We start from the raw sequence: 40606 nt of genomic DNA on the forward strand, positions 1-40606 counted from the left end.
TCGGTGCCGTGCCGGTGCGGCCAGAGCTGCACGAACGGGGCAGAATCCAGGGTGCCGGACGCCGCCAGGTCAGGGAACAGTGCGGTGGCGTCCTCGATGACCGCACCGGTCTGATCGGCGACTGCCCGGACCACGTCGCGGGTCTCCGCGGGATGCGGTGAGCAGGTCGAGTAGACGACGATGCCACCGGGTCGGGTGGCCTTGAGCGCCGAGCGCAGCAGGTCCTTCTGCAACGGCACCAGCTCGGCGACGTCCGCCGGGGTCTTGCGCCAGCGGGCCTCCGGACGACGACGCAGCGCGCCGAGCCCGGTGCAGGGGGCGTCCACCAGGACGCGGTCGAATCCGTCCCCCTCTGGACTGACCGGCATGTCCAGCCCACGGATCTCCGCCAGATGGCGCCCGTCGCCCTGGTGGACCCGGGCCGGCAGCCCGTCGGTGGCGGTGCGGACCAGCTTCGCGCGGTGGGCGGCCGGCTCCACGGCGTCCACTGTCGCCCGGTCCCCCATGGCCCAGGAGGCGAGGAAGGCGGTCTTGCCGCCGGGGCCGGAGCACAGGTCCAGCCAGCGGCCGTGGTCCTCGGCGACCTCGGCACGCAGCATGGCCAGGGCGATGAGCTGGGAGCCCTCGTCCTGTACACCGGCCAGCCCCTCCCGCACCGGGTCGAGGTCGCCGGGGTCACCCTCGGGCAGGTAGACGGCGTAGGGCGACCAGCGGCCCTCGTCGCCACCGGTGACCAGCGCAAGTTCCTCACCGGACATCTGGCCGGGTCGGGCCGCCAGGTGCACGACCGGACGGGCGTCGTCGGCCTCCAGGGCCTCAGCCAGTTCGGCGGCCGGAGCATCCGGGGTGCCGCCGAGAGCGGTGTTGAAGGCTTCCGCGATCCAGGTCGGGTGCGAGGTCTGCAGAGCAAGTCGGGTGACCGGGTCGGTGACCTTCGCGGTGACCCGGCTCTCCCACTTCTCGGCCGGGGTGCGGGTCAGGGTGCGCAGCACACCGTTGGTGAAACCGGACGCCTTCGCCTCCCCGTTGGCCTTGACCAGTTCGACGGTGGTGTTCACCGCGGCATGGTCGTCGACCCGGGTACGCAGGATCTGGTAGGCGCCCAGGCGCAGTGCATCGAGGACGACGGCGTCGATCTTGTCGACGGGACGCCCTGCGGCGTCGGCGATGATCGCGTCAAGCAGCCCCTGCATGCGCAGGGTGCCGTAGGTCAGCTCGGTGGCGAAGGCGGCGTCGCGGCCGTGGATCTTCTGCTCGCGCAGTGCGGCGGGCAGGGCGATGTTGGCGAAGGCGGCGTCCGTGGAGACCTTGCGCAGCACCTCGAAGACGATGTCGCGGACCCGGTCACCCGAGCCGATGCGACGTCGGGCGTTCTCGTGCTCCCGGCGGTGAGACTCGCTGCGGCGCTCGTAGCCCTTGTTGCCACCACCCCGGTTGCCGCCGCGCTGACCGCCCTGACGCTTCCGGTTGTCCTGTCCCTTGTCATGTCCTCTGTCACCGGACCCGGTGCGTCCGGACTCGGACCGTGACCTGAAGCCACCCATCAGTTCTCTCCCTCGTCGAATGCCGCATGCCCGTCGTCGAACAGGTCACCTCGGCCGCGGGCCCAGTCGGCCGCGGCCATCATCTTCTTGCCCGGCGGCTGGATCCGGGTGATCTCGAGGACGCCGTCCCCGGTGCCGACAAGTACCCGGGACTTCTCCGCGAGGATCTCCCCGGCGGGCAGAACTGGTGCCTCTTCGCCGTCGACCGGCAGCAGGAGCCCGAGCTTGTACCGCTCACCGGACAGCGTGGTCCAGGGGCCCGGTGCCGGCATGTGTGCCCGGGTGATGCGCTGGATCTCCACGGCAGGACGCGTCCAGTCGACCTCGGCGTCAGCGGTGGTGATCTTCGCTGCGTAGGTCATGCCCTCCCCGGGCTGCTCCACCGGTGTCACCTGCCCGGAACCCAGTCCGGTCAGGGACTCCCCCAGCAGCACCCGTCCGGCGTAGGTCAGGCGGGTGAGCAGGTCATCGGCGGTGTCCTCCAACCCGACCGGTTCCTCGACGGTGCCGGTGACCGGACCTGCGTCCAGTTCCGGGACGATACGGAAGGTCGTCGCACCCGTGACCGAGTCACCGGCGGCGATGGCGGCCTGGACCGGTGCAGCGCCACGCCAGCGCGGCAGCAGTGAGAAGTGCAGGTTGATCCAGCCGTGGCGGAAGATGTCCAGCACATCGGCCGGGAGGATCTGCCCGTAGGCGACCACGGCGACAGCGTCGACGCCGTCGGCGGCGTATCCGCGCAGGGTCTCCCGGACCTCGTCGGACTCCCCGACGGAGGCCTTCAGCGAGGCCCACTTGTGGACCGGCACACCGGCGGCCTCCGCCACTTCGGCGACCTTTGACGGGTGCAGGCTCCTCCCGCGACCGCGCTTCGCATCGGGTTGGGTGAGCACCGCGACGACCTCGTGGGCGGGGTCGTCGAGCAGGTACTGCAGGGTGACGGCGGCGGGCTCGGGGGTCCCGGCGAACAGGATCTTCATCGGTTAAACCACCCGCTCCCCCGGATCCCCGCCATGACCTCGCGGCGGGCCGCGGGCTCCATGCGCTGGAAGTACATCACTCCGTCGAGGTGGTCGGTCTCATGCTGGACGCAGCGGGCCAGCAGTCCGGTGACCTCCCGGTCGACCTCCTCGCCGTCGACGGTGACCCCGGTGACGTGCACGGTCGCCGCACGGGTGACGTCTCCCCCGGCATCCGGCACGGACAGGCATCCCTCGCGGCCGGTCTGGGTCTCCTCCCCGACGGCCTCCCACACCGGGTTGACGATGTGGCCACGGTCGCCGTCGCAGTCGTAGACGAAGACCCGTCGGGTCACACCGACCTGGTTGGCGGCCAGGCCGACGCCGCCGGCGGCGTCCATCGTCTCGTACATGTCCTCGACGAGGGTGCGCAGGATGGGGTCGGTCGGGTCGTCGATGTTCTCGGCGACGGTACGCAGTACCGGGTCACCGAACAGACGGATGTCAAGGGCAGTCATGGCTGCCCAGTCTATCCCACCCGCACCGGGTCGATGACGACGCGCAGGGGTCCGGTGAGACGCCGTGTGGCGCGGACGGACCTCGCTGCACGCAGTGCCGCACCGAGCAGCACGGCGGCGTCCTCACCTCCGGCGGTACGGCGCGGCGTCCGCAGGATCAGCCGACGTGCCAGATGCAGTTCCGACTCGCCCAGTCCCGCCGGCGGCCGCACCCCCGGCGGCAGGTCCACCGGTCCGAGGACCTCCAGCTGGTCGAGTGCCTCGGGGACGACCAGCGCCTCCCGGAGCTCCCGCACGGTATCGGTGGTGCCGTCGACTGCGACGAGCACCGTGGCCGGCGGGAACCCGGCCGAGCGTCGCTGCGCGAGTTCGGTGGCCGCCGCCCCTTCCGGGTCCCACCGGATCAGCGCCTGGGCCTCAGGGAGGTCGGTGCGGGCCACGAGCACGACCTGTCCACCCTGCTCCCGCGGCACGACGAGACAGGATGCCTCCATCCACTGACGCAGGGCGCCCTCGGAGGCCCGCAGATCAGCCCGGCCCAGGGTGAGCCAGGGGTCGAGCAGGACCGCCGCACCGTAGCCGGACTCCGCGACGGGTTCGGCACCCGGAGTGGCGACCACGATGCGTGGCCCTACGGGGACGCGGTCCTTGACCTGCGAACCGCCGGAGAGCATCACCGGCACCCCGGGGAAGGCACGGCCGAGTTCTTCGGCGGTGCGGTCGGAACCGATGACCGTCATCCGGACCGCATGGCCACCACAGCCCGGGCAGGTGAACCGGCCCTCAGGGGCACCGCACCACCGGCAGCGGGGCTCAGCGGCGGAGTCCCCGCCCCCGGGCGGCAGCTCCAGTGGTCCGTTGCACCGACGGCAGCGGGCGGTCGTCCGGCAGTCCCTGCAGGCCAGGGAGGGTGCGTAGCCCCGACGCGGGACCTGGACCAGGGCGGGCAGGCCGTTGTCAGCGGCCGTGCGGATCGCCTTGTAGCCGGCAGCCGGGATCCGGGTGAAGGACTGGCGTGCGTCGTGGGCGTCATCGAGGGCGTGGATCCACGGCATCCGGTCACGGAGGACCCCGGGATCGGCGCGCAGTGTGGGGCAGAATCCTTCCTCGACCCACTGCTGCACCTCGGCGCTGCGGTGGGCCCCTCCGACGATGAAACCACATCCTTCCTGCTCAGCGCGTATTTTCAGGACATCACGGGCATGGAGGTACGGGGCACGGGGGTCGACGAGGGAGTCGTCCGCCTCCCCGGTCAGCATCATCAGCCGGAGTCCGGGGACCGGTACGGTCGCTGCGGAACGGGTGCCGACGACGACACGCCCCTGACCGGCGAGTACGGCGAGGTAACGACGGTACCGTGCGGCCGGTCCGACGGAGGCGGTGAGTTCGGTGATCTGGGCGGCGGACAGGAAATTCCGCAGCGCCGCAGTGAGCCGGTCGACGTCACGCTGGTCGGGGACGACCAGCAGGACGCCACCCCCCGACCAAGCGACAGTGGCGGCCATCTCGGCGACGCGGGCCGCCCAGTCCTCACCCGGCGTCCACAGCCAGGAAGCCCGGGCCGCACGCCCGGCCAGTACGGCCTCCAGCAGACTGTCGGCGTGCCGGTAGCCCGCCCAGCCGGCGAGTGCGGCGTCCCGGGCTGCGGCGGTGAGGTCCTCGACGGGCTCGAGTGCACCGTAGAGTTCCGGCCAGTCCACCCCGTTGCCGAACAGGCCGGCCTTTTCCGCGCTGGCGTGCCGGGAGGGCAACGCGGCGCGGAGGATGTCGGACCGGACTCCGGCGTAACGGTCCGCGAGGAGGTTGACGAGGTCCCACAGTCCCGGTGGGACGACGACCTCGGGACTGATGACGCGCTGCAGCGCGCTCAACCGACCCTCGTGGTCGGTGCCGCGTCGCCGTTCGACGACGACGGCGTCGACCAGGCGTCCGGCGAATCGGATGCGGACGCGGACGCCGGGGCGGGCGGTGGTGTCCAGCTCCTCAGGGACCGAGTAGTCGAAGAGCCGGTCGAGGTGCGGCATACCCAGCAGGGGCAGCACCCGGGCGACGGGCAGGTCCACGGTGGTTAGCGGCCGGCGGCGGCCTTGAGATCGGCGACGCGGTCGGTGTGCTCCCACGGCAGGTCGATGTCGGTACGGCCGAAGTGACCGTAGGCGGCGGTCTGCGCGTAGATCGGACGCAGCAGGTCCAGCTCACGGATGATCGCGGCGGGACGCAGGTCGAAGACCTTCTGCACGGCAGCCTGGATCGACTCGTCGGTCAGTCCCTCGGCGGCGGTGCCGAAGGTCTCGACGTAGAGCCCGACCGGCTGGGCCTTGCCGATGGCGTAGGCGACCTGGACCTCAGCACGGTGCGCGAGGCCTGCGGCGACGATGTTCTTGGCGACCCAACGCATCGCGTAGGCGGCGGAGCGGTCGACCTTGCTCGGGTCCTTACCGGAGAAGGCGCCGCCACCGTGGCGGGCCATGCCGCCGTAAGTGTCGACGATGATCTTGCGGCCGGTCAGTCCGGCATCGCCCATCGGGCCGCCGAGGATGAAGGAACCGGACGGGTTGATGAGGACCTTGAGGTCGTCGGTGATGAACTGACCGAGGTCGGCGTCCTGCACCACCCAGTTGATGACGTGCTCCCGCAGCTGCTCCTCGAGCCACTCCTGGGAGGAGTCCGGCCCGTGCTGGGTGGAGATGACGACCGTGTCGAGGTGGTGCGGACGGTTCTCCGCGTCATAGGCGAAGGTGACCTGGGTCTTGCCGTCGGGACGCAGGTCGGGGACGATGCCCTCCTTGCGGACCTGGGTCAGGCGGCGCGAGAGCCGGTGTGCCGTCGCGATCGGCAGCGGCATGAGCTCGGGGGTCTCGTCGGTGGCGTAGCCGAACATGAGGCCCTGGTCACCGGCACCGGCCTGGTCGTCGGCATCGTGCTCGTCGCCGTCATTGGTGCGGTACTCGTGGGAGGTGTCGACGCCGTCGCCGATCTCCTGGGACTGCTCGCCGATGGCGACATTGACGCCACAGGTGGAGCCGTCGAAGCCGACCTCGGAGGAGGTGAAACCGATGGCCCGGATGGTGTCTCGCACCAGCTGGGGGATCTCGACGTAGGCGTCGGTCCGGACCTCGCCGGCGACATGGACCTGACCCGTGGTGACCAGGGTTTCGACGGCGACGTGGGACTTCGGGTCCTTGGCGAGCAGTGCGTCGAGGATCGTGTCGGAAATGGCGTCACAGATCTTGTCAGGGTGACCTTCGGTCACAGACTCACTGGTGAAAAGGCGGAAAGACACTCGGTGTTCGCTTCCTGTAGGGAGTCGGATAGGGCAATTCACACAATATTAGACCAAGCGGTCTAGCAGGGGTACGGCAGGGTTGCCCCGAAAACTGCCCCGGACCTATTCCGGGGCGAAGAGCTCCTCGAGTGCATCGAGGATGTGCGAGGCGACGACGAGTTTGGATGCCGCCGGGACCTCGGTGACCTCCTCGGCGCCGGGCTGGTCACCCGGGGTGAGGAGCCAGCCGGAGGTGGAGTCCTGACCGAAGACGAGTCCGTCCCCCACCGCATTGCACATCAGCAGGTCACAACCCTTCCTGGCCAGCTTCACCCGCGCCATATCCAGCGGAGTGTGCTCCGCGTCCCCGGTCTCGGCGGCGAAGCCGGCGATGAGCAGCTCCTCCGGCAGTTCACCGGTGCGTCGGGACTCGACGAGTCCCCGGAGGATGTCCGGATTCTCGGTGAGGGTCAGGGTGGCCAGGTCGGCGTCCCCGCCCTTCTTGAGCTTCGCGTCGGCCACCGTGGCGGGCCGGAAGTCGGCGACGGCGGCGGACATGATCACCGCATCCGAGGACGGTGCCAGTTCGGCGACCGCCTGCTGCATGTCCCCGGCGGTCTTCACCCGGGTGACGTGCACCCCCGAGGGCTCCGGGAGGTCGTCGGTGAACCCGGCGATGAGTTCGACCCGTGCCCCGCGCTCGACTGCCACATCGGCCAGCGCGAAGCCCTGGCGTCCCGAGGAGGCGTTGCCGAGGAAGCGTACCGGGTCCAGCGGCTCATGGGTGCCGCCGGCGGTGATGAGGATCCGCCGGCCTGCCAGCGACCGGCGGTAGATCCCGAACCGGTCCTGGGCCGCCAGTGCCAGCGACGCGATGTGCTCGGGCTCCGGCAGCCGGCCGGGGCCGGAGTCCGGACCGGTCAGCCGGCCGTGGGCGGGTTCGAGGACCACGGTCCCCCGTCGACGCAGCGTCTCCACGTTCTCCCGCGTCGCAGGGTGGGCCCACATCTCGGTGTGCATCGCCGGGGCGAGGACGACCGGACAGGTCGCCACGAGACAACTGGCGGTGAGCAGGTCGTCGGAGCGACCGTGGGCGAGCCGGGCCATGAGGTCAGCGGTGGCCGGGGCGATCACGACCAGGTCGGCCTCCTGTCCGAGCCGGACGTGCTGGACCTCGTCGACGTTGTCGAAGACCGTGGTGGACACCGGGTTGCCGGACAGGGCCTCGAAGGTCGCCGCCCCGACAAACCGGAGCGCGGACTCTGTCGGGACGACGTGGACGTCGTGCCCGGCCTTGGTGAAGGTACGGATGAGGGCGCAGGCCTTGTACGCGGCGATCCCACCGCCGACCCCCACGAGAATCCGGAGACCGCCGTCCCTCGACGCGGTCGGTACGGCGGTGTTGTTCACGGTGTCAGTCACGGTGGTCCAGCCTATCCCAGATCGCAGCGGCGTGATTCACCGGACATGCACGAGTGCCCGCCCTGCCGGTGTCGGCAGGACGGGCACTCGTGGAGCAGCCTGAGAGGATCAGCCCTCGGTGTGCTCGAGGAGGTCGGCGTCGATCTCGCGCAGCGCGATCGACAGCGGCTTCTCCTTGTTCTCCGGTGCGACGAGCGGTCCGACGAACTCGAAGACGCCCTCGCCGACGTTCTGGAAGTAGTTGTTGATCTGGCGGGCGCGCTTGGCCGCGAAGATCACCAGAGCGTACTTGGAGGAGACCTTGGTGAGAAGGTCGTCGATCGGCGGGTTCGTGATGCCGATCGGCTGGTCGAAGACCGTCGAGTTGTCGTTGACGTCCTGGGTTTCCACTACGCACCTCATTGCTAGGCGTTGATGCCGCGGCCGGGGCCGTGGCGGTTGTCTGTCTGTTATTCCCGGTTGAGCAGGATGTCGGCGATGGTTCCCACCGCCGTATCCAGATCATCGTTGACGACGACCCGGTCGAACTCGCCGGAGGAGTCGAGCTCCTCGCGTGCGGTCTCCAGACGTCGGGCGATGACCTTGTCGGACTCGGTGCCACGGCCGGTGAGGCGGGCGACCAGGTCATCCCAGCTCGGCGGAGCCAGGAACACCGTCACGGCGTCCGGAAGCAGGCGCTTGACGTTGCGGGCGCCGGCGAGGTCGACCTCGACCAGTACGGGGCGACCCGCCGCGAGTGCGTCCTCCACCGGCCCCCGCGGGGTACCGGACAACTGCAGTCCACCATGGATCTCCGCCCATTCGAGCATCCGGTCCGCCTCGATGGCGTCCCGGAACCTGTCGGTGGAGACGTAGTGGTAGTCCACGCCGTCGACCTCGCCGGGACGCGGGTCCCGGGTGGTCATCGACACGCTGAAGAACAGGTCCGGCACGGCCTCACGGAGACCCCTGACGACGGTCGACTTACCGACCGCCGAGGGACCCGCCAGAACCACCAGCCGGGGCTCCGTCGCGTCTGAGGTCACGGGGCCTATGCCTCGTAACCGAAGCGCTCCAGGAGGGCGCGACGCTGACGGTCGCCGAGGCCGCGCAGGCGGCGGGTCGGGGCGATCTCGAGCTCGGTCATGATCTCCTGGGCCTTGACCTTGCCGACCTTGGGGAGAGCCTCGAGGAGGGCGGAGACCTTCATCTTGCCGATGATCGGGTCGGTGTCGGCCTTGGCGAGGACCTCCTTGAGGTCGGTTCCGCCACGCTTCAGCTGTTCCTTCAGCTCGGCACGGGCCTTACGGGCCTCGGCAGCCTTCTTGAGGGCTTCTGCACGCTGCTCCGGGGTCAACTGGGGAAGGGCCACGGGTTCCTCCGTATGTCGTAGTTCGATTGATGGGGTCTGTCGGGTGTTTCCCCCGGGACGGGGGACACGGCCGGCCACCGGTGGTCCGGTGCCGACAGGTCGGGCGAACCGCTGCCGGATCCTTTTCAGGACCCTCACCAGCGGGAGTCGCCGTGAAACAACGGGCCAAGTGTAGCGTCCTCACCTGCGGTTGTCGAATACCACCCCAGGTGAAGGCGCTGCGGGGACCTGGAGAACGACCCTAGCCGACCAGCGGGAATTCTGCCGCGGAATCGTTCACAGCGGACCGCAGGGCACCGATATCCGGACCTGCGGACAGGATCGACCGCGACATGTTGGGGCTGGCGAGATTCACGGCGTCCCCCGCGATGCGGGCGATGTCGTCGGCGGTGCCGCCCTGGGCGCCCACGCCGGGCATGAGGATCATGCCCCCGACGGCGTCCAGGACCGGCGGATCGGTGACCGTCGCTCCGACGACGACACCGACATTACCGGCACCACCGGCGGCCACGTGGGGTGCGTTGATCTCAGCCACCCGGTCCACGACGGTCTGGGCGACCGTCGGTCCGGAACCGGCGTCGCCGGTGCCCAGTCGCTGGAACTGCGGGCCGGAGGGATTCGAGGTCGCCGCGAGGACGATCACTCCCCCGCCGGTCCGTTCCCCTGCCTCGAGCACCGGGTCCAGGGAACCCAGGCCGAGGTACGGGGACACGGTGACGGCGTCCGCCCGCAGCGGGGAGTCCCCGCCGAGCCAGGCGGTGGCGTAACCGGCCATGGTGGAGCCGATGTCGCCGCGCTTGGCGTCGGCGATGACCAGCGTGCCCCCGTTCCGGAAGGACGCCAGGGCGTCCTCCAGGACGGCGAAACCGGCCGAGCCGAAGGCCTCGTAGAACGCGACCTGCGGCTTCACGACGCACGCTGTGTCGGCGAAGGCCTCCACGCAGATCCGGGTGAACTCTCGCAGGCCCGTGGTGTCCACCGGAAGGCCCCAGGCCTCCAGGATCCCGGCGTGCGGGTCCAGGCCGACACAGAGCCGTCCCAGCGACTCCGCCCGCTCGAGATACCGGTTACCGAAGGTCATGGTTGACGTCCTGGATGGCGCAGACGCCGGTGTCGGAATTCTTGAGGGCCTCGATGCCCTGCACAGCGGCAATGGCACCCTGGACGGTGGTGATGCACAGCACGCCCTTGTTCACGGCCGCGGAGCGGATCTCGTAGCCGTCGTCGCGGGCGGTGGCGTTACCGGCCGTGGTGTTGAGGATCATGTCGACCCCGCCGTCGTTGATCACGTCGACGACCCGACGGTCGGTGGCTCCGGCCGGCAGCTCCTCGGTCTGCTTCGCCACGGTGGTGCACCCGATACCGTTGCGACGCAGCATCTGGGCGGTACCGGTGGTGGCGATCAGGTCGAAACCGAGGGACGCCAGGCGCTGGATCGGCAGGATCATGGTGCGCTTGTCGCGGTTGGCCACCGAGACGAAGCAGGTGCCGGCGGTCGGCAGGGAGCCGAAGGCCGCCTCCTGGGACTTCGCGAAGGCCGTGCCGAAGTCGTGGTCCAGGCCCATGACCTCACCGGTGGACTTCATCTCCGGGCTGAGCAGGCTGTCGAGGACGTGGCCCTCGGGGTCACGGAAGCGGTTGAACGGGAGGACCGCCTCCTTGACCGCGATGGGGTGGCCCTGCGGCAGGGAACCGCCGTCGCGGTCTGCCGGGATCATGCCCTCGGCGACGAGCTCGCGGATGGAGGTGCCGGTCATGATGCGGGACGCGGCCTTGGCCAGCGGGACTCCGGTCGCCTTGGAGACGAACGGGACGGTACGGGAGGCACGCGGGTTGGCCTCGATGACATAGAGGATGTCGTCCTTGAGCGCGAACTGGACGTTCATCAGACCGCGGACGCCGATACCGTGGGCCAGGGCCGCCGTGGACCGGCGGACGTTCTCGATATCGGACTCGCCGAGGGTCATCGGGGGCAGGGCACAGGCGGAGTCACCGGAGTGGATGCCGGCCTCCTCGATGTGCTCCATGACGCCGGCGAGGTAGACTTCGTCGCCGTCGCACAGGGCGTCGACGTCGATCTCGATGGCGTTGTCGAGGAACCGGTCGACGAGCACCGGGTGGTCCGAGGTGATCTCGGTGGCGCGGTCGATGTAGTCGTGCAGGGAGCCCTCGTCGTAGACGATCTCCATGCCACGGCCACCGAGGACGTAGGACGGGCGGACCAGCACCGGGTAGCCGATTTCGGCGGCGACGGCCTTGGCCTCGTCGAAGCTGGTGGCGGTGCCGAAGGCGGGCGCCGGCAGGGCGGCCTTCTCCAGGACCTTGCCGAACTCGCCGCGGTCCTCGGCCAGGTTGATGGCCTCCGGGGAGGTGCCGATGACCGGGACACCGGCGTCGGCGAGACGCTGTGCCAGACCCAGCGGGGTCTGACCACCGAGCTGGACGATGACGCCGGCGACCTCACCGGACTCAGCCTCGGCGCGGTACACCTCCATGACGTCCTCGAAGGTCAGCGGCTCGAAGTAGAGACGGTCGGCGGTGTCGTAGTCGGTGGAGACGGTCTCCGGGTTGCAGTTGACCATCACGGTCTCGTAACCGACGCGGGAGAGCTCCAGGGCGGCGTGGACGCAGGAGTAGTCGAACTCGATGCCCTGACCGATACGGTTCGGGCCGGAGCCGAGGATGAGTACCTTCGGCTTCTCGGTCTGCGGCGCGATCTCGGACTCGGCGGCCGGGTCCAGCTCGTAGGTCGAGTAGTGGTAGGGGGTCTTTGCCTCGAACTCGGCGGCACAGGTGTCGACGGTCTTGAAGACCGGGCGGATGCCCAGCGACCAGCGCAGCGACCGGACGCCGTCCTCACCGGCCAGTTCGGGACGCACCGTGGCGATCTGGGCGTCGGACAGGCCGAAGAACTTGGCCTCGCGGAGCAGGTCCTCGGAGAGCACCGGGGCGTCCTCCAGTTCCTGGCGGAAGTCGACCAGGGCCTTGAGCTCCTCGAGGAACCACGGGTCGACGCCCTTCGAGGCGGTGTGGACCTGGTCCACGGTGGCGCCGAGACGCAGGGCCAGCTCCATGTCATACATGCGGCCCTCGGTCGGGCGGCCCAGGTCGTCGAGGACGGCGGCGAGGTCGTCGGCACGGTCACCGGCGAGCTGCTCGTCGGAGATGGTCCAGAAGCCGGCGGCCTTGGTCTCCAGGGAACGCAGCACCTTGTTCAGGGCGGAAATGTAGTTTCGGGAGACGGCCATGGCCTCGCCGACGGACTTCATCGTGGTGGTGAGGGTGTCGTCGGAACCGGGGAACTTCTCGAAGGCGAAGCGCGGTGCCTTGACGATGACGTAGTCGAGGGTCGGCTCGAAGGCGGCCGGGGTGACCTCGGTGATGTCGTTGGTGATCTCGTCGAGGGTGTAGCCGATGGCCAGCTTCGCGGCGATCTTCGCGATCGGGAAACCGGTGGCCTTGGAGGCCAGCGCCGAGGAGCGGGAGACGCGCGGGTTCATCTCGATGGTGATGAGGCGGCCGTCGTCCGGGTTGATGGCGAACTGGATGTTGCATCCGCCGGTGTCCACGCCGACCGCACGGAGAATAGCCAGGCCCTGGTCACGCATGATCTGGTACTCACGGTCAGTGAGGGTCATGGAGGGGGCGACGGTCATCGAGTCACCGGTGTGGACGCCGAGGGCGTCGACGTTCTCGATGGAACAGACGACCACGGCGTTGTCCGCACCGTCGCGCATGAGCTCGAGCTCGAACTCCTTCCAGCCGAGGATGGACTCCTCGATGAGGACGTTAGCCTCCGGGGACGCCGCGAGGCCGCCACCGGCGATGCGGTCGAGATCCTCGTAGGTGTAGGCCAGGCCGGAGCCCAGGCCCCCCATGGTGAAGGACGGGCGGACGACGACCGGCAGGCCGAGCTCGGCGACGGCCTCATGGACCTCGTCCATGTTGTGGCACACCGCGGAGCGGGCGGACAGGCCGCCGATGGAGGCGACGATGTCCTTGAACTTCTGACGGTCCTCACCGCGCTGGATGGCGGGGATGTCGGCGCCGATGAGCTCGACCCCGTGCTTCTCGAGGATGCCGAGACGGTCGAGCTGGATCGCGGCGTTCAGCGCGGTCTGACCACCCAGGGTCGCGAGCACGGCATCCACCGGGTGGCCGGCCTCGCGCTCGGCGACGAAGATCTTCTCGATGTATTCGGGCTGGATCGGCTCGATGTAGGTGTGGTCGGCGAACTCCGGGTCGGTCATGATGGTGGCCGGGTTGGAGTTGATGAGGGAGACCCGCAGGCCCTCCTCCTTGAGGACGCGGCAGGCCTGGGTTCCGGAGTAGTCGAACTCGCAGGCCTGGCCGATGACGATCGGGCCGGAGCCGATGACGAGGATGTGGTTGAGGTCGTTGCGCTTCGGCATTTAGTTGTTCCCTTCCATCAGCTCGATGAACTGGTCGAACAGCGGGTTGGCGTCATGGGGGCCGGCGGCGGCCTCGGGGTGGTACTGGACGGAGAAGGCGAGGCCGTTGTCGAGGGCGACACCCTCGACACAGTCGTCGTTGAGGCAGGTGTGCGTGACCTGTGCGGTGCCGAAAGGCGTGTCGAAGGGTTCTCCGGCACGGCCCTTGAGAGCGAAGCCGTGGTTCTGGGCGGTGATGTCGATGACGCCGGTGAGGTGGTTGATCACGGGCACGTTGATGCCGCGGTGACCGAACTTCAGCTTGTAGGTGTCCATGCCGAGGGCCCGGCCGAGAATCTGGTTGCCGAAGCAGATGCCGAACAGCGGGATCTTCTTCTCCAGGACGGTCTGGACCTGCTGGACCATCACGTCGGCGGTGGCCGGGTCACCCGGGCCGTTGGAGATGAACACGCCGTCGGCGTCGTACTCGGAGAGCAGTGGCTCGATGGCGGAGTTCGCGGGGACGACGACCGTACGGATACCGCGGGCGGCGAAGTTGCGCGGGGTGTTGGTCTTGATGCCCATGTCGTAGGCGATGACGGTGAACTTCGCGTCCGCACCGTTGTCCGGCTCGACGACGTAGACATCATCGGTGGAGACCTCGGTGGCGAGGTCGGAACCGGCCATCGACGGCTGACCGTCGACGGCTGCGACGAGCGCCTCTACGGGACGCTCAGCGTCCGCGCCGGAGAAGATGCCGGCCTTGACCGAACCCTTGTCGCGCAGGTGGCGGACGATCGCGCGGGTGTCGACCCCCTGGATGCCGATGATGCCCTGGGACTCCATCTCCTCGGCCAGTGAGCGGTCGGCGCGCCAGTTGGAGACGGTGCGCGACAGGTCACGGATGACCAGACCGGCAACCCAGATGCGGTCACCGTGGGACTCGCCGTCCTCGTCGTTCCAGCCGGTGTTGCCGATCTGCGGGGCGGTGGAGACGACGATCTGCCGGTGGTAGGAAGGGTCCGTCATGGTCTCCTGGTAGCCGGTCATCGCGGTCGTGAACACGGCCTCGCCGAGGGTGGTCCCCTGGGCGCCGAAGGCCCGACCGCGGAAGACGCGGCCGTCGGCGAGCACGAGGATCGCAGGGGTTCGGGTGGAACTCACGGAATTGCTCTTCTCTGTCGTAGTAGTCATCTAGTTGTTCGCCTCTCCGTCACGGCAGGTGACCTTACCGCGCAGCAGGGTGGTGGAGACCTTCACCGGCAGCGTTTCGCCCTCGTAGGGGGTGTTCGACGCCTTCGACGCCAGCTCGTGACCGTGGGCGATCCAGCCGGCCTGCGTGTCGACCACGCAGAGGTTCGCCGGCTCGCCGACGGCCACCGGGCGGCCCTGTCCGGGAAGCTTGAGGATCTCGGCGGGCCGCTCGGACATCACCTTGGCGATGAACCGCCAGTCCTGGGGCTCCTCCCCCTCCGGGACGTCGGTGATGAAGGTCCTGGCGATGAGTGCCAGAGAGGTCTCCAGGCCGAGCATGCCGGGGCGCGCCTTGTCGAACTCACAGCACTTCTCCTCGGAGCCGTGCGGGGCGTGGTCGGTGGCGACGCAGTCGATGGTGCCGTCGACGAGGGCGGCACGTAGGGCGAGGGCGTCCTTATGTTCACGCAGCGGCGGGTTGACCCGGAACACGCCGTCGTAGGTCTCCAGCTTCGCGTCCGTGAGGGTCAGGTGGTGGGGGGTGACCTCGGCGGACAGCGGGATGTCATGGTCCTTGGCCCAGCGCAGCAGTTCCACGGTGCCCTCGGTGGAGGCGTGGCAGATATGGGTACGTCCGCCGTAGTCGCGGGCGAGGAGGGCGTCTCGGATCACGATGGACTCCTCGGCGACCCTCGGCCAACCGCGCAGGCCGAGGCGGGCTGCGGTCTCGCCCTCGTGGGCGACCGCGCCCTCGGTGAGGCGGGGCTCCTCGCAGTGCTGCGCGAGCAGGACGTCGAGACCCTTCGAGTACTCGACGGCGCGGCGCATCAGCTGCGGGTCGGCGACACACCTGCCGTCGTCGGAGAACATCCGGACCTTCGCCTCGGACGCTGCCATCATACCGAACTCGGTGAGGTCCTCCCCTGCCAGACCCTTCGTGATGGAACCGACAGGGTGGACGTCACAGAGGTTCGTCTGCTGGCCCTTCATCCACACCATCTCGGCGACGGCGGGTGTGTCGGTCACCGGGTCGGTGTTCGCCATGGTGAACACGGCGGTGAAACCACCGCGGGCCGCGGCAGCGGACCCGGAGGCGATGGTCTCTGTGTCTTCCCGGCCGGGCTCACGCAGGTGGACGTGCATGTCGATGAGGCCGGGCAGCAGCACCTGGCCGTCGAGGTCGAGGACCTCGGCGTCCTCGCCCGGAGTCACGGTGCCGGCGTCGGCGATCTCGGCGATGATGCCGTCGCGCACCAGGACGTCGGCCGGCTCCCCCTCGCCGTAGACGAGGACGCCGCGCAGCAGCGTCTCCCCCGCGGCCGGGTCGTGCAGCGTACCGGTGGCCGGGTAGGCTGCGTCATTCTTCGCGGTGGTCATTCTGCGACACTTCCTTCTGCTCCGACGAGGAGCGTGAACAGGGCTGCCATGCGGACGTGGACGCCGGCGGTGACCTGATTGAGGACGACGGTGTTCGGGGCGTCCGCCACCGAGTCGCTGATCTCCATGCCACGCAGCATCGGGCCGGGGTGCATGATGATCGCGTGGTCGGCGAGTCCGGCGGCGCGGGTCTCGGAGAGCCCGTAGCGGGCGGCGTACTCGCGGTGGGACGGGAAGAACCCGCCGTTCATGCGCTCAGCCTGGACGCGCAGCATCATCACGGCGTCCGCCTTGGCCAGCGCGGCGTCCATGTCCTCGGTGACCGTGACCGTGCCCCGGCCGCTGCCCACGTTCGGGTTGAGCCAGTGCTCCATGCCCGGGGCCTGCAGGGTCGCCGGGGCGACGAAGGTGACGTTCGCGCCGAGAGCGGTGAGCAGCAGCGCGTTAGACCGGGCGACGCGGGAGTGCAGCAGGTCACCGACGATGACGACCTCCGCCCCCTCGACCTTCCCGAGCCGGTTGCGCAGGGTGACGGCGTCCAGCAGTGCCTGGGTCGGGTGCTCATGGGCACCGTCACCGGCGTTGAGGACGCTGATGCCGTCACTCCCCTGGCCGACCCAGTCGGCGACCTGACGGGCGGCACCCGAGGACGGGTGGCGCATGATGATCGCGTCCGCGCCGACGGCGCGCAGCGTCAGGGCGGTGTCTTTGAGGGACTCGCCCTTCTTCACCGAGGAGGAGGACGCCGAGATGTTGATGACGTCCGCACTCATCCACTTGCCCGCGGTCTCGAAGCTGGAGCGGGTGCGGGTCGAGTTCTCGTAGAAGAGGGTGAAGACCGTGCGACCGCGCAGGGTCGGCAGCTTCTTGACCTCCCGGTCGCGCAGGGAATCGGCGAAGCGGTCGGCCTCGTCCATCAGTCCGGTGATCTCGTCGGCCGTGAGGTCGGCGATACTCAACAGGTGCTTCATACCTGCTCTCCTTCCCGGATCAGCTGGACGCCGTCCGTCCCGTCGATCTCGGTGAGTTCCACACTGACATCCTCGGTCAATGAGGTGGGGATGTTCTTGCCCACGTAGTCCGCCCGGATCGGCAGGTCGCGGTGGCCACGGTCGACGAGGACCGCGAGCTGGACCTTCCTGGCCCGGCCGATGTCGCGCAGGGCGTCAAGGGCGGAGCGGATGGTGCGGCCCGAGAAGAGCACGTCATCGACGAGGATGACCGTGGCACCGTCGATCCCCTCGCGCGGGACAGTGGTGGACTGCAGTGCCCGGTGCGGGCTGGACTTCAGGTCGTCACGGTAGAGGGTGACGTCAAGGGCGCCGTGGAAGACCTCCACGCCGCTGAACTCGCGGATGCGCTCTGCGAGGCGCGCCGCCAGCGGAACACCCCCCGACGGGATCCCCAGCAGGACGACCCGGTCTGCCCCGGGTGCGTCGAGCGCCGTCTTCTCGATGATCTGGTGCGCGATGCGTGCAATGGTACGACCGACGTCGTCGGCGTCCATGATATTCATCGTGACCTCCTTCCCCGCCTCACGGGACGGATCGTTAAAGGTGGTCGGGTCGGCGTTTCGCCGAGCCCTGTGCCGCTGATCAGTGTAGCACGCGGACAACCCCTGCAGATGCAGCGAGGGTGGCCCCGGAAAACCGGGACCACCCTCGGTGGAATGTCGGTGCGGACTCAGTCCTGGGCGTCCTCGCCCACGATGCCGGCGATGAGGTCGTCAGTGGCGGCCTCCGCGGCCTCCTTCTCGGCGATGCGGCGGGACCGGGAGATCCCGTCGAGCACGGCGTGGACGTAACCGGGGGCCTTGTCGTGACCGTATTCCTTGGCGAGACCGATCCCCTCGTCCACGGCGACCTTCTCAGGCACCTCGGCGTGATTGTGGAGCAGTTCCCAGGCGCTCACACGCAGCACGGCACGGTCCACGGCCGGGAGACGCTCCAGCGTCCATTCGCTGGACAGGTGCCCGGCGATGGCCTGGTCGATGCCGTCGAGATTCTCGGCGACACCGCCGACGATCTGCGCGGTGTACTCGTTGACCGGTGCGACCTGATTCGCCTCGTCGCGGGACAGCTCACGGCGGTCCTCGACGATCTCGACCGGGTCGATGTCCCGGAACTCCGCCTCGAAGAGCATGTCCACGGCGCGCCGACGGGCCCGGAAACGGGACCCGTGGCGGCGGTGGTTCTTATCCTCAGTCATCGGTAGTGATCAGAGCCTCTACTGCGAGACGCGGGAGAGGTAGGAGCCGTCGCGGGTGTCGATCTTCAGGACGTTGCCGGTCTCGATGAACAGCGGAACCTGGACCTCGGCACCGGTCTCCAGGGTGGCGGGCTTGGAGCCGCCGGTGGAGCGGTCGCCCTGCAGTCCCGGGTCGGTGTGCTCGACGACGAGGTCGACGGAGACCGGGAGCTCGGCGAAGAGGATCTCACCGTCGTGGAAGGACAGCTGGACGCGCATGCCGTCCTTGAGGAAACGGCCGGCGTCGCCGAACTTGTCCTGCGGTACCTCGAACTGCTCGAAGGTCTTGGAGTCCATGACGACGTAGTGCTCGCCGTCGTTGTACAGGTAGTCCATGTCGCGGCGGTCGACAGTGGCGGTCTCGACCTTGACGCCGGCGTTGAAGGTCTTGTCGACGACCTTGCCGGAGACGACGTCCTTGAGCTTGGTGCGGACGAACGCCGGGCCCTTACCGGGCTTGACGTGCTGGAATTCGGTGATCTGCTGCAGCTTGTTGTCGATCTTCAGCACAAGACCGTTCTTGAAATCCGCGGTAGTTGCCACGTGTGTACTCCCTTAAGGAAAGTCGGACAGGTAATCGACCTGACAGTCTAGCAGGTGGTGCCCGACGGACCCTAGACGACCTGCAGCTCGGTGGTCGACGGGTTCACCGACTCCGCACCGTCGGCAGTGACGATATAGGTGTTCTCGATCCGCAGACCTGTCTTCCCGGGCAGGTACACGCCGGGCTCGACGGTGAGGGTCTCCCCCGCCACGAGCGTCTCCTCCGGGTCAGTGCGCACCGACGCCGACGGCGCCTCGTGGACGTCGAGTCCCACACCGTGACCGGTGGAGTGGACGAAGTACTCCCCGTAGCCGGCCTCGTCGAGGACATCCCGGCACGCCTTGTCGACGGCGAAAGGGCCGACGCCGGCACGCACGGTGTCCACCCCGGCCTGGAACGACCGGTGGACGATACCGTAGAGCTCACGGGCCAGGGCATCCGGCTCGCCGACGCACACGGTGCGGGTCTGGTCGGAGGCGTAACCGTCGAGCCAGACCCCGAAGTCGACCGTGACCAGCCCCGGGACGATCACGTCACGGGACACCCCGGCATGCGGCTTGGCGCCGTTGGTGCCGGACGCCAGGATCGTGTCGAAACTCAGCCCGTCCGCACCCGCGGAGCGCAGCCGGTGCTCCAGGTCAGCGGCGGCCTCGATCTCGGTGATACCTTCACGGATCCCGCCCGCGGCGATGAACTCGGTGAAGACCGTGTCCGCCAGGTGCCCCGCCGCCCGCAGCGCGTCGAGTTCCGTCCCGTCCTTGACCAGGCGGGCGGATTCCACGGCGCCGGCGAGAATCTCCGGGTCGCCGAGTGCTCGGGCCTGCCCGACCGCCAGCCCCGGCTCGATCGCGTACCCGTCGTCCCCTGCGACGGCGGCGAGTTCACCGAAGAGGTCGCGGGAGATGAGGATGTCCAGTCCCGGGGAAGATGCGGTCTGCTGCCGGATCTGGGTGTCGTACCGGCCGTCGGTCACGATGGTGCCGGTGCCGTCCGCGCCCAGCAGCAGTGCAGCGTTCGATCCGGTGAAGCCGGAGAGGTACCGGATGTTCTTCAGGTCGCTGACCAGCAGATGGTGGTGGCCGGCGTCGGCGATGGTCCGGGCGACGGCCGCCCGACGGGAGGAGTGGTCGACAGGTACGTTCATGGGCTCCGAGACTACCCGTGGCGCCGACGCCCGGCAGGTTCAGCGCTGCGAGAGGAACTCCAGGGCGGCGGTGTAGCCGTAGGCCCCCAGACCGACGATGACGCCGGCGGCACCGGCCGAGAGGTAGCTGTGGTGCCGGAACTCCTCGCGGGCGTGGACGTTGGAGATGTGGACCTCGACATATCCGGCGCCGTCGGCAATCTCCGCCAGGGCGTCCTTGAGAACCACCGAGGTGTGGGTGAGTCCTCCGGCGTTGATGATCACCGCGTTCCCCTCATCGGCGGCACGGTGGATCCGGTCGAGGATCTCACCTTCACAGTTGGACTGGAAGAACTCGACCTCCACGCCCAGCTCGGTGGCGCGGGCGCGCAGCCCGTCCTCGATATCGGCCAGCGTGGTCGCGCCGTAGATGTCGGGCTGACGCTTGCCGAGCCGGTCGAGGTTCGGTCCGTTGACGACGAGGATGCTCATGTCTACTGCTCCTGGAGGGTGGCGGCGTAGGCGGCCTGCAGCGCAGCGTTCTCCGGGGCCTCGAGGCGCACCGGAGCGTAGGGCAGACCGTCACGGTCGGACAGGACGACTATGCGGATGTGACCGTCGCGGTTCTTCTTGTCGCGGCCCATGACCTCCAGCAGTTCCCCGAGGGACGCTCCGTCGTAGCTGGTCGGCAGACCGACGGAGGTGAGGATCCGTCGGTGGCGGGCCACGGCGTCCTCCCCGAGGAGACCGGCGGCGTGGGCCAGCTCCGCCTCGTAGACCATGCCGACAGCGACGGCCCAGCCGTGGCGCCAGCGGTAGTTCTCGTGCTGCTCGACGGCGTGACCGTAGGTGTGGCCGTAGTTGAGGATCTCGCGCAACGAGGATTCCCGCAGGTCCTGACCGACGACATCGGCCTTGACCTTCACCGACAGCTCGATGAGTTCGGGCAGTGCCCCGCGGGGGTCGAGTGCCGCGGCGGGATCGGCCTCGTAGATGTCCAGGATCTTCGGGTCACGGATGAACCCGGCCTTGACGATCTCGGCGGACCCGGCGGAGATCTCCTTGGCAGGCAGTGTGTCGAGGACATCGAGGTCCACCAGGACCGCCGAGGGCTCGTGGAAGGACCCGACGAGGTTCTTGCCGGCGGCGGTGTTGATGCCGGTCTTGCCGCCGACTGCTGCGTCCACCATCGCCAGCAGGGTCGTCGGGTACTGGACGACACGGATTCCACGCATCCAGGTGGCGGCGATGAACCCGGCGAGGTCGGTGGTCGCACCTCCGCCGACGCCGACGATGGCGTCCTGCCGGGACAGCCCGGCGTCCGCGCAGATGTCCCAGCACCCGGCGGCACCCGCGACGGTCTTGGCGTCCTCGGCATCGGGGATCTCGTGGAGGACCGGCTCGACACCGGTGGCACGCAGGCCCTCGGCGACACGCCGGGCCAGATCGGCCAGCGGAGGCTGATGGAGGATCACGGCACGGGCGGCACCAGGGACAGCGTCAGCGACATGACCGGTGAGGTTCCGGCCGATGACGACGTCATAGGGGTTGTCGGTGGCAACGTGGACGCGACGGACATCGGTCATGTCAGGCTCCTTGACTGGGCTGGTGTTTTCGAGGAACTGGAGAATCTCGGACACGGTCTGGCGCGGAGCATGCCCTTCGCTGGTCACGGTGAGGTCACTGACCTCGTCGTAGAACGGGGCACGCTCCGTCTGCAGCTGACGGTACCGGGCCACAGGATCCACCGAAGCGACGACGGGACGGTTCGTGTCCCCGGAGGTCCGGCGGACCCCCTCCTCGGGGGTGACCTTGAGGTGGACGACGAGTTCGTCGGCCAGCAGTGCGCGGGTCTGCGCCGAGATCACCGCACCACCACCGAGGGAGACGATGCCGTCGGTCTGCAGGGCCTCGGCGACGTGCCTCTCCTCGAGCTCACGGAAGGCGGGTTCACCGAGCTCGCTGAAGATCTCACCGCAGCGACGGCCGTAGTCCGCCTCGATGAGCGCGTCGGTGTCCACCACTGTGCAGCCCAGCGCCTTGGCGAGGTGACGGCCGACCGTGGACTTGCCGGCACCGGGCAGCCCGACGAGGACGAGACGGGGACGACGCTGTCCGGTCGTCATGTCAGTTCTCGTCCCAGCGCAGCCGGGACTCGACCTCGGCGAGGTAGGCGGCGTAGTTGCGCTTCGTCTCCGCCAGCGAATCCCCGCCGAACTTCTCGAGCAGGGAGCGGGCGATGACCAGGGCCACCATGGATTCGGCGACGACACCGGCAGCCGGGACCGCACAGACGTCCGAGCGCTGGTGGATGCCGGTGGCCTTCTTTCCGGTGTCGGTGTCGACGGTGGCCAGGGCACGCGGGACCGTGGAGATCGGCTTCATGGCGGCACGCACCCGCAGCGGCTCACCGTTGGTCATACCACCCTCCAGGCCGCCGGCCCGGTTCGTGTGGCGCTCGACGCCGTCCTCACCGACGAAGATCTCGTCGTGGGCCTCGGAACCACGGCGGCGGGCCTCGGCGAAGCCGTCGCCGACCTCGACACCCTTGATGGCCTGGATGCTCATCAGAGCCTGGGCCAGCTGGCCGTCGAGGCGTGCGTCCCAGGCGGTGTGGCTGCCCAGACCGACCGGCAGGCCGGTGACGACGACCTCGACGATGCCGCCGAGGGTGTCGCCGGACTTCTTCGCCTTCTCGATCTCCTCGATCATGGACTTCTCGTGGGCATCGGTCTGCGCGGTGAAGGCACGGACCGGGGAGGCGTCGACAGCGTCCAGATCGGCGGCGGTCGGCGCGGGGCCCTCGTAGGTGTCGGACGGGCCGATGGAGATGACGTGACTGACGACCTCGGAACCGGTGACCTCGCGCAGCAGGGCGCGGGCGACCGTCCCGGCGGCGACCCGGGCGGCGGTCTCGCGGGCGCTGGAGCGTTCGAGGATCGGCCGGGCCTCGGTGTGGCCGTACTTCAGCATTCCGGAGAGGTCGGCGTGACCGGGTCGCGGCCGGGTGAGCCGCGCGCCGCGTCCGGAGTTCATCTCCTTGACTGTCCCGGGGTCGTCGAGGTCCACCGGATCAGCGGACATGATGGTGGTCCACTTGGGCCACTCGGTGTTGCCGACCATCACCGCGACCGGGGAGCCGAGCGTCAGTCCGTGCCGGACGCCACCCAGGAAGGTGACCTCGTCGGCCTCGAACTTCATCCGGGCGCCGCGGCCGTAGCCGAGACGGCGGCGTGCGAGTTCACGGGAGACGTCCGCACGGGTGACGGGCACGCCGGCGGGCATGTTCTCCACGATGGTGACAAGGGCCTGGCCGTGGGATTCCCCGGCAGTCGTCCAACGAAGCATGCGCTTATTGTGGCACGTCTGTGTTCCGGACGTCACATGACCCCACCTCACGGGGTGGAACGCTCCCCGGCACGTCGTGTCACATCGTGAGAAGGACACTGAGCCAGGTTCCCGACAGCATCCCCGGACCGTGCGGCAGCCTCCGCCTGTCCACCCACGTCCCGCGCGGCATGAGCCCGAGACACAGAGTCACCACCGAGGACACCGTGACGGCGATCCACCATCCGACGGGACCACCGACGGCGGCCGCCACCGCCCCGAGAGAGAGCGCGAGCTTGGCGTCTCCCCCGCCGATGCGCAACCGACGGCTCACCTTCCCGGGCACCGTGCACAGGGCCCACCAGGCCAGAGCCCCGGTCAACGCCCACAGACGGCCGTCGAGGATGCACCACCCCCACACCACCGCCGCAGCGGACAGGGTCAGGACATCGGGCAGTCGACGCTGCCGCAGATCGCTGACACTCAGCGCGACCGTCCAGACCAGTGCCGCAGTCGGTACCGCCGCCGCCCACAGAGTCCCCCACACCGTGCTTCTCCCCCCTGTTGTCCCCGGTCCCCGGGACCCCGGCTCATCTACCGCGGAGCTCGAGGTGTCTCTGCAGTGCAGCGTACATGGCCTCAGCGGAGGCGGTGGCACCGGTGAACTGCCGGAACTGCTCGGCACCCTGCCCGGCCAGCATCAGCAGACCGTCAGCGACGGGACGTCCCGCGGCCACGGCCTCGGTCAGCAGGCGGGTGGGGTACGGGTCATAGACCACGTCGACGACCGCACCGGCCCGGGACAACTCACCGGTGTATCCACCGGCCGCGGACTCCGGGACGGTGGAGACCAGCACGTCACATCCGGCGGCCACTGAGGCTAGCTCCGGGGCATCCAGCCGGGTCCACGAGAACTCCATCCCGTAGCCTTCGACGAGATCCCTGAGGTTGAGCGCCTTGTCGGAGCGGGCGAGGACGTCCACCCGACGGACGCCGTGGGCCGCGAAGGCGGCCACGGTCGGACGGGCGGTTCCGCCGTTGCCGACGACAGCCGCACGGGTGGGCAACGCCTTGCCGAGGACGGCGTCGAGACAGGCCGTCACGCCGACGACATCGGTGTTGTCGGCCCGCCACCGTCCGGTGGGTGCACCGTTGCCGTCACGCAGCGGCACCAGGGTATTGGCGCTGCCGATGGCGGTGGCCCGGCCTGTGACCTCGTCGGCGAGAGCCAGGGCGTGGGGCTTACCCGGCATGGTGACGGAGAATCCCGCCACACAGGCGGGCGAGCCGGTGAGCAGACGCCGGATCTCGTCCTTCTCCCCCGCCTCGACCCGGACGTACCGGAAACCGGGGACGGTTCCCGCGTCCTCTGCGGCACCGGCGTGGATTACCGGGGACAGGGAATGTGCGACCGGTCGGCCGAGCACCGCGCAGAGGGTGAGGTGCGGAGAGCCGGCGGCGAGGGCGAGGAAGCCTTCGACGTCGTAGACGTCTGCGGACGGACTACCGGGCACTGTCGAGCACCCCGTTGGCGCGGGATTCCTCGATGGCGTCCTCGTGGGCCTGGAAGTCGCGGTTGAACACCGTGGTGCCCTCCTGGTCGACGGTCACGAAGTAGAGCCAGTCGCCCTCGGCGGGGCGTTCGACGGCCTGCAGCGCCTCCACACCGGGCGAGGCTATCGGGGTGTCCGGTAGACCCTTCTTGGCGTAGGTGTTCCACGGGGTCTGACGCTCGCGGTCCTCGTCGGTGGTGGCGACCTCCTGCTCGTCGACGTCGTAGTTGACGGTCGAGTCGAACTGGAGCATCTGGTCTTCATTGAGGCGGTTGAGGATGACGCGGGCGACCTTGTCGAAGTCACCGGCGGGGGCCTCGCGCTCGACGAGCGACGCGGCGGTGAGCACCTGGTAGGGCGTCAGGCCGACATTCGAGGCCATCTCCACCAGACCCGTGCCCTCGTACTCGGTGACGGATGAGGTCACCAGTTCACGGACGATGTCCACCGGCTCAGCGGTCGGATTGAAGACGTGGATGCCGGGCGAGATGAGGCCCTCGATACGTCGGCCGTCATCACCACGGGCGTCGACCTCGGTGGCGGCCCAGTCGGGGACGCCCAGCTCGGCGGGGGCGGTCGAGGCGATGACTTCATGGAACTGATCGACGGTCACGCAGTTCTCGAGGCCGTCGGTGAGACCTTCACGGCAGGAGTTCTGGGCGATCATCGACAGGATGCCGGTGCGTGGGTCACCACCGACGACGGTGGTGTCGTCGAGAGTGGAACCGTTGGGCACGTCGATGACGCCGAGCCGGCGTTCGTCGTCCGTGAGGGCGTCGAGGGCGGAGTCCGCCGACATCTTCTCCTGCAGTGCGTAGTAACCGGCCTGTAGGTCGCGGAATTCACCCGCCTGCTCGGCGCGGTCGGCGGCGCTGATCATCGCGGAACGGGAACCCACCACATTGTCGTCGAGAAGCTGCGGGACAAGGCCGGAGACGGTGTCTCCGTCCTCGACACGCACCAGGACGACCTTGCCGTTGCCGTCACCGTCATAGTCCCTGGTTCCGACGACCTCGCGCTGCCAGTAGACATAGGCGACGACGAAGACCAGGAGGATGACCAGGGCCGCGCCGACGGCGATGGACCACTGACGGCGACGACGGTATCTCGGGGAGATGGAGGTTGTACTCGGCATTGCTGTAGTTCTCCGCGCCTTTCCAGAGCACGGGGGTGCTCACAGGGGATACTGCATTCTCAGTCGATCATTCTCGCACAAAAAGATCACGAATCGTTATCTGACCCGTCGTGTCTCGCGAGAAACGCCTTCCGCGCGTCCAACCACCCCTGCAGAATGTGCACGGCAGCGGCCTGGTCGATGCGCGACCGCCCCTTCTTCTGGTTCACCCCTGAGGCGTGCATGGCGTTCGTCGCGGCCATGGTCGACATGCGCTCATCGACAAGCCGGACGGGGATGTCGAGCGTCTTCCGCAGCCTGGTGGCGTAGTTCTCCGCCCGGCGGGTCGACTGCGTGCGATGGGACCGCAAGGACACGGGCAGACCGACGACGACCTCGACGACGAAGTTCTCGGCGATGAGCTCGAGCACGTGGTCGAACTCCTCCCCGGGCCAGGCGCCGCTGGCCCTGTCCGCCTGCACGGTCTCCAGTGGTGTGGCGAGGATGCCGTCGGGGTCGGACAGCGAGACCCCGATCCGTACGGTGCCGACATCGAGACCGAGGCGTCGACCCCGACCCGGATCGTCCTCACCGGGGCGGTCCGGCACCGGATCCGGCCGCTGCTGCCGCTGCTCAGTCACGTCGACCCCGCGTCCTACTTGGCGCCGGTGGCGTCGGCGACGACGTCGCGCACAGCCTTGACGGCTGTGTCGATACCGGCGGCGTCGGAACCGGAGCCCTGGGCCATGGCGGGCTTGCCGCCACCGCGTCCACCGATGTAGGGGGCGACGGTCCTGATGATGTCCCCGGCCTTGACGCCGGCGGCGACGGCGGCATCGGTGGCGGCGGCGATGAACGGCACCTTGCCTGACTCCGGGTCGGCGGAGATGAAGAAGATCACACCCGCCTCCGAACCGGCGCGGGACTTCGCCTCGGTGGCGAGGGTGCGCAGGTCAGCTGCAGCGATACCGTCCGGGACGCGGGCCGAGACGACGCGGACATCGCCGATCACGGTGGCCTGCAGGAGGTAGTCGCCGACCTTCGCGGACAGCTCTGCGGTGCGGAACTGGGCGAGACGCTTCTCCGCCTCGTTCAGGCGCGCGGTCAGTGCCTCCACCCGGTCCGGCAGCTCCTCGGACGGGATGCGTAGGCGAGACGCCAGCGCGCTGGAGAGCTTGTACTGGTCGGAGAGGAAGCGGAAGGAGTCCACACCACTGTAGGCCTCGATACGACGGACACCGGAGCCGACCGAGGACTCACCGAGCACGGCCACCGGGCCGATCTGCGAGGAGTGCTCGACGTGGATACCACCGCACAGCTCCATGGAGAACGGGCCGCCGATCTCGACGACGCGCACCTCGGAACCGTAGTTCTCGCCGAACAGCGCCATCGCACCCATCGCCTTGGCCTCGTCGAGGCTGGTCTCGATGGTGTTGACCTGGTAGTCGGCGTCCACCGCCTCATTGGCGATGAGCTCGATGCGACGCAGCTGGTCGGCGGTGAGCTGCTCACCGTAGTTGAAGTCGAAGCGCAGGTAGCCGGGCTTGTTCAGCGAACCGGCCTGGACAGCGGTCGGGCCGAGCACCTGGCGCAGGGCGGCGTGGATCATGTGCGTTCCGGAGTGCGCCTGGCGGGCCTTGTGACGCCAGGTGGGGTCGACGGTGGCGGTGACCCGCTGGCCGACGGCGAACTCACCGCCGGTGACGGTGACATTGTGCAGCCAGACCTTCTTACCGGTCTTCTGCACGTCCTCCACGGTCGCGGCGCCGCCGGTGCCGGTGATCCGGCCACGGTCGGCGAGCTGTCCACCGGCCTCGGCGTAGAAGGGGGTCCGGTCAAGGATGAGCTGGACCTTCTGCCCCTCGCCGACACGCTCGACGAGAGCACCCTCGGCGACGATACCGAGGATGGATCCCTCAGCCTCAGTGCTGTCGTAGCCGAGGAAGACGGTCGGGTGGTTGTCGACGAAGGGCCGGTAGACGGCGACGTCGGCATGGTCGTGCTTCTTGGCACGGTTGTCTGCCTTCGCCCGGGCCTTCTGCTCGGCCATGCGAGCGTCGAAGCCCTCCTTGTCCACGGTCAGCCCGGATTCGGCCGCCATCTCGACGGTGAGGTCGATCGGGAACCCGTGGGTGTCGTGCAGCGAGAACGCGGCATCTCCGCTGAGCTCGGTCAGGCCGGAACCCTTGACCTGGGAGGCGACGGTCTCGAACAGTCGGGTGCCGGACTCGAGGGTCTTGAGGAAGGCGGTCTCCTCACCCACGGCGACGGCGCGGATGCGCTCCCAGTTGTCGGCGATCTCCGGGTAGGACGGCGTCATGGTGGAACGCACGGTGTCCATGAGCTTCTCCATGGTCACACCGGTGGCACCGAGCAGACGGGCGGAACGGATGATGCGGCGCAGCAGACGGCGCAGGATGTAGCCACGACCCTCATTGCCCGGGGTGACGCCGTCGAGGATGAGCATCAGACCGGTGCGGCAGTGGTCGGCGATGACGCGGAAACGGATGTCATCGGTGTGCGCGGCGTGGTACTCGGCCGACTCGGTGTCGCCGGCCTTGATGAGCTGCTCGCTTCGGCCGTAGGTGGCGCCGGTGAGCTCCTCGGCGACCTTGATCACCGGGGCGAGGAGGTCGGTCTCGTAGACGTTCTCGACACCCTGGAGGATGCAGGCGACACGCTCGACACCCATACCGGTGTCGATGTTCTTCTTGGGCAGCGGACCGACGATCTCGAAGTCATCCTTGCCGATGCCCTTACCACGCTCGTTCTGCATGAACACGAGGTTCCACAGCTCGATGTAGCGGGTGTCGTCGACGACCGGTCCGCCGTACTCGCCGTACTCCTCGCCACGGTCGTAGTAGATCTCCGAGCAGGGACCGCACGGGCCCGGGACCCCCATTGACCAGTAGTTGTCCGCCATGCCGAGACGCTGGATCCGCTCGGCGGGAACACCGATCTTCTCCTCCCAGATCTGGGCGGCCTCGTCGTCGTCGAGGTAGACCGTGACCCAGAGACGGTCCTTGTCCAGGCCGAAACCGCCCTCGTCGACCGGATCGGTCAACAGCGACCAGGCGTGACTGATCGCACCTTCCTTGAAGTACTGGCCGAAGGAGAAGTTGCCGGCCATCTGGAAGAAGGTGTTGTGGCGGGTGGTGATACCCACCTCCTCGATGTCGAGGGTGCGCACACATTTCTGGATGGAGGTCGCGGTGCCGTTGGGGAACGGCGGGTTCTGCTCGCCCAGGAAGTAGGGCTTGAAGGGCACCATACCGGCGTTGACGAAGAGCAGGTTCGGGTCGTCGAGGATCAGCGAGGCGCTGGGCACCTCTGCGTGACCGGCCTTGACGTAGTGGTTGATGAATCGCTCGCGGATCTCATGCGTCTGCACGGTGTCGGAAACCTTCTTGCTTGTCTCGGGGCTTTACCGGGGAAGAGTCTACCTGCCGCCGCGGACTATCCCACGCAGGGTGTCCAGGGTGGAGGCGATCTGTCGTTCCCGGCCATGGTCGGTAGGGTGGTAGTACTCAGCGTCGGAGAGGTCCTCGGGCAGATAGTCCTGGGTGAGGACGCCACGCGGGTCCTCATGGGGGTAACGGTAGCCGACGGCGTTGCCGAGGCCCTCCGCCCCCGAATAGTGACCGTCACGCAGGTGGGGCGGGACCACGGACCCCTTGCCGTCCCGGACATCAGCGAGGGCGGCGTCGATGGCGGTGATGACCGCATTGGACTTCGCTGCGGTGGCGAGATGGACGGTGGCCTGGGCCAGCGGGATGCGACCCTCCGGCATACCGATGAAGCTCACCGCCTGGTGGGCGGCTACGGCGGTCTGCAGCGCGGTCGGGTCCGCCATCCCGATGTCCTCGGAGGCGTGGACGACGAGCCGACGGGAGATAAACCGGGGATCCTCCCCGGCGTCGATCATCCGGGCCAGGTAGTGGAGGGCGGCGTCCGGGTCCGAGCCGCGGATGGACTTGATGAAGGCACTGACGATGTCGTAGTGCTGGTCACCGTCGCGGTCGTAGCGGGCTACGGCCTTGTCGGTGGACCGGGCGACGACGTCGACGGTCACTTCCCCACCGCTGTCCTCGACGGACTCCGCAGCGGCCTCGAGGTAGGTCAGGGCGCGTCGGGCGTCGCCGGCGGCCAGGGCGGTCAGCCGGTCGCATGCCTCGTCGGCGAGGGTGATCTTCCCGTCGTAGCCGCGCGGGTCCTCGATCGCCCGGCGTAGCAGCGTGGAGATGTCGGCCGGCGCGAGTGGCCTGAGCTGGACCAGCAGGGAGCGCGAGAGCAACGGGGCGACGACGGAGAAGCTGGGGTTCTCGGTCGTCGCGGCGACGAGCAGGACCGTCCGGTTCTCCACGGCGGAGAGCAGGGCGTCCTGCTGTGTCTTGGAGAACCGGTGGACCTCGTCGATGAAGAGCACGGTGGGGATCCCGTCGGCGAGTCGCCGACGGGCGTCGGCGATGACCGAGCGGACCTCCTTGACCCCGGAGGTCAGGGCGGAGAGCGCCTCGAAACGGCGTCCCGAGCTACCGGCGATGAGGGACGCCACGGTCGTCTTCCCGGTGCCGGGCGGACCGTAGAGGATCACGGAGGATTCACCGCGACCGTCGATGAGACGCCGTAGCGGCGAGGACTCTCCCAGGACGTGTGACTGCCCGACGACCTCGTCGAGGGTGCGAGGACGCATCCGCACCGCCAACGGGGCGTGTGCCCCGGGGTGGAAGTAGGCGTCCGCCGAACGCGACGGCGGCACCGGGTCGCCGGCCCCGCCCACCGGCTGCCCGACGCCGAAGAGACCGTCGTCCACGGGGATCAGCGCGACCGGATGTCGGTGCGGGTCTGCGGGACCGCCCCCAGCTCCGCGAGCCGGGACAGCAGCGCCCCGGCGAAGCCGGCCACCTCACCGTAGCGGGAGTCACCGCGCTCCTGCTCCGAGGCCGCCGTGGCGTACCGGCGGACGGATTCGACGGTCGTCGCGAAGTCCGCGAGGTGGGTCTCGGGCAGTCGATCGAGCTTGCGGGCACCGTCGGCGGCGGAATCCGCGTCCTCGATCACGGCGAGGGTGCCGTGGTACAGCAGCGACAGGCTCATCAGGGCCCACGCGATGAGCGAGGTCATCAGGGCGTAGGTGAGGCGCTCACGGTCGCGCACATTCGGCCACACCGAGACGACCTCGGAGGACCATGCCTCGATGAACTCCGCGGATTCCTGCTCGTCGAGCAACGGCGTGCTGATGTCATGGGGGAATCCGGCGATCACGCAGGCCACGTCGAAGACGATGTCGCGGAAACCGGCCCACTCGAAGTCGAGGAACACGACCCGGTCGGACAGCATGATGTTGTCCGGGGTGAGGTCGAAGGGGCTGAAGGCCCGCAGTCGGGAGCGGGACTGGCGGAGCCCCGCCTCCTCCGCGAACCCGGCGACCGTGTCGCTGATCTCCACACCACTGCTGCGCAGCAGGTCGAGACCCTGGGACACCAGGGCCGCGACATCGACGTCGCGCTCCCCCGCCTGCTCCGGCGGCAGGTCGTGGCGCGAGTACTGACGCCGGTTGAGGGTGTCGAAGGACTCCTCACCGTCGGCGGTGGCCACCTGCATCCTGCCCAGGGCTCGGCCGAGCTTGCGGAGGGCCGACGCCCGACGCTCGGCGTCCTCGATGATGAGGATGTCCGAGAAGCTCTCGCCGGTACCGGCGTCGGAGAGCACGATGATGCGCTCGTCGATGTCATGGGCGAGCAGCAGTGGACCGGGCCGGTTCTCCGACGGGAGGGTGTTGGTGTACTGGTAGGCGACGACCTCACGGATCATCGCCGCATTCGCCTCCGCCTCCTCAGGCGTGCCCTCGGCCACGGCGGGGAGCTGCTTGATGACGAGGGACCGTTCCTGGAGGAAGGGGTTCGGGGTCACTTTCGCGCGCAGGACCAGGGAATCACTGGATCCCCCGAGGTCCTCGGGGTGGGTGAGCTCTGGGGTGCCCCCGAACCGGCGGCCCAGCAGATGGGCGGCCCGGTCAAGGACAGTGTCGATACTCAGCACGGCGGTTCCTTACGCAGGTGGTCGGTAGAACTACTCGGCAGCCGGGGCGGCGGCATCCGGCTTCTTCAGCTTGGCGTCGATGCCGGCTTCCTTGCGCTGCTGGGCGGTGATCGGGGCCGGCGCCTCGGTCAGCGGGTCCACTCCGCCACCGGACTTCGGGAAGGCGATGACATCGCGGATGGACTCGTAGCCGCCCAGCAGGGACACGATGCGGTCCCAGCCGAAGGCGATGCCGCCGTGCGGCGGGGCGCCGAAAGCGAAGGCGTCCAGGAGGAAGCCGAACTTCTCGCGGGCCTCCTCCTCGCTGATGCCCATGACCGCGAAGACGCGCTCCTGGACGTCGCGCTGGTGGATACGGATGGAACCGCCACCGATCTCGTTGCCGTTGCAGACGATGTCGTAGGCGTAGGCCGTGGCCTCGCCGGGATTCTCGTCGAAGGAGTCGATCCACTCCGGCTTCGGGGAGGTGAAGGCGTGGTGGACGGCGGTCCACTTCGAGTGTCCGAGGGCGACATCACCGGAGGCGGTGGCATCGGCGGCGGGCTCGAACAGCGGGGCGTCGACGACCCAGGTGAAGGCCCAGTCACCCTCCTTGATGAGGCCGAGACGCTCGGCGATCTCACCACGGGCGGCACCGAGCAGGGCGCGGGAGGGCTTGACCTCACCGGCACCGAAGAAGATGCAGTCACCCGGCTTGGCACCGACGTGGGCTGCGATGCCTTCACGCTCGGCGTCGGTGATGTTCTTGGCGACCGGGCCGGTCAGGGTACCGTCCTCGCCGACGAGAATGTAGGCGAGACCCTTGGCTCCGCGCTGCTTGGCCCACTCCTGCCAGGCATCGAGGGTACGGCGCGGCTGGGAGGCGCCACCCTCCATGACCACGGCGCCGACGTAGGGAGCCTTGAAGACGCGGAAGGAGGTGTCCTTGAAGAACTCGGTGCACTCGGTGATCTGGATGTCGAAGCGCAGGTCCGGCTTGTCGGAACCGTACTTCTCCATGGCCTCGGCGTAGGTCATCCGCGGGATCGGGGTCTGGATGTCGTAACCGATCTCCTTCCACACGGCGGCGAGGATCTTCTCGGCGAGGGCGATCACGTCGTCCTGGTCGACGAAGCTCATCTCGACGTCGAGCTGGGTGAACTCCGGCTGACGGTCGGCGCGGAAGTCCTCGTCGCGGTAGCAGCGGGCGATCTGGTAGTAGCGCTCCATGCCGGCGACCATGAGCAGCTGCTTGAACAGCTGCGGGGACTGCGGCAGGGCGTAGAAGCTGCCCGGACGCAGGCGGGCCGGAACCAGGAAGTCCCGGGCGCCCTCAGGGGTTGAGCGGGTGAGGGTCGGGGTCTCGATCTCGGTGAAGTCCTCAACGGACAGGACACCGCGGGCTGCCTCGCTCACCTTGGACCGCAGGCGCAGGGCGCGGGCCTGACGTTCACGGCGCAGGTCCAGATAGCGGTACTTCAGACGGGTCTCCTCACCGACCTCGCCACCGGTGGTGTCCTCGATCTGGAAGGGCAGGGCGGTGGACTCGTTGAGGATCTCCAGGTCGGAGACGTTGATCTCGACGGCGCCGGAGGAGAGGTTCGGGTTCTCGGAACCCTCCGGACGGGCCTCGACGATCCCGGTGACCTTGAGGCAGTACTCGCTGCGCAGGTCGTGGGCACGCTCGGCGATCTCATTCTCGCGGAAGACGACCTGGGCGAGACCGGAGCGGTCCCGCAGGTCGATGAAGATCACTCCACCGTGGTCACGCCGACGGGCGACCCACCCGGTGAGAGTGACCTCCTTTCCGGTGTCGTCGGAGCGAAGGTCGCCACACAGATGCGTCCGCAGCACGTCGCGTTGTCCTTTCGGATGAGGTTGATGGGCGGCGCGAAGTCGGCCTCCCCGGTGTTACCCGTACAGGTCCCGGGATCACCGGACGCACTGCACGCATGTCGGACGTCCACCCTACTCCCCCTGCCCTGGGCGAGTCGGGGGTGGGTGTGCCCCTGCCCCGTCGCCACCGTAACCGCCACAGCAACCGCCACAGCAACCGCCACAGAACAACTACCGTGGAGGTATGACCGAGAACAGTTCCGAGAACACACCCCGTCGTCCCGATTCCGACGGTATCCCCGATCAGCTCACTGTGGAGGACACCATCGTCACTCCTCTGGACAAGCGTGACGTCTACCGTTACTTCTGGTTGATCAACCAGGTGGTCCTCGTGGTTTCCGCGGTGGTCGCGGTCTGTGCGATCGTCTACGGACTGGCTGCCGGTGAATCGGACTCCTGGATCTCCGGTGTCGGTGCCGCCATCATCAGCATGCTCTCCGTCATCGGGCTGCTGCTGGCCCGTCTGGGCAGCGACCTCAAGTACGCGGGACGGATATGAGAGCCCGGAACAACCCTTCCGGATCGTCGGTGGTGATCTGGTCGACCCCGAGGTCGATGAGCGCCCGTGCCTGACCGAGCGACTCCGTGTCCGGACCTTCGAGGGTGTAGGCGTCCACCTCCCGTTCTGCGGCGTGGAAGGTCGACACGATATCCGTACCTGTCTGCGCCACTGCGAGGATGATCCGGCGGTCGAGGTAGATCATCCGGGCATCCCGGTCGGCGTCCAGTGCCGCCGTGACGAAGCCGTCGACGTCCCCGGCCCGGCGGAGGCGGCGCACCGAAGACCGGGTGCACGGGTCATGACCGGTCGCCATGCGGGAATCCCGTCCGGCGATCCGGGCGACGGCCACAGGGTCGTTGCCGGAGACGATGACCGCGTCGGCGAAGGAGCCGACGGCCACGGCGATCCGTTCCGCGACCGCCGGCGTGAGCACCCCGGCGGTGTCCTTGATGTCCAACTGGAGCCGGGCGGTGGCCGGGAGAGCCGTGACTCCCCGGTCGACCAGTGCCTCGCCGACCGCGGACAGCTGAGTCGACTCCCTGGTCGGGACGCGTCGCCACCACCGCAGGGCGTCATGCCGGATCACCGGTTCTCCGCCGGGGCCGGTACGCACGTCGATTTCCACACTCGCCCCGCACGCCAGCCCCTCGACGATGCGGTCGAGGGTGAACGGGGCATCCGCGGCGGTACGGCGGGCCCGGTGCCACTTCAACCGGGTGACCAGGCCGTCGCAGTGGATGTCGGTGGGCGTCGGGGGCGTCATAGGCGTCACAGCCCCAGGAATACCAGGTAGACCTGCCAGATGACGACGGCGGTGAAGCCCAGCAGCAGTGCCTGGTCCCAGACTCCCGAGGTGCGGATGGTCACGACACCGGGCAGCGTCCAGTTCCACCAGCGTTTCCCGCCCCTCGGGATCACCGGCGAGGTCAGGGGCACTCCGGATTTCGTCATAAGGTCCCCCGCCAGGTGGACGAGGACACCTGCGGTGACGGCGGACGCCGGCATCAGGGGCGTGTGGAGGGCAGGGACCGTCTGGTAGGCGGCGATCCCCAGACCAGCGGCGGCGATGATCACGACCAGTCCCGCCCTCTCTTTCGCCCACTGCGGGAACAGTCCCCTTAGTGCCAGTCCGGAGAAGAACACCAGCATCCCGACCACTCCGTTGTCCCCGCAGGCGCCTCCGATACTCCAGGCCAGGAATCCCGCGAGCAGGGCGAACCACAGTGTGTGCGTGACGGTGCGGTGTCCGCCTCGGACCCTGGCGTCCTTCCTGGTACCGGTGACGTCGACGACAAGGACGCTGAGGGAGGCCACGGCGCGCGCGAGCAGTCCGGTGACCGGCCCGAAGGCGCGGGCGACCGTGGAGCCGGGTGCGTCGAGGTCGGGCAGCAGGGCTGCCCCCGCGGTGATGCCCGTGTAGGCGAGGATCTCGGCGGTGGTCGTGGCTCCACCCCAGGCGACGGGCAGTGTGGTGGCGAGCACGAGTCCTGCGGCAGCTCCGGACATCGCGTGGGTGGGGCCCTGAACCACGGTCTGCTCCCCCTTCTGCCGGATACGGAAAACCCCCGACCGGGTATCCCTGGTCGGGGGTGGTGTAGTGCGTCATCAGGGACTCGAACCCCGAACCCGCTGATTAAGAGTCAGCTGCTCTGCCAATTGAGCTAATGACGCAGAAGTCCACCGGACATCGCCGGCAACGGATGGATACTATAGGCGCTCATTCTCGCTGAGGCAATTTCGCTGGTCACAGATGATTGATCAACCCCACCAGTCACACCAGTAACACTGGTATCGCATAGATGACACGGCACTGTTATGGTGACATGCATGGATATCATCGCGCTCATCACAGACTTCCTCGGCCGCGCCGACATGGCCGCCTACAACAACTGGGACATCGTCAGCCGCATCCTCGACGCGATCATCCCGGACGCCGCCGCCAACTACCAGCCCTGACCTGACCTACGGACAGACCACGTCCAGCACATGGTGGACGCACCCGGACTCCAGTGACCGATGCATCCCCATGTAGTCACCGTCCATCTGCACGTCCGCCGGCTCATTGCTGGTGAACACGACCCGCTCGACATCATCGTCCCGGAACAGATGTGCTGCCCGGGGGTCGGCGGACCCGGCGAGCAGTTGCGCCCCCAGCATGAGATTGCGGAACGCCGACAACGAGGTCGCCGCCGCAATGCCCAACCCGTGATCGAAGTCGGTGCCCGGATTCGTCCGGATCGCCCGGGGCCCCAGATAGGTCCACGGGCTGGCGTTGCTGACGAACCCGAACCGCGCCCCCTCGACCGCCGGGTGTCCCGGCACCTCGACGGTGAACGTCGGCGACGGGTGCTTCGTCGACAGGAACGACGACACAGCCGTCGTCACGTACCGCAGGTTCGTCATCTTCTTCCCCGCAGCGCGCTGCTCCTCCATCCGCCGGATGACGATGGCGTCCATGCCCATCCCGGCATTGAACAGGAACCACCGGTTGAGGGCGTGTCCCAGTCCCACCGTGCGACGGGAACCGCGGTCCAGCCCCGCGAAGAGCTGGTCGACGGCACGGTCCGACCTCCGGTCGATGCCGAGCGCCCGGGCGAAGACATTGGCGTTGCCGCCGGGTACCACGCCGATCGCGGGCAGATCGGCCGCGGCGGGGCGGTCGGACCGGTCCGGCGCCCCGAGCAGGCCGTTGACCGTCTCATTGACTGAGCCGTCGCCACCGTGGACGACTACCGCGTCGAAGCCTTCCTCCGCTGCCCGGGCCCCGAGTTCCGCGGCGTGTCCGCGGTGTGTCGTAGGCACCGCCTCAACGTTGTAGCGCTGCGTCAGCGCCCCGGTGAGGGCTTCCCGTCCTTCCTCGGTGGTGGAGGTGGCGTAGGGGTTGGTGATCAGCATGACTCGCACAGGCGACGATGTTACCGGGGTTTGAAAAGACCCGGGCACCGCACTCGGTAGGCTGGGGGCCATGAAATACATCTCCACGCGCGATGCGCAGGCCACGCCCGTCGATTTCACCGATATCCTGCTCGGCGGACTGGCCCCCGACGGCGGTCTGTACCTGCCGCAGGAGTACCCGTCGGTGGACTCCGCGACGCTGGACCGGTGGCGTTCCGTCCTCGACAACGAGGGCTACGCCGCTCTCGCCGCCGAGGTCGTCTCGCTGTTCAACGACGACATCCCCGTCGAGGACCTCGAGGGCATCACCTCCCGGGCATACTCCACGCCGAAGTTCGCGTCCGCGCAGATCGTCCCGGTCACCGACCTGGAGCCGGGTGTGAAGATCGCCCACCTGTCCGAGGGGCCCACCGCGGCCTTCAAGGACATGGCCATGCAGCTGCTCGGTGAGCTGTTCGAATACGTGCTGCGCCAGCGCGGCGAGACCATCAACATCCTCGGCGCGACGAGCGGCGACACCGGGTCCTCGGCCGAGTACGCCATGCGCGGACGCGCCGGCATCCGGGTGTTCATGCTCACCCCGGCCGGCCGGATGACGCCTTTCCAGCAGGCACAGATGTTCGGCCTGGACGACCCCAATATCTTCAACATCGCCCTTGACGGTGTCTTCGATGACTGCCAGGACATCGTCAAGGGTGTCTCCGGGGATGCCGCATTCAAGGCCGAGTACCACATCGGTGCGGTCAACTCGATCAACTGGGCTCGGCTGATGGCCCAGGTCGTCTACTACGTCTCCAGCTGGATCCGTGCCACCGACTCGGTGGAGCAAAAGGTCTCTTTCTGCGTGCCGACCGGCAATTTCGGTGATGTCTGCGCCGGCCACATCGCCCGGCAGATGGGTGTGCCGATCGACCGGCTCATTGTCGCGACCAACGAGAACGACGTCCTCGACGAGTTCTTCCGTACCGGCGACTACCGCGTCCGTACCTCCGCTGAGACGTTGGCGACCTCCAGCCCGTCGATGGACATCTCCAAGGCCTCGAACTTCGAGCGGTTCATCTTCGATGTCCTCGGACGCGATGCCGCCCGCACCGCCGACCTCTTCGGCACCCAGGTGAAGCAGGGCGGGTTCTCCCTGGCCGCAGACCCTGCCTTCCCGGAGGTGGACAAGGACTACGGCTTCGCCTCGGGCTCCTCCACACACACCGACCGCCTCGACACCATCCGGTACTGCTGGGAGTCCGCCGGAGTACTCGTCGACCCGCACACCGCTGACGGTGTGAAGGTCGCCCGCGACTACCTCGCCACCCACCCGGACGCTGCCCCGGTCATCTGCCTGGAGACCGCGCTGCCGGTGAAGTTCGCCGGCACCATCCGAGAGTCCATCGGTTCCGAGCCGGAGGCGATGACCCCGGAGCGGTTCCGCGACATCCTCGCGGCCGACCGGCACGTCACCGACCTGCCCAATGACATCGACGCGGTGAAGGACTTCATCCGGACCTCCATCGCCGACGTCCAAGTCTAGGTTCCCTCTCCCCCGATGCCGACGCTGCACATCACCCTGGGTTTCCCCGCCTCCGGGAAGACGACGTGGGCGGAGGCCTTCTGTGCGGAGACCGGTGCGGTGAACATCAGCCGCGACGATATCCGCCGCACCCTGCGGATCGGCCAGCACGGCACACAACGGAAGGAGGACGCCGTCATCTCGGTGCAGTCCGCCCTGTCCGCCGCCACGGTCGACACTGGGATCAACTCCACATGCGCCTGACCGGGGACCAGCGTCCCGACCGGATGGTGAAGGACACTCTGGTCCGGGATCACATCGAGGGGCATTTCCGCATCCGTTACCGCCTCGATGAACGGCAGCAGGTGGTGGACCACTACCGGACTGTCGGGCTGAAGGTGTTCCAGATGCAGCCGGGTGATTTCTGACGGGCGGGGTGCCGGCTACGGAGTCCCGGGCTTGACGGGGTTGGTCCAGTGCTCCTGACCACAGATCGGCAGCCATTCCACCGGACTTCCATCCGGCCAGATCTCTGCGGGCGCCCACCCGGAACAGTCAACGGTCTGTCCGGGGACGCCGCTGAACAGTGAGCCGGTGATCTGGGTGAACAGCCCGATGATCGATTCCAGGATCGTGACGACGAAGCTCATGGGTTCTCCTCAATTCTCGTTCTTCCGGACTGAACGTACCCCGTCCCTCCAACTGAGTGGATGCTTCCCGTCTTTCCCGAGACCCCATCCGGGGGGTGAGAACCGGCGGTACCTGTTGACCGACATTCACTCAGGACCGGCACAGGCAGAACGGATGCCCGACCGGGTCCAGGAAGACCACGAAACCTTCCCTGTCCGCTTCCCCTGGTTGCACAGCATGTCTGGAGGCACCCAGCGCGACGGCGGTCCTCTCCGCCTCCGGGATACCGCTCACCCAGAAGTCGAGGTGTGCCTGCTGTGGCACCGGCCCCTCGGGCCACACCGGTGCACGGTAGTCATCCACCCGTTGGAATCCGAGGGAGAATCCCGGCTCCGCGACATCCGGTGGTCGGTCCGAGACCCACTCCGGGTGAAGGACATCAGGTTCGTCGGGCCCGGGTCGTACCACTTCCCACCCCAACAGCGTCGCGTAGAATTCCGCGAGGTCGACAGCGTCCGGGCAGTCCAGGGCGACAACGATGCGGTTCGGAGTGATGTGGTCCATAGCGCCAGGATAAACCGTCGGTGCGTCCGATCCGGGGGTGGCGGGCCCGTGAAAAACCGCCTGTCACATGGCGACAGGCGGATCAGGCGTGGACTCTCGTCAGTTGGCCGTCGATCGGGCCGGGAGGACGCCCAGTCCGGTGCTGGCGGCGCCTCCCGCCCTCTGAACCGGGGAAAAGTACCAGTTGATGATCTCTGCGAGTCGGTCGTACATGGGACCCATTCCTTTCAGGGGTCGGTGCGGTGCGTGTCCGAGTGACTCACCAGAACGCGGGGTTAATTCCGTTGAGGGTATGTCCTACTGTGGGAGATGTCAAGTAATTGGGAAAAAGTGCCAGGCCACTCCGCATGTCGAGCATCGCACATCCGAGCACCCGTGATCCCTCGGGTCCACACCACCGCGACGTAAGGTAAATCGAACACGTGCATGTTTTCGGTGTCGCATGTACCATAGGAAGCGAGACACTCTCCACCCACACCACCACCGGAGACACCATGCACCGCCACACCTTCGTCCACCGACGAACCACACACATGATCGACCTACTGGACAACCTCCTCACCCCGTCTCCACCACCACCGTCCTGGTCGATTGTCACCAACCCCCACCCCGCCGCGACAGCGAAACTACGCATCAACCGCCACGAACTCGACCTCGCCGCCACC

39 protein-coding genes and 1 tRNA gene (1 of these 40 only partly in view) are annotated in these 40606 nt (G+C 68.2%); 5 read left to right on the forward strand and 35 right to left on the reverse strand.

Annotation, left to right across the window (positions count from 1 at the left end):
• The 29 genes from Q0A27_RS04425 to aspS all read right to left on the reverse strand — a co-directional run.
• Positions 1 to 1544: the 5' portion of a transcription antitermination factor NusB gene (locus Q0A27_RS04425; RefSeq protein WP_291473853.1), read on the reverse strand. It extends 37 nt beyond the left edge of the window; the window shows 1544 of its 1581 coding nt (coding positions 1–1544); it begins with the start codon at positions 1542 to 1544; its stop codon lies off the left edge, out of view.
• Complete coding sequence (fmt, locus tag Q0A27_RS04430; RefSeq protein WP_291473854.1) at positions 1544 to 2524, reverse strand: methionyl-tRNA formyltransferase; 981 nt, start codon at positions 2522 to 2524, stop codon at positions 1544 to 1546. The genes Q0A27_RS04425 and fmt overlap by 1 nt, the downstream gene beginning before the upstream one ends.
• Positions 2521 to 3021 carry a peptide deformylase gene (gene def / locus Q0A27_RS04435; protein WP_291473855.1) on the reverse strand — a complete coding sequence of 167 codons (501 nt, stop codon included), beginning with the start codon at positions 3019 to 3021 and terminating at the stop codon, positions 2521 to 2523. Before def ends, fmt begins: the two co-directional genes overlap by 4 nt.
• 11 nt (positions 3022 to 3032) lie before the next feature.
• Positions 3033 to 5084 carry a primosomal protein N' gene (locus Q0A27_RS04440; protein WP_291473856.1) on the reverse strand — a complete coding sequence of 684 codons (2052 nt, stop codon included), beginning with the start codon at positions 5082 to 5084 and terminating at the stop codon, positions 3033 to 3035.
• A gap of 5 nt (positions 5085 to 5089) precedes the next feature.
• On the reverse strand, positions 5090 to 6304 hold the full coding sequence (gene metK / locus Q0A27_RS04445) for a methionine adenosyltransferase (protein ID WP_291473857.1): 1215 nt from the start codon (positions 6302 to 6304) through the stop codon (positions 5090 to 5092).
• A gap of 105 nt (positions 6305 to 6409) precedes the next feature.
• Positions 6410 to 7708 carry a bifunctional phosphopantothenoylcysteine decarboxylase/phosphopantothenate--cysteine ligase CoaBC gene (gene coaBC, locus Q0A27_RS04450; RefSeq protein WP_291473858.1) on the reverse strand — a complete coding sequence of 433 codons (1299 nt, stop codon included), beginning with the start codon at positions 7706 to 7708 and terminating at the stop codon, positions 6410 to 6412.
• Between the two features lie 108 nt (positions 7709 to 7816).
• Positions 7817 to 8098: a DNA-directed RNA polymerase subunit omega gene (gene rpoZ / locus Q0A27_RS04455; protein WP_014010020.1), complete on the reverse strand. Its 282-nt coding sequence runs from the start codon at positions 8096 to 8098 to the stop codon at positions 7817 to 7819.
• Positions 8099 to 8157: 59 nt separating this feature from the next.
• The gene (gene gmk, locus Q0A27_RS04460) at positions 8158 to 8733 is read right to left on the reverse strand and encodes a guanylate kinase (protein WP_291473859.1); all 576 of its coding nucleotides are present in this window, start codon (positions 8731 to 8733) and stop codon (positions 8158 to 8160) included.
• 5 nt (positions 8734 to 8738) lie between these two features.
• Positions 8739 to 9059 carry an integration host factor, actinobacterial type gene (mihF, locus tag Q0A27_RS04465; RefSeq protein WP_014010022.1) on the reverse strand — a complete coding sequence of 107 codons (321 nt, stop codon included), beginning with the start codon at positions 9057 to 9059 and terminating at the stop codon, positions 8739 to 8741.
• A gap of 241 nt (positions 9060 to 9300) precedes the next feature.
• Positions 9301 to 10140, reverse strand: coding sequence for an orotidine-5'-phosphate decarboxylase (pyrF, locus tag Q0A27_RS04470; protein ID WP_291473860.1), 840 nt, complete (start codon positions 10138 to 10140; stop codon positions 9301 to 9303).
• The gene (gene carB, locus Q0A27_RS04475) at positions 10127 to 13471 is read right to left on the reverse strand and encodes a carbamoyl-phosphate synthase large subunit (protein WP_291473861.1); all 3345 of its coding nucleotides are present in this window, start codon (positions 13469 to 13471) and stop codon (positions 10127 to 10129) included. Before carB ends, pyrF begins: the two co-directional genes overlap by 14 nt.
• Positions 13472 to 14644, reverse strand: a complete 1173-nt coding sequence (gene carA / locus Q0A27_RS04480) for a glutamine-hydrolyzing carbamoyl-phosphate synthase small subunit (RefSeq protein ID WP_291473862.1) — start codon at positions 14642 to 14644, stop codon at positions 13472 to 13474.
• Complete coding sequence (locus tag Q0A27_RS04485; RefSeq protein WP_291473863.1) at positions 14645 to 16021, reverse strand: dihydroorotase; 1377 nt, start codon at positions 16019 to 16021, stop codon at positions 14645 to 14647.
• A complete protein-coding gene (locus Q0A27_RS04490) occupies positions 16018 to 16992 on the reverse strand; it encodes an aspartate carbamoyltransferase catalytic subunit (RefSeq protein WP_291473864.1) in 975 nt (324 codons plus the stop codon). The genes Q0A27_RS04485 and Q0A27_RS04490 overlap by 4 nt, the downstream gene beginning before the upstream one ends.
• Positions 16989 to 17636 (reverse strand): bifunctional pyr operon transcriptional regulator/uracil phosphoribosyltransferase PyrR, encoded by a 648-nt coding sequence (pyrR, locus tag Q0A27_RS04495; protein ID WP_291473865.1) that lies wholly within the window; start codon positions 17634 to 17636, stop codon positions 16989 to 16991. Before pyrR ends, Q0A27_RS04490 begins: the two co-directional genes overlap by 4 nt.
• 68 nt (positions 17637 to 17704) lie before the next feature.
• Positions 17705 to 18229: a transcription antitermination factor NusB gene (gene nusB / locus Q0A27_RS04500; RefSeq protein WP_291473866.1), complete on the reverse strand. Its 525-nt coding sequence runs from the start codon at positions 18227 to 18229 to the stop codon at positions 17705 to 17707.
• A gap of 18 nt (positions 18230 to 18247) precedes the next feature.
• Positions 18248 to 18811, reverse strand: coding sequence for an elongation factor P (gene efp / locus Q0A27_RS04505; protein ID WP_291473867.1), 564 nt, complete (start codon positions 18809 to 18811; stop codon positions 18248 to 18250).
• 71 nt (positions 18812 to 18882) lie between these two features.
• On the reverse strand, positions 18883 to 19956 hold the full coding sequence (locus tag Q0A27_RS04510) for a Xaa-Pro peptidase family protein (RefSeq protein WP_291473868.1): 1074 nt from the start codon (positions 19954 to 19956) through the stop codon (positions 18883 to 18885).
• Positions 19957 to 19995: 39 nt separating this feature from the next.
• A complete protein-coding gene (gene aroQ, locus Q0A27_RS04515) occupies positions 19996 to 20427 on the reverse strand; it encodes a type II 3-dehydroquinate dehydratase (protein ID WP_291473869.1) in 432 nt (143 codons plus the stop codon).
• 2 nt (positions 20428 to 20429) lie between these two features.
• Entirely contained in the window at positions 20430 to 22061 is a 1632-nt protein-coding gene (gene aroB / locus Q0A27_RS04520) for a 3-dehydroquinate synthase (RefSeq protein ID WP_291473870.1), read from the reverse strand.
• Between the two features lies 1 nt (position 22062).
• Positions 22063 to 23283, reverse strand: coding sequence for a chorismate synthase (aroC, locus tag Q0A27_RS04525; protein ID WP_291473871.1), 1221 nt, complete (start codon positions 23281 to 23283; stop codon positions 22063 to 22065).
• A gap of 79 nt (positions 23284 to 23362) precedes the next feature.
• Entirely contained in the window at positions 23363 to 23809 is a 447-nt protein-coding gene (locus Q0A27_RS04530) for an A24 family peptidase (protein WP_291473872.1), read from the reverse strand.
• Positions 23810 to 23852: 43 nt separating this feature from the next.
• Positions 23853 to 24776: a shikimate dehydrogenase gene (locus Q0A27_RS04535; protein WP_291473873.1), complete on the reverse strand. Its 924-nt coding sequence runs from the start codon at positions 24774 to 24776 to the stop codon at positions 23853 to 23855.
• Entirely contained in the window at positions 24766 to 25950 is a 1185-nt protein-coding gene (mltG, locus tag Q0A27_RS04540; RefSeq protein ID WP_291473874.1) for an endolytic transglycosylase MltG, read from the reverse strand. The genes Q0A27_RS04535 and mltG overlap by 11 nt, the downstream gene beginning before the upstream one ends.
• An 86-nt stretch (positions 25951 to 26036) precedes the next feature.
• Positions 26037 to 26537: a Holliday junction resolvase RuvX gene (gene ruvX, locus Q0A27_RS04545; RefSeq protein WP_291473895.1), complete on the reverse strand. Its 501-nt coding sequence runs from the start codon at positions 26535 to 26537 to the stop codon at positions 26037 to 26039.
• A gap of 47 nt (positions 26538 to 26584) precedes the next feature.
• A complete protein-coding gene (alaS, locus tag Q0A27_RS04550; RefSeq protein WP_291473875.1) occupies positions 26585 to 29320 on the reverse strand; it encodes an alanine--tRNA ligase in 2736 nt (911 codons plus the stop codon).
• A 48-nt stretch (positions 29321 to 29368) separates the two neighbouring features.
• A complete protein-coding gene (locus tag Q0A27_RS04555; RefSeq protein WP_291473896.1) occupies positions 29369 to 30688 on the reverse strand; it encodes a replication-associated recombination protein A in 1320 nt (439 codons plus the stop codon).
• A 59-nt stretch (positions 30689 to 30747) separates the two neighbouring features.
• Positions 30748 to 31971, reverse strand: coding sequence for a phosphotransferase (locus Q0A27_RS04560; protein WP_291473876.1), 1224 nt, complete (start codon positions 31969 to 31971; stop codon positions 30748 to 30750).
• A gap of 30 nt (positions 31972 to 32001) precedes the next feature.
• Positions 32002 to 33804, reverse strand: a complete 1803-nt coding sequence (aspS, locus tag Q0A27_RS04565) for an aspartate--tRNA ligase (protein WP_291473877.1) — start codon at positions 33802 to 33804, stop codon at positions 32002 to 32004.
• 226 nt (positions 33805 to 34030) lie between these two features.
• On the opposite strand from aspS, the gene Q0A27_RS04570 reads away from it, so the two are divergent.
• Entirely contained in the window at positions 34031 to 34345 is a 315-nt protein-coding gene (locus Q0A27_RS04570) for a hypothetical protein (RefSeq protein ID WP_291473878.1), read from the forward strand.
• Here the strand turns inward: Q0A27_RS04570 and Q0A27_RS04575 are convergent.
• From Q0A27_RS04575 to Q0A27_RS04585, 3 genes are all read right to left on the reverse strand, one after another.
• Positions 34323 to 35111 carry a hypothetical protein gene (locus tag Q0A27_RS04575; protein ID WP_291473879.1) on the reverse strand — a complete coding sequence of 263 codons (789 nt, stop codon included), beginning with the start codon at positions 35109 to 35111 and terminating at the stop codon, positions 34323 to 34325. The two genes, Q0A27_RS04570 and Q0A27_RS04575, sit on opposite strands and share 23 nt — an antisense overlap.
• A gap of 5 nt (positions 35112 to 35116) precedes the next feature.
• The gene (locus Q0A27_RS04580) at positions 35117 to 35878 is read right to left on the reverse strand and encodes a metal-dependent hydrolase (protein WP_291473880.1); all 762 of its coding nucleotides are present in this window, start codon (positions 35876 to 35878) and stop codon (positions 35117 to 35119) included.
• A gap of 68 nt (positions 35879 to 35946) precedes the next feature.
• Positions 35947 to 36019, reverse strand: a tRNA-Lys gene (locus Q0A27_RS04585).
• A 156-nt stretch (positions 36020 to 36175) separates the two neighbouring features.
• Between Q0A27_RS04585 and Q0A27_RS04590 the strand changes: the two genes are divergently transcribed.
• Positions 36176 to 36304: a hypothetical protein gene (locus tag Q0A27_RS04590; protein WP_291473881.1), complete on the forward strand. Its 129-nt coding sequence runs from the start codon at positions 36176 to 36178 to the stop codon at positions 36302 to 36304.
• 6 nt (positions 36305 to 36310) lie between these two features.
• On the opposite strand, the gene Q0A27_RS04595 is transcribed toward Q0A27_RS04590, so the two are convergent.
• Positions 36311 to 37243, reverse strand: coding sequence for a diacylglycerol kinase family protein (locus tag Q0A27_RS04595; protein ID WP_291473897.1), 933 nt, complete (start codon positions 37241 to 37243; stop codon positions 36311 to 36313).
• Between the two features lie 70 nt (positions 37244 to 37313).
• On the opposite strand from Q0A27_RS04595, the gene thrC reads away from it, so the two are divergent.
• Genes thrC through Q0A27_RS04610 form a run of 3 tightly spaced genes read left to right on the forward strand, consistent with a single transcriptional unit; the run spans position 37314 to position 39175 of the window.
• Positions 37314 to 38768, forward strand: coding sequence for a threonine synthase (gene thrC, locus Q0A27_RS04600; protein WP_291473882.1), 1455 nt, complete (start codon positions 37314 to 37316; stop codon positions 38766 to 38768).
• A 15-nt stretch (positions 38769 to 38783) separates the two neighbouring features.
• A complete protein-coding gene (locus Q0A27_RS04605; RefSeq protein WP_291473883.1) occupies positions 38784 to 39011 on the forward strand; it encodes an AAA family ATPase in 228 nt (75 codons plus the stop codon).
• Positions 39002 to 39175: a hypothetical protein gene (locus Q0A27_RS04610; RefSeq protein WP_291473884.1), complete on the forward strand. Its 174-nt coding sequence runs from the start codon at positions 39002 to 39004 to the stop codon at positions 39173 to 39175. The genes Q0A27_RS04605 and Q0A27_RS04610 overlap by 10 nt, the downstream gene beginning before the upstream one ends.
• 15 nt (positions 39176 to 39190) lie before the next feature.
• Here the strand turns inward: Q0A27_RS04610 and Q0A27_RS04615 are convergent, their stop codons facing one another.
• Together Q0A27_RS04615 and Q0A27_RS04620 are read right to left on the reverse strand one after the other, a co-directional pair.
• Positions 39191 to 39397 (reverse strand): hypothetical protein, encoded by a 207-nt coding sequence (locus tag Q0A27_RS04615; RefSeq protein WP_291473885.1) that lies wholly within the window; start codon positions 39395 to 39397, stop codon positions 39191 to 39193.
• A 130-nt stretch (positions 39398 to 39527) separates the two neighbouring features.
• Positions 39528 to 39941 carry a VOC family protein gene (locus Q0A27_RS04620; protein WP_291473886.1) on the reverse strand — a complete coding sequence of 138 codons (414 nt, stop codon included), beginning with the start codon at positions 39939 to 39941 and terminating at the stop codon, positions 39528 to 39530.
• Positions 39942 to 40606 lie beyond the last annotated feature (665 nt).

The organism is Corynebacterium sp. (genome assembly GCF_022712275.1).
Taxonomy (GTDB): domain Bacteria; phylum Actinomycetota; class Actinomycetes; order Mycobacteriales; family Mycobacteriaceae; genus Corynebacterium.

Coding starts and splice junctions, on each gene's coding strand:
- Q0A27_RS04510 (WP_291473868.1), bottom strand. CDS start 19,956: ATGAACGTACCTGTCGACCACTCCTCCCGTCGGGCGGCCGTCGCCCGG.
- carB (WP_291473861.1), bottom strand. CDS start 13,471: ATGCCGAAGCGCAACGACCTCAACCACATCCTCGTCATCGGCTCCGGC.
- aroC (WP_291473871.1), bottom strand. CDS start 23,283: ATGCTTCGTTGGACGACTGCCGGGGAATCCCACGGCCAGGCCCTTGTC.
- Q0A27_RS04615 (WP_291473885.1), bottom strand. CDS start 39,397: ATGAGCTTCGTCGTCACGATCCTGGAATCGATCATCGGGCTGTTCACC.
- mltG (WP_291473874.1), bottom strand. CDS start 25,950: ATGCCGAGTACAACCTCCATCTCCCCGAGATACCGTCGTCGCCGTCAG.
- aroB (WP_291473870.1), bottom strand. CDS start 22,061: ATGACGACCGGACAGCGTCGTCCCCGTCTCGTCCTCGTCGGGCTGCCC.
- Q0A27_RS04610 (WP_291473884.1), top strand. CDS start 39,002: ATGCGCCTGACCGGGGACCAGCGTCCCGACCGGATGGTGAAGGACACT.
- def (WP_291473855.1), bottom strand. CDS start 3,021: ATGACTGCCCTTGACATCCGTCTGTTCGGTGACCCGGTACTGCGTACC.
- Q0A27_RS04570 (WP_291473878.1), top strand. CDS start 34,031: ATGACCGAGAACAGTTCCGAGAACACACCCCGTCGTCCCGATTCCGAC.
- carA (WP_291473862.1), bottom strand. CDS start 14,644: ATGACTACTACGACAGAGAAGAGCAATTCCGTGAGTTCCACCCGAACC.
- Q0A27_RS04620 (WP_291473886.1), bottom strand. CDS start 39,941: ATGGACCACATCACTCCGAACCGCATCGTTGTCGCCCTGGACTGCCCG.
- thrC (WP_291473882.1), top strand. CDS start 37,314: ATGAAATACATCTCCACGCGCGATGCGCAGGCCACGCCCGTCGATTTC.
- Q0A27_RS04575 (WP_291473879.1), bottom strand. CDS start 35,111: ATGACGCCCCCGACGCCCACCGACATCCACTGCGACGGCCTGGTCACC.
- fmt (WP_291473854.1), bottom strand. CDS start 2,524: ATGAAGATCCTGTTCGCCGGGACCCCCGAGCCCGCCGCCGTCACCCTG.
- aroQ (WP_291473869.1), bottom strand. CDS start 20,427: ATGAGCATCCTCGTCGTCAACGGACCGAACCTCGACCGGCTCGGCAAG.
- Q0A27_RS04605 (WP_291473883.1), top strand. CDS start 38,784: ATGCCGACGCTGCACATCACCCTGGGTTTCCCCGCCTCCGGGAAGACG.
- nusB (WP_291473866.1), bottom strand. CDS start 18,229: ATGACTGAGGATAAGAACCACCGCCGCCACGGGTCCCGTTTCCGGGCC.
- Q0A27_RS04595 (WP_291473897.1), bottom strand. CDS start 37,243: ATGCTGATCACCAACCCCTACGCCACCTCCACCACCGAGGAAGGACGG.
- Q0A27_RS04485 (WP_291473863.1), bottom strand. CDS start 16,021: ATGACCACCGCGAAGAATGACGCAGCCTACCCGGCCACCGGTACGCTG.
- Q0A27_RS04590 (WP_291473881.1), top strand. CDS start 36,176: ATGGATATCATCGCGCTCATCACAGACTTCCTCGGCCGCGCCGACATG.
- pyrF (WP_291473860.1), bottom strand. CDS start 10,140: ATGACCTTCGGTAACCGGTATCTCGAGCGGGCGGAGTCGCTGGGACGG.
- Q0A27_RS04490 (WP_291473864.1), bottom strand. CDS start 16,992: ATGAAGCACCTGTTGAGTATCGCCGACCTCACGGCCGACGAGATCACC.